Here is a 54,571-nt window from a genome sequence, read left to right as displayed (position 1 = left end):
CGGCAAGGGCGAGCAGGACGCCTTCCGGCCACGCGCCGTGATCGAGGTTCCGGCCAGGCAACCCGCCCCGGGTTGACTCAGGTCAAGGGGCGCAGCGGCCCCGCGGCCTAGACTTGCTTCACTCAACAAGGAAGGGGTATCGCATGAAGATCCTGCTGGCTGCCGACGGCAGCAAATTCACCAAGAAGATGCTGGCCTATCTGGCCACGCACGACGAGATGTTCGGCGGCGGGCACGAATTCACCGTGTTCACTGCGCTGACGCCGTTGCCCCCGAGAGCGGGGCTGGCACTCGGCAAGAAGGTCGTGGACGACTACCACGCCGAAACCGCCGGGAAAGTGTTGGCACCGATCCTGAAGTTCATGGGCCGTCACGGCATGGAGGCCCGCTCGGCCTACAAGGTCGGCCCCACCGGCGAGACCATCGCCAAGTTCGCCGACAGCGGCAAGTTCGACCTGGTGGTCATGGGCTCCCACGGCTGGGGTGCGCTGGGCAGTCTGGTGCTGGGTTCCGTGGCCACGCAGGTCCTGGCACGCAGCAAGGTGCCGGTCCTGCTGGTGCGCTGAAGCCGGCTTCAGCGGGCGCGCAGGCCGTCGAAGCAGGTGCGCAGCACCAGGTCGACGATCTGCTCGTCCGAATGCTGGCCGCCTGCCTTGAGGAACTCGAGCACCGGGTCGCAGGCACGCGCATACAGGGTGTAGAGCACGGCGATGGGCGGCAGGGCGGCGTCGATGGCGCCATCTGCCTGCGCCTGCTCGATCCAGCCGCCTAGCTGGTCGCTCACCATCATCAGCCCGTCGATGTACTCGCGGTTGGCCATGAGCGCCGCCCGCAGCACCGAATTCTGGCTCGGCAGGGTCGGCATCTCGCCCGCCAGCTGGACCTGCATGGCCCAGCGGACGACGGAACGCAACTTCTCCAGCGCAGACAGGTCGGCAGGAATGCTGTCGAGATAATCCTGCGTCCGCCCGAGCACGCGCACCATGGCGGCGGCGGCCAAGTCTTCCTTGCTGGGAAAATGCTTGTAGAGGCTGGCCTTGGCGATACCCACGGCTGCGGCCACCTCGTCCACGGTCATCGCGTCGAACCCCTTCTCTGCAAGGAAGCGGTTGACGGTCGTGATGATTGCATCCTCCCGCGCGCGCAGCATCTGCTGCTTGAATGAAATCTTTGCTGGGGCGACGGCGGTATTCATATTTGCATTTTATTCCGATTGCGTCGGAATTCAAATGTCTTGTATTTTTTATTACTAACCAGTCTAGAATTGACCAAACGGTTGGACACAATTCTCCATTGCATGCTTTTTGCTTCTTGTTATCGTCACCTCACTCCGAAATGTGGGAGTTCGCCATGAAAAGTGTGTGGATGAACGTTCTTGCCTGGGTCGCTGCGGTCGCGGCGGCTTTGTCACTGGCGTTTGCTTCGCCGAGTGAAAGCTCGGTCATGGGCAAGCTGCCGATGGTGGTGGCGCAGCCGGCCAACCGCCAGCCGGTCCGGCTTCCCGCCGAACTGCCTGCAGAGCGTACGCTGGCCGTCCTCACCTTCAGCAAGAACCACCGGGAAAGCGCCGAGGAATGGATCAACGGCCTGCAGTTGCGTGACGCGCCCGGAATCCGATGGATCCGCATGCCGGTGATCGAGGATCCAGGCAGCGATTCGCACCGTGCCGAAGTGCAGGCGCGCCTGCTCTCGCGCTACAGCCAGGCCAGTGACATCGCGACGCTGTGGCCGGTGTTCACCAAGCGTGACGAGTTCCTCCGTGCCGCCGCCGTTGCCAGCACCGACGCCGTGCAGGTCCTCGTGCTCAACCGCTACGGCGACATCCTCGCGCGCGCCGAAGGCGCATTCGATGCCGACAAGGCGATCGCGTTGCGCGAAACCCTGCTTTCGCAGGACATGTAGTCCGCACGCTGCTGCCGCTCATTCGAGTGGCAGCACTTCCTCACGACCCAGCGAGAAGTAGAACGTCGCGCCCTGCCCGGGCGACGATTGCGCCCAGATCCGCCCGCCGTGGCGCTTGATGATGCGCTGCACCGTGGCCAGGCCGATGCCCGTGCCCGGAAAGTCGGTGGCCGCGTGCAGACGCTGGAATGCGCCGAACAGCTTGCTCGCATGCGCCATGTCGAAGCCCGCGCCGTTGTCGCGCACGAAGATCACCATTTCGCCTTCGCTGCCGGTTTCCATGCCGACATGGATGCTCGGGCTGCTGGCGTTCCACGTGAACTTCCACGCGTTGGACACGAGGTTCTCCATGACTTGCCGCAGCAACCGGGGATCGCCACGCGCGATCAGGTTGTCGTCCACCGTGAATTGCACCGTGCGTGCGGGATCGCGCTCGCGCAATGCTGCGACCACCTGCTGCGCGAGATCACCGAAGTCCACCTCTTCGTCACGCATGCTCGCGCGCGAGATCTGTGCGAGCAGCAGCAGGCCTTCGATGAGCTCGCCCATCTGCCGTGTGCCGTTGCGGATGCGCGTGAGGAAGTGCATCTGGCGTTCGTCGGCCGTGGTCTTGATCGAACGCTCCAGCAGGTGGCTGAATCCATCGATGGCATTGAGCGGCGTGCGCAGGTCATGCGAGACGGAGTACGAGAACGCCTCGAGTTCCTTGTTGGCCGCGACCAGCTGTGCCGTGCGCTGCTGGACCCGATGCTCGAGCTCGACATTCAGGCGCAGGATCTGGTCGCGCGCCCGCTTGCGCTCGCGGATGTCGGTGTTGATGGCCAGCACGCTGCTCGGGTTGCCCTGCTCGTCACGCACCAGCGTCCAGCGGCCTTCGACCGCCAGCGGCGTGCCGTCGCGCGCGATCTGCGAGAGCTCGCCGGTCCACTCGCCCTGCTCCAGCAGCACCTGCATGACGTCGTTGTACTGACGGACGTCGGCATAGATGAGGTCGTGCAGTTCGCGGCCAAGGGCTTCTTCCGACGTCCACCCGTACAGGCGCTCGGCGCCCTTGTTCCAGTAACGGATGCTCGGGTTCTCGACCGTGCGCACGATGATCGCGTCCTGCGCCCGATCGAGCAGCGACGCCTGTTCGGCCAGTTGCGTATTGGCCGCGCGGATGACGTTCTCGATGCGCTTCTGTTCGGCGCGCGTGCGCAGGCTGGTGATGCCGTAAGCGAGGTTGGCCACCAGTTCCTGCAGCAGCTTCACTTCTTCCCAGCGCGTCTTGTGCACGTTGGGCGAGAACAGCACGAGCATGCCGAAGGTGCGCCGCCCGTCGTGCAACGGCAGGCTGATGAGGCTGCGATAGCCGCGTGCAAAGGCCTGCGCACGCCAGAACATGCCGGCCGCGTCGTTCATGATGTCTTCGCAGATGACGACGTGGCCGCTGCGGATCGTGCGGCCCGCCGGGCCCTGGCCGCGCGGGTCGTCCTCGGCCCAGCTGAGCGACACCTCGGAGAGGTAGCCGAGCTCCTGGCCGGCCCAGGCCATCGGCGTGATGCTGCGGCCCACGTCTTCCGCGGCATAGCCGACCCACGCCATCTGGTAGCCGCCGATGTTCACTGCCAGGCGGCAGATTTCCAGCAGCAGGTGCTGTTCATCTTCGGCACGCACCAGCGCCTCGTTGCCGCGGCTGAGCATCTGCAGCGCGCGGTTGGTGTGCAGCAGGTCCAGGTCGGCCTGCTTGCGCGGCGTGATGTCGCGCGCCGTGCCCACGACCCGATCGACTTCGCCGGACGCGTTGGGGACGGGGTAGGAGTGATCGTGCACCCAGCGCACGCTGCCATCGGGCCGGATCACGCGGTATTGCATGTCGCTCATGCGCTGCGCGCCCTGCGCGCGCATGGCCAGCGCCTGCTCCCTGTCATCCGGATGGATGGAAGCAGCGAAGGAGTTCGGGTTCTCCATCAGGCTCGCACAACTGCGGCCCCACAGCGTTTCGTACGCCGGGCTCACGTACATGATGCGATTGGTGCGCGGGTCGAAGCTGTAGAACACGTCCTGGATGTTCTCGGCGAGTTCGCGAAAGCGCGCCTCGCTGTCGCGCAACGCATCTTCTGCAGCGGACCGTTCCACCGCCAGGCGCAGGAGCCGCGTGGCGATTTCCACCAGTTCGTATTCGCGCGCGTTGGGCCGGTGCGCGAAGCGGCGGTACACCGCGAACGTGGCCAGCAAGCCGCCGTCCGCACCGGTCACCGGCGTGGACCAGCAGGACACCACGCCCGCCTCGGCCGCAGGCTGGCGCCAGCGCTCCACCAGCGGATCGGTGTCGATGTTTTCCACCACCACGGGCTGCCGCCTGAAGGCAGCCGTGCCGCAGACGCCGCTGCCCTCGCCCACGGCCAGTCCATCGATGAGGAAGTTGAATTCGGCCGGCAGGCTGGGTGCGACGCCCTGCCACAACGCACCGTCGCGATGCAACAGGATGGAGCACATCGCATCGGGGTCCTGGTCCTCGATGAGGCGCACGATGGCATCGAGCGAGAGCTTGAGCACGGTGCCGCTGGCGATGAGTTCGAGCACATGTTCCTGCCCGCGCGCGAACTCCTCGGCCGCGCGGCGCTCGGAAATGTCGGTGACCACCACGAGGCCGCCGATCAGACGGTCCTCGTTGTCCAGCAGCGGCCGCACGTTCATGCTGAGCATGCGGTCGCCGGAGCCGTCGCGACGGGCCGCCAGTTCATAGCGGTCCACGTTTTCGCCGAGGATCGCGCGCACGAGCGGGCGCGCCTGCGGCGCGAGCGGACCCCAACCGTCGGGCGCTTGCAGTTCGTGGCCGAGCGTCCAGGCCGTGAGCGGCTCGCCCGTCGAGTCCTGGCTGAACAGGCGCTTGGCAGCCGCGTTGAACAGCAACAGGCGGCCCTGCGTGTCGGCGGCCACCACACCTTCGCTCATGTTGTTGATGATCAGGTCAAGCAGGGCGTGCTCTTTTTCGACATTGCGCAGCATCGCGTCGAGTTCGTCACGCCGGATCTCCAGCGCCTGCGCCATGACATTGAACGCACCGCCCAGTTGCGTGAGTTCACTGGCGGGGTGACGGCCGTCCAGCGCCACGCGCGCCCCCAGGTCGCCACGCGCCAGCGCATGCGCCTTGTCCAGCATGGCGCGCGCAGGGCCCACCATCATCCGTTCGCCGATCCACCAGGCCGCGAGGCCGCCGACGAGGGCGGTGAGCAGCAGCACGGCAAGCTGCAGCACCAGCCCGGTGATGACGGGTGCCACGATGGCATCGCGCGGCACGCTCACCGCGATGAAGAAGTTCGTTTCCCCCGCATCGTGCGCACGGGCAAAGGCCCATTCCCGGCGGTGGCCGTCGGCGTCGATGGACTGGGCGCGGCCGGTGCGCTTTTCCTGCAGCGCGGACAGCACCACGGCGTCCTGCATCTTCTGGCCGATCAGGTCGGGCCTGGGCGGGTAGGCCGCCAGGATGGTGCCATTGCGGTCCATGACCAGCGTTTCGCCTTCCTCGACGCGTGGAATGGAGATCAATGCATTGCCCAGCGCCTCCACGCCGAGTGACGCGTAGACGACGCCCTGGAGCGTGCCGGCGCCGTCGTGGACCGGCGCGGCGAACATCACCACGCGACGACCGCTGCGCGTGAGCTGGTGCGACCCCATCATGAAGCGGTTGGCATCCAGCAGTCGTTGCAGGCTGGGCAGGCTCTCGGCAGGAATGGGGAGCCGGGCATCGACCGCATTGCACACGAGCTCGCGTTCGGGCGACACGAGCCCCATGGTGGTGTAGATGGGGTACTGGGTCAGCAGGCTGCGGAAGTAGCTCATGCAGACCTGCGGGCTCGAATCACGGATGGCGGGCGCGCTACCCACGGCCTCGATCAGGTTGCGCGTGCGGTCCAGCAGGCGGTCCTGCGCGGCGGCGGCCAGCTGGGCCTGCGACAGCAGCTGCGCCCGCGCACTGCCCAGCGCATCCTGCTGGTTCTGCCACGCCATCCAGGCCACGAGCGCGAAGACCGGTGCAAGCGCGACCAGCACCAGCATGACGAGACGGGCACGCAGCCCCAGCCCACGAATCACGACAACAACCCCCCGGCTTCAACGGCCGTATGCCTATGCGGGGGCAGCATACACGGACGCGCCCGTCAGCGCTGTACCGGCCGCCGCCGTGAGCGCATCGCTCAACGCGTTCAGCACCTCCGACTCCAGGTTCCAGCAATGCCAGTACAGCTGCACCGGCACCGAGTGGGCAGGTGCGAGGTTGACCAGCTGTCCGTCCGTGATGAGTCCGCGCACCAGCAGTTCGGGCACCACACTCACCCCCCAGCCCGCCAGCACCGCACGCACCTGCCCTTCGGAGCTCGGCACGAACAGGTGATGGAGCGCGACGCGCTTCAGGCCGAACGCACGGCTGACGAACTCGGCCTGCATGTCGTCCTTGCGGTTGAACGCGACGAAAGGCAGCTCGCGGAAGTTGTGCGCGGTGAGGCCGCGCGGGCAATGCGCCTGCGCAAAGCCGGGGGAGGCCACGGCCACATAGTCCATCGCGCCCAGCGCCACCAGCTTGCAACCCCGCAGCGCCTGCTTGAGCGTGGTGATGCAGCCCAGCACCTGGCCCGAGCGCAACCACTCGTGCGTGAAGTCCTGGTCGTCCGTGATGATCTCCAGCGGCAGTCCGTCGCGGACAAGCTCGCCCAGCGCGGGCAGCGCCCACGTGGCGATGCTGTCGGCGTTGATGGCGATGGAAATGCGCTCTTCCTCACGCGAGCCGCCCAGGGAACTGGGCGCGAGTTCGCGCAGGTCGCGCTCCAGATCGGCGCGCAGCAGGCGCAACTGCTTGGTGTGCTTGAGCAGCAGCAGGCCGGCTCCGGTGGCCTTGAGCGGCCGGCTGCGCACGATGAGCACCGTTCCCACCTGCGCCTCGAGTGCGCGCAGGCGCTGCGAGACGGCAGACTGGGTGATGGACAGGCGCTGGGCCGCACGCTCGAAACCGCCTTCCTCCACGATGGCGGCCAGGCACTCCAGGGCGTCCGGATCGAATGTACTCATATTAGATATTCTGATGTTTTCACTGATAGTTTAATTTCCCTGTTCATGAAAAGGCAATTGGAAGACACTCGCCGGATCATGAAAGTCATCGTTCTTGGCGCAGGCATCATCGGTGTGAGTACGGCGTGGCATCTGCTGGAGCGGGGCCACGATGTGATCGTGGTCGAACGCCAGCCAGACGCCGCACTGGAAACCAGTTTTGCCAACGCGGCACAGATTTCCGTGAGCTACTGCGAGCCCTGGGCCAATCCGCAAGCGCCGGGCAAGCTGCTCAAGTGGATGTTCCGCAACGATGCACCATTGTTGTTCCGTCCCCAGCTGGACTGGCACCAATGGCAATGGGGCCTGCAATTCCTGAGCCAGTGCACCGACGCCGCCTTCGTGCGCAACGTGCAGCAGATCGTGGCGCTGGGCAATTACAGCCACGCCGCGCTGAAGGACGTGGTGCGCGCCACCGGCATCGACTACAACCGGCTCGAGCGCGGCATCGCGCATTTCTACACGGACGAAAAGTCATTCGCATCCGCTGGCGAAGCCGCTGCGCTCATGGGGCGCTTCGGCGTGGAGCGCCGCGTGGTCAGCCGCGAGGAACTGCTGAACATCGAGCCCGCGTTCCGCAACTTCGGCGATCGCATCGTCGGCGGCACCTACACGCGCAGCGACGAAAGCGGTGACGCACGCGTCTTCACGCAGGCACTCGCAAAGCTGTGCGAGGCGCGTGGCGCGAAATTCCTCTACGGCCGCGACATCGAACGGCTCGAAAGCGCCGGTGGCGAGATCTCCGCCGTGGCCGTGCGCGACCGCGCGACGGGTGGCCTGCTGCACATGAAGGCCGACGCCTTCGTCGCGGCCTGCGGCTCGTGGACCGCGCCACTGCTGCGCAAGGTCGGCGTGCGCCTTCCCATCTACCCCGGCAAGGGCTACAGCGCCACGTTCAGGCTGAAACGGCCGGAACTCGCGCCCTATGTTTCGTGCATCGACGACGAAGTGAAGTGCGCGATGAGCCGCCTGGGCGACACGCTGCGCGTGGCCGGCACCATCGAGGTCGGCGGCTACGACCTGTCGCTGGACACGCCGCTGGCCAGGGCGCGCTGCCAGATGCTGGTCGACCGCATCGAGAAGGTGCTGCCCGGTGTCTGCGACACGAGCGAGCCCAACTTCTGGACCGGCCTGCGCCCCGCGACGCCGACCAACATTCCCTTCATCGGCCGCACCCGCGTCGGCAAGCTCTGGGTGAATGCGGGCCACGGCACGCTGGGCTGGACGCATGGCGCGGGCTCGGGCAAGGCCATGGCCGAACTCATCAGTGGCGAGCAGCCGTCGATGGCGTTCGACTTCCTGGGCTTCGACACGAACCCGGGAACTCTGGCGTCAGTGCAGCACGCGCGGAAGCGCCAGGAAGTTGAGCACCAGCCCGTCGAAGTCGTCCGGTGACTCCAGGTTCTGCAGGTGACCGACGCCTTTGAGTTCGAGGTACGTGCTGCCGGCGATGTCCTGCGCCATCTTCTTCATCGAAGCCGGCGGCGTCTCGCGGTCGTGTTCCCCCGCCATCAGCAGTGTGGGCACGCGGATGTCGAGCAGCGCGGCCTGCCGGTCGAAAGTGGACATGGCCTCCACCGCCTTGCGGTAAGCGGACGCGTTGACATGCGCCATGCAATGCGTGGCCAGCTGCACGCCTTCCGGCAGCGCAGCCGGCCCGACCATGCGCGGCACCAGCGTCTGGGCCAGCGTGGTCATGTCGTTGCCGGCATCCAGCGGCGCGACGCTGCGTGTCACGAACTCATCGCGCAGCGCCTGTGACACCCGGCCATCTGCGTCGCGACCGAAGGTGCTGGCAGTCCCGCAGAGGATGAGCCGGTCCACCAGTTCGGGCCTGCGGGCCACGACTTCCTGTGCGACCATGCCGCCGATGTCGTGGCCCAGCAGCGTCACGGTGCCGCAACGCAGGCCGTCGATGAGCGCGATGCAGCTTTGCGCCAGGGCCTTGAAGTTGTAGGGCTCCACAGGTGCGCTGCGCCCGTAGCCCGGCATGTCCCACGCCACGGCGCGGTAGCCGGATGCCGCGAAGGTCTCGACCTGCGGGGCGAACGCACGATGCCCACCGCCGATGCCGTGCAGCATGAGGATGGTGGGGCCGGCGCCGAGGGTGGTGAAGAGAGGCAGTCGACTCATGGGGCTGATGGCGAAAGCTTATTATCGACGTGCTCCCCGGACAACACCCAAAAGCATCATCTGCCCGTGCCTCCGCCCGATCGCGCCCAACCCCCTTCGTTCTCCCCGCAGGAATTCCGTGCGGCGTTGGGCATGTTCGCCACGGGCGTCACCATCGTCACGGCACGCACGGCCAGCGGCGAACTCGTGGGGCTGACGGCCAATTCGTTCAACTCCGTTTCGCTCGATCCGCCCCTGGTGCTGTGGAGCCTGGCGCGCGTGGCCGGCTCGATGCCGGTGCTGAGCACCGGCTCGCACTACGCCATCAACATCCTCGCCGCGAGCCAGCGCACGCTGGCCGAACGCTTTGCCAGCAAGGGCGCGGACCGCTTCGAGGGCGTGGCGTTCACCGACGGCATCGGCGGCGCGCCTCTTCTGGCAGGTGCGGTGGCCTCCTTCGAATGCTTCAACCGCAGCCGCTACGAGGAAGGTGATCACGTCATCTTCGTCGGTGAAGTGGAGCGCTGCACGCACCAGCCGGGAGCCACGCCGCTGCTGTTCCACGGCGGCAGGTTCTACGCGGAGCTGCCGCTGTAGACATCACGAGACAACATGACCCAGAGAAAAACCGAACTCGACACCTTCGCCATCACCCTGCTCGTTGCCTGCTGCATGTTCTGGGGGCTGCAGCAGATCCTCATCAAGAGCATCGTCACGGAAGTACCGCCGCTGTGGCAGGCGACGATGCGCTTCGTCGGGGCGACGGCCTTGCTCATGGGCTGGTGCGCGTGGCGCGGCATCCGGCTCTTCGAGAAGGACGGCACGCTGCCCGGCGGCCTGCTCACCGGCTCGCTCTTCCTGGCCGAATTCACCTGCATCTACCTCGGCCTGCGCGACACCACGGCCTCGCGCCTGACGGTGTTCCTCTACACATCGCCCTTCATCGTGGCGCTGTTGCTGCCGCGTTTCATTCCCACCGAGCGCCTGCGCGGCTGGCAATGGGTGGGATTGGTGCTGGCGTTCTGCGCCGTGGCGTTCGCCTTCAGCGAAGGCTTTTCGCACACGACCGCACGGCAGTTGCGCGGCGACGCGCTGGCATTGCTCGGCGGCGCGTGCTGGGGCCTGAGCACCATCGTCATACGCACCACGAAGATGGCAACGGCCAGCGCCGAGAAGGCGCTGTTCTACCAGATCGCCGTGACGGCGGCGGGCTCGCCGCTGATCTCGCTCGCGCTGGGCGAGAAGTGGTCGTTCAGCTATTCGGGCTGGGCCTGGACCTCGCTCGGGCTGCAGACCTTCATCGGTGCGTTCGCGAGCTACCTCGCCTGGATGTGGATGATCCGCCACTATCCGGCGACCAAGGTGTCGTCGTTCGTGTTCCTCACGCCCGTCTTCGGGCTGATCTGCGGCGTGCTGTTCCTCAAGGAACCGTTGACGGTGCAGCTCGTGCTGGCGCTGGCCGCCGTGGCGGTGGGCATCGTGCTGGTGAACCGCAAGCCGGCCGCCTGAGCGGCTTCCTTCAGATCACTTTCTGCGCACGCAATTGCGCGATGCGCGCGGCGTCGAAGCCGAGTTCGCCCAGCACTTCGTCGGTGTGCTGCCCCAGCGCGGGCGGCGCGCGGTCCAGCACCGGCGGTGTGGCGGTCAGGCGCAGCGGGCTTGCCACGCCGTCGATGGTCTTCACACCGTCGCCCGCGTCACGCGGCAGGCTCACGCACAGGCCGCGCGCCTTCACCTGCGCATCGTCGAATGCCTGCGCGATGTTGTTGATCGGGCCGCAGGGCACGGCCTTGTCTTCCAGCAGTTGCACCCATTCGGCCGTGGTGCGTGTGCGTGTGACGGCCTCCATCGCAGGAATGAGATCGGTGCGGTGCTTCACGCGCAGCGTGTTGGTGGCATAGCGCGGATCGGTTGCCCATGCATGCTGGCCCGCCGCTTCGCAAAAGCGCGCGAACTGCCCGTCGTTGCCGATGGCCAGCAGCATCGCGCCGTCGGCCGTCGGAAAGTCCTGATAAGGCGCCAGGCTCGGGTGCGAGTTGCCCTGCCGGCTCGGCGGCTTGCCGGTGTTCAGGAAGGCCGAGCCCTGGTTGGCGAGGATGGCCATGCCCACGTCGAGCAGCGACATGTCGATGTGCTGGCCTTCGCCCGTGCGGTTGCGCACTTCCAGCGCTGCAAGGATCGCGGTCGACGCATACACACCGGTGAACAGGTCGGTCAGCGCCACGCCCACGCGCAGCGGGCCGCCGCCGGGCTGGTCGTCCGCGCGGCCGGTGATGCTCATCATGCCGCTCATGGCCTGGATCATCAGGTCGTAACCCGCACGCTCGGCATACGGACCATCCTGCCCGAAACCGGTGACCGAGCAGTAGATGAGGCGCGGGTTCACCACCTTCAGGCTCGCGTAGTCGAGCCCGTAGTGCGCGAGGCCCCCGACCTTGAAATTCTCCACCAGCACGTCGCTCTGCGCCGCCATCTGCCGGATGATCGCCTGCCCCTCGGGCGTGGCCATGTCCAGCGTGATCGAGCGCTTGTTGCGGTTGCAGGCCGTGAAGTAGGTCGCCTGCGTCGTGTCGTTGCCGTCCGCGTCCTTGAGGAACGGAGGCCCCCAGTGCCGCGTGTCGTCACCCGCGCCCGGGCGCTCCACCTTCACCACGTCGGCGCCGAGATCCGCCAGGATCTGCGTGCACCACGGTCCCGCGAGCACGCGGGAGAGATCGAGCACCTTGATATGCCCGAGAGCAGGAGAGGACTTTGAGTCAGGCATGACTGTGAGAGGAGGTTAAAAGCCAGGGCGCCGAAGGCGCTTCGGGGGTGGTCAATTGAATGCGGCGATGCCCGTCTGTGCACGGCCCAGGATCAGCGCGTGCACGTCGTGCGTGCCTTCGTAGGTGTTCACCACTTCGAGGTTCACCAGATGGCGCGCCACACCGAATTCGTCGCTGATGCCGTTGCCGCCCATCATGTCGCGCGCCAGGCGTGCGATGTCCAGCGCCTTGCCACACGAGTTGCGCTTGATGATGGAGGTGATCTCCACCGCCGCCGTGCCCTCGTCCTTCATGCGGCCCACGCGCAGGCAGGCCTGCAGGCCCAGGCTGATTTCCGTCTGCATGTCGGCCAGCTTCTTCTGGACGAGCTGGTTGGCCGCGAGCGGTCGGCCGAACTGCTTGCGGTCCAGCGTGTACTGGCGCGCGGTGTGCCAGCAGAACTCGGCCGCGCCCAGCGCGCCCCAGGCAATGCCGTAGCGCGCGCTGTTCAGGCACGTGAACGGGCCCTTCAGGCCCTGCACTTCGGGGAACGCGTTTTCTTCGGGCACAAACACGCCGTCCATCACGATCTCGCCGGTGATCGACGCACGCAGGCCCACCTTGCCATGGATCGCCGGCGCGGAGAGGCCCTTCATGCCCTTCTCGAGCACGAAGCCGCGGATCGGGCCGACCTGGCCGCCTTCGCTGACTTCCTTGGCCCAGACGACGAACACGTCGGCGATCGGGCTGTTCGTGATCCACATCTTGCTGCCCTTGAGCTCGTAGCCGCCCGCGACTTTCTTTGCGCGCGTCGCCATGCTGCCGGGGTCGGAGCCGTGGTCGGGCTCGGTCAGGCCGAAGCAGCCAACCCATTCGCCGCTGGCGAGCTTGGGCAGGTACTTCTGCTTCTGCGCTTCGGTGCCGAATTCATGGATCGGCACCATCACGAGCGACGACTGCACGCTGGCCATGGAGCGGTAGCCGGAGTCCACACGCTCGATCTCGCGCGCGATCAGGCCGTAGGCCACGTAGTTCAGACCGGGGCCGCCGTACTGCTCGGGAATGGTGGGGCCCAACAGGCCGAGTTCGCCCATTTCGCGGAACACCGACACGTCCGTCTTTTCTTCACGGAAAGCCATCAGCACGCGCGGCTGCAGCTTGTCGCGGCAATAGGCAGCAGCGGCGTCGCGGATCATGCGCTCGTCTTCGGTGAGTTGCGCGTCGAGGAGAAAGGGGTCGTCCCAATGGAAAGAGGCTTTGGCCATGGTGGAGGTCTTTCGGAAGGAAAAAGGTTGCGGGGATCGTACGCGCGCGTGCCGCCAGCCGCAAACGCTGATTGGGAACCCAGATATGCGCCATTCACATATCTTGTATGCTGCCTGACCAGCTTCTGCGCGGGCAATCCGCCCTGCCAGATGCGCATGGAGTGCATACATGAGACGCCGGATTCCCCCGCTCGACACCCTGCTCTGTTTCGACGCCGCCGCGCGCCACGAGAGTTACACACGCGCAGCGCAGGAGCTGTCGCTGACGCAAAGCGCCGTATCGCGCCGCGTCGCCGCGCTCGAGGAATTCCTGGGCGTGCAGGTGTTCCGGCGCACACGTCACGGCGTTGCGCTCACGGCCAGCGGCGCGGCGTATGCGAAGCAGATGGCGCGCCGTCTGGCTGCCATGGAGCGTGACACGCTCGACGCGATGGCCAGACAGGGCGAAAGCGGCGGCGCCATCACGCTGGCCGCCGTGCCAACGTTCGCCTCGCGCTGGCTCCTGCCACGCCTGCCGGCGTTCAACGCGCAGCATCCCGACATCACGATCCATATCGAGACGAGCACGCGGCCTTTCCTTTTCGCCGACACCGACTTCGACGCCGCACTCTATGCGGGCACGAAGGCGCAGGTGGCGAGCTGGGCCGGCACGCGCGCGCAGTGGCTGATGAACGAGGAGGTCGCGCCCGTCTGCAGCCCGGCACTGCTGCCGCGCGGCAAGTCCGTGAGCCCGGCGGCGCTCGCGCGCCTGCCCTTGTTGCAGCAAAGCACGCGGCCCGACACCTGGGCCACATGGTTCGACGCACACGGCGTGGACGCGCCGCTCGCGCGCTCGGGTCCGCGCTACGAACTGTTTTCCCTGGCCACCGCTGCTGCGCGTCACGGTCTGGGTATCGCACTCGCGCCCGTACTGCTGGTGCAGGACGAACTTGCGCGTGGCGACCTCGTCATCGCCTGCGGCAAGCCGGAGCCGAGCGAACGAGCGTATTACCTCGTGACGCCGGACGCGGGGGAGAACGGTGCAGGCACGGACAAGGCCGTCGATGTGTTCGGCAATTGGCTGGCGCAGGAGAGCGCGCGCCGCTGACACTCAGTCTTCGTCGAGCGTCGCGCCGATCTGCAGCCAGTCCATCGACCGGAATGCCACCGGCGCAGCAGGAAACACGGCCGGCAGGATGCGCCGCGCCAGCCGCAGCCCACGCGCGCTGTTGGCGAACCAGACCACGGCGTCCTTCGTCCTCATGTTGCCGACGACGTACGCACGAAAGCCCGGGCTGTTGCCCCAGTGGAAAAAGCTTTGCGCGCCCGTATCGAGGCCCCATCCCAGACCCCAGGCAATGCCGTCGAACGCCTTCGCGTCCGCATTGAGCACGTCGTCCACACCCTCGCGCGCAACGACGCAAGGTGTGAGCCAGCGCGCATGCATGGCGGCAGACAAACCCCAGCCGCGCAGCACGGCCTGCACGAAGCGGGCGTAGTCCGTGGCCGTGGTCTGCAGCGACCACGATGCTGCGGCCGTCGTCAGGCGCCGCTTGGGCATCGGCTGCCCCAGCATGTCATGACCGATGGCGTGATTCGCATCGAAGCGTGCCTGCCACTGCAGGCTGGAGTCCGCCATGCCCAAGGGCGCGAGCACGCGGGCCCGCACCACTTCTTCCAGCGGCTGACCGGTGACGTGCTCGATGGCGCGCTGCAGCCAGGCGAATGCGCTGCTGCCGTAGTTGAAGCGCTCACCGGGCGTGAAGTAGATTTTCAGCGGCGTCTTCCCGGTGACGATATTGGGCAGGCCGCTCGTGTGCGTGAGCACGTGCAGCGCGGTGATGGCGGCCGATCGCGTGTCGTCCTGCACGTACTCCCCGCACAGGCCTTGCAAGGGCGCGTGCAGGTCGAGATGCCCTTCTTCGGCCAGCTGCAACGCGACGAACGCCACCACCGGCTTGGTGAGCGACGCGGCTTCGAACACGGTGTGCACATCGACCGGCAGTGAATCTCCGGTGCTGCGACGCCCGACAGACAGGACCTCACCGATCTCACCCGCACGAAGCGTCGCGATGGAGATGCCGGGAATGTGCGACGCGACCAGCGGGTCGCGCAGGATGTTGTCGAGCATGGGGCCGTGAGCTTAAACCAGCTTGCGGATCGGCTTGCGCTTCCAGACACCGTAGAAGTACGTGCCCTGCAACAGCAGGCCGATGCCGTAGGTAATCGGGTACGCCATCCATACACCCTTCACGCCGATCATCTGCTGCAGCACCCAGGCGAGCGGGAACAGCACGCCCGCCAGGCAACCGAGCGAAAGCATCGTCGGCACGCGAACCGTGCCCGCAGAACGCATGACCCCGGTGAACACACTGGCCATGCCGAAGGCCAGGCTGCCCCACACGGTGATGCGCAGCACCGATGCCGCCAGGTCGATGACGACCGCGTCGCGCGTGAACAAGCTCGCCGCCAGCGGCGCACACAGCGCGACGATGAGCGCGAGGCCGCCGGTGAGCACCAGGTTCATCTGCAGCCCCACGCGCGTGACGTGCGCCACCTCATCGGTCTTGCCCGCACCGATGGCCTGCGCGGCAAACACGGACGCCGCGATGGCGATGGACATGGCCGGGAACTGCACGAACACCATCACCTGCCCCACGGAACCCCAGGCCGCCGTGGCCTGCGAGCCGTGGGCGTTCACCAGTGAAAGCAGCAACGCGTCCGCCGCCGAGCCCGTCAGGAAGAAAAGCCCGGTGGGCACGCCCAGACGCACCACCGTCCTGAGCAGCGGTGCGTTCCATGCGAAATACGGGCGCAGCCTGGCAAGGCTCAACAAATGCTGGCGGCGATGCAGATGCCAGACGATCCATGCGACGGCCACCGTGTTGCCCGTCAGGCTGGCCCACGCCGCGCTTGTCGTGCCCAGCCGCGGCAGACCACCCCAACCGAGGATGAACGCCGGCGTGAGCAGCATCCACACGCCTGACGCGACCAGCAGCACCTTGAGCGGCGTCACCGAATCGCCAAGCCCGCGCAGGAGCGACGCCGACATGAGATGAAGGAACAGCACCGGCATCGAGGCGAGCAGCACGCGTGCGTACGCCACCGACTCGGGCAGCACGTCAGGTGGCGTGCCCAGCGCACGCAGCACATGCCCGATGAAAATGAAGCCGGGCACTCCCACGATGAGCGACAGCACCAGCGTACCCAGCAGCACCGTGCCTGCCACACGGCGCACCTTCTCTTCGTCACGCGCACCCCAGGCCTGACCGATCAGCACCGACGCGCCGGCGCCCAACCCGATGACGAACGAGATGCAGCACATGAACAACGGAAAGAAACTCACTGCCGCCGCGAGCGCCCGCGTGCCCAGCAGCTTGCCGAGATAGATCGTGGTCGCCGTGCCGCCCAGCGCCTGCAGCACGTTGGTGAGCACCAGCGGGCCGAGGAAGACAAGGAAGCGGCGCCAGAGGGGCCGCTGATGGACATCGGGGGACATGCGGCCGCGATGGTAGCTTGCGCAGGCCTGGCTGCAAACAGGGTTTGCGGCAGGTACGATGCCGGCCATGCACTTCATCGACATCGTCCGCATCGGCGTGGAAGCCGCCGCCGTGATCGCGTTCGCGATGTCCGGTCTCATCGCCGCCGCGCGCAAGCAGCTCGACGTGGTCGGCGCATTCGTCGTGGCCGGCCTCACCGCGTTCGGCGGCGGCACGTTGCGCGACATCCTGCTGGACCGCCGGCCGTTCTTCTGGGTCGAGCATTCCACCTGGCTCTGGGTGCTGCTCGCGCTGTGCAGCGGCGCGATGATGCTCATGCACGGCCGCCACATCGCCCCGACGGAACGCGCGATGCAGTGGCCCGACGCACTCGGCCTCGGCCTGTTCACCGCCACGGGCACCCAGCTCGCGCTGACCCAGCAGATGCCGATGCTCGTCGCCGTGCTGCTGGGCGTCGTTACCGCGACATTCGGTGGTGTGCTGCGCGACATCGTGTGCAACGAGATCCCCAGCCTGTTCCGCGACCGGCGGCCCTACGCCGTATGCGCTTTCATCGGCGGCTGGACTGCGGTGGCCGCGCACGCGTGGGGCGCTTCGGAGCTGGCCGTGCTGCTTCTGGGTTCAATCGTCACCACCCTCCTGCGGATGGTTTCGTTGTGGTCCGGCTTCACGCTTCCGAGCTGGCAGCAGCGGGACGACGCAAGCCCTTGACCCTGCCGATGAGCGCGGCACCTGCTATAAATTCATTCATCTGCGCCCCACACCATCCAGGAGTCACCCATGTCGATCCAATCCGCTCTGAAAACCACTGTGGTCGCACTGGCAGTCGCGACCGGTGCGCCGCTTTTCGCACAGGGCACGCCCATCAACGCAGCGGCGTTCGACGCGCTGGTCGCCCAAGGCCCCGTCGCCGACGCGGCGACCCTCGCGTCGAGCACCTGGGCCAGCAAGATCAAGCAGGCCGGCACGCTGCGCCTGGGCGCCACCCAGACGTCGAATCTCTTCTCGCTGCTCAACGAGAAAGACAGCAAGATCCGCGGCTTCGACGCGGGCCTGGCACAGCTGCTCACCCGCTACATCCTGGGTGACGCTTCCAAGTACCAGTTCACGCAGGTCACCTCGTCCACACGCGAGCAGGTGCTGATCAACAACCAGGTGGACATCGTGCTGGCCACCTACTCCATCACTCCTGCCCGCGCCGAGAAGATCTCCTTCGCAGGCCCGTACTACACCTCGCAGGCGGGGGTGCTGGTCAAGTCGACCAACAAGACGATCCAGTCGTACAACGATCTCGCCGGCAAGAGGACCGCCACGCAGGCCGGCTCCACCGGGCCCGCGATCCTGGCGCAGTTCGCCCCCAAGGCGACCGTGCAGGAGTTCCAGACCCACCAGGAAGCGCTCGACGCGCTGCGCCAGGGACGCGTGGACGCCTACGTGACCGACTACACGCTGCTGCTCAACGTGTTGAGCCAGGGCACCGGCGATGCGCAACTGGCAGGCACCCCCTTCGGCCCGCAGGACCCGTATGGCATCGGCCTGCCCAAGGGCTCGGACGGCGTGGCATTCGTCAACGCGTTCCTCAAGAAGATCGAGGCCGACGGTACGTGGGCCAAGCTGTGGACGGTGGCCATCGGACAGCGCACCGGCAGCACCAACGTGCCGACACCGCCGCCGATCCCCTGACCCCTCCCTGACCCTCTCTGACCGATGGGCAGTGTCTTCCGGCTCCTGGCTGAATACGGGCCTGCCTTCTGGCAGGCCCTTTTGCTCACGTGGAAGCTCACTGCCATTTCCTTCGCGGCTGGCTTCGCTCTGGGCACGGCCGTCGCAGTGGCCCGGCTCCTGCCGCTGCCGCCGCTGCGCTTCGTGCTGACCGTGTACGTCGAGATCTTCCGCAACATCCCGAGCGTTGCGCTGCTGATCTTCATCGTGTTCGCACTGCCCGACCTGAACGTCCTGATCGACTACGAGCCCAGCGTCATCCTGACCCTCACCCTGGTGTGTTCCGCGTTCACGGCGGACTACCTGCGCACGGGCATCAACACCGTCAGCGGCGGCCAGGTGGAAGCTGCCCTCAGCCTCGGCATGCGGCCGGTGCGTGTCGTCACTGCGGTGGTGTTGCCGCAGGCGCTGCGCGCGGTGGTGCAACCGATGACCTCGTTGCTGATCGCGCTGATGCTCTCGACCTCGCTGGCATCGCAGGTGCCGCTGCCGGGCCGGGAGCTCACCGCACTCGTGGCCAAGCTCGCCAATGACTCGGCCGCCGGCATGCCCGCCTTCGCGCTGGCTGCCGCGATGTACGTGGCCTCGGGGCTGCTGATTGCGTGGGCGGGTGCCGCGCTGGAGAAGAAGGTGCGGATCCTCAAATGAGTCGCACGCTGGAAGACATCCTGTTCGGCGCACCGGACCCGCGGGCCCACACTCTCGCCCGCGCGATGAGCGTGGCCGTCGCCGCCGTGCTGCTCTTGCTGGCTGCGGGCATCGTGTACGGTTTCCATGTTGCAGGCCAGCTGGAAGCACGGCTCTGGAAACATTTCGCCTTGCCGACGACCTGGGCCTTCCTGGCCAGGGGCCTGCTCGGCACGCTGGCGTCAGCAGCGACGGCGGCTGTCATCGCATTGACGCTCGGGCTGGTGCTGATGGCCGGCCGGCTGTCGCCGCTGCGGTTCGTGCGGTGGCCGAGCGTCGCAGTCATCGAGTTCCTGCGCGGCGTGCCGACGCTGCTGCTCATCTACGTGTGCTTCCTGGTTCTGCCGTCGGTCGGCATCAAGCTGAGCACCTACTGGATGCTGACCTTGCCCGTCGGCCTGAGCACCGCCGCCGTGGTGGCCGAGGTCTACCGCGCCGGCGTGCTCGCCGTGCCCCGCGGCCAGACCCATGCGGCCCGCAGCCTGGGGATGACCGAAGTCCAGGTCTTCTTCGGCATCGTCTTTCCGCAGGCGCTGCGCTACATCGTCCCGGCACTGGTCGCGCAACTGGTCATCGTCGTGAAGGACACGACCTTCGGTTACGTCGTCACCTACGGCGAACTGATGCAGAACGCCAGGGTGCTCATCGCCAACTACAACGCGCTGGTGCCGGTGTACCTCGTCGTGGCGCTGCTGTACTGCCTGGTGAACTACGCCATATCCCGGGCAAGCCAGCGGCTGGGCCGGCCCGTGCACTGAATTCACGGCATTGGTGGGATGATGCGCGGCATGACACTTACCGATCTCGTCAAGGCCTTCGCCCCCAACGGGCGCCTGCGTGCCTCCATCAACACAGGCAACCCGATCCTGGCCGCGCCGACGCCCGACGGTTCCGCCAAAGGGGTGTCGGTGGATCTGGCGCAGGGCTTCGCGCAGCGGCTGGGCGTGCCGCTGGAGCTCGTCGTGTTCGACACCGCCGCGAAGTCGGTGGACGCAGTGACGCAGGAGCAGGCGGACATCGGTTTCTTCGCCATCGACCCCAGGCGCGGCGAAGGCATCCACTTCACGCCGCCTTACGTGCTCATCGAAGGTTGCTATGCGGTGCGCAACGCTTCGCCCGTCACCGCGATGGACCAGGTGGACCGCGAAGGCACGCGCCTCGTGGTGGGCCAAGGCAGCGCGTACGATCTGTTGCTCTCGCGCGAGATCAGGCGCGCCACGCTGCTGCGTGCACCGAGTTCGCCGGCGGTGGTGGACTACTTCATCGAGCACGGTGCGGATGTGGCAGCGGGGGTGAAGCAGCAGCTCGAAGCGGACGCGAAGCGCATCGGCGGCCTGCGTCTGCTGCCCGGGCATTTCATGGTGATCCGCCAGGCGATGGGCTGCCCGCGCAGCCGCGGCGAAGAAGCCGCGCGCTTTCTCGCGCAGTATGTGGAAGAGATGAAGGCCAGCGGCTTCGTGACCGAGGCACTCGCACGACATGGCATCGAAGGCGCGGCCGTTGCGCCGGCCGGAAATCCGTAGCCCCATGCTGCACCCCCAAGCCCAAGCGCTTCTACAACTCATGGCGGACAAGGGTGTGCCGCCCACGCACACACTCGCACCGCAGGAAGCGAGACGCCTGTATCTGGAGCGGTCGGGCTACACACAGCCTGACCGACCGCAGATCGCGGAGTCGCGCAATGTGTCGATCCCTGCGCTGCACGGCACGATTGCCGCGCGACTCACACGCCCCGTCGTGCCGGGCGCTGCCTCGGGCGACGCATTGCCGCTGCTCGTGTACTTCCACGGCGGCGGCTGGGTGATCGGCGATCTCGACACGCATGAAACGCTGTGCCAGCAACTGGCGGACTTGAGCGCCTGCGCGGTGCTGTCGGTGGACTATCGCCTTGCGCCCGAGCATCGCTTTCCCGCAGCCGTGGACGATGCCGTCGCCGCCGCGCAGTGGGCAGCGGTGAACGCGGCCCGACTGGGCATCGACCCTGCCCGCATCGCCGTGGGCGGCGACAGCGCGGGCGGCAACCTGGCGGCCGTGGCAGCGCTCGCGTTGCGCGATGCCGGCGGCCCCGCACTCCGGTTCCAGTTGCTCATCTACCCCGTGACGGACCAGCGACGCGGCAGCGAGTCCTACCGCACACGCGCCACCGGGTACGGGCTGGGCGCAGACACGATGGCGTACTTCTGCGCGCACTACCTGCATGACGAAGCGCAACACGCGACGGACTGGCGTGCATCGCCGCTGCTGCACAAGGATCATTCCCGTCTGCCGCCGGCCTTCGTGCTGGTTGCGGGTTACGACCCGCTGCGTGACGAAGGCATGGCCTATGCGCAGGCACTGTCGGCGGCCGGCACGCCGGCAACGCTGGTGTCGTACGAACGGCAGATGCACGGCTTCATCACGCTGGGCCGCGTCCTCGATGAGGCGAACGATGCGGTGCACCTGTGCGCAGACCAGCTGCGACGCGCGATGCGCTGAAGTTCAGATGCGCGGGTCGATGACCTGCGCAGGCGTGCAGATTTCGCGCTCCCACCACGCGCCGAAGGCGAACAGCGCCGCTTCCGATCGCGGTGGCCCCATCACCTGCACGCCGATGGGCAGACCACGGCCTTCGGCACCCGTACGCACCGGCAACGCAATCAGCGGACAACCGACCAGCGACCACATGTAGTCGATGGTGATCCAGTCGGTGTAGTGGCGCATCGGCTCGCCGTCGATGGCGCGAACATACACATCCCCCACCGGAAACGGCATGGCCTGCGTCGCCGGGCAGATGAAGAAGTCATGATCGGTCCAGAACGCCGCCACGCGTCGCGCGAGGTCGTTGCGCCAGCGGTGCGCGGTGCGCACGCGCTCGGGCGGCTGCGTGAGACCGCGCTCGATGTCGCCCTGCACTTCCGGCGTGAACGCCTCGCGCGGCAACTGGCGGTACAGGCTTTCCCAGCTGAGTGCATAGGCTTCGCCGCGCAGCACGGCGACATGGTCGCGCGCGCCGTCGCATGCGGGCTCGGCCGCCTTGACCTGCATACCGCCTGCGGCAAGCTGCGATGCGAGCCGGTCCATCGCATCGCGGATTTCGCGCGCGACCGGCAGGCCACCGGGCGATGCACTGATGGCCACGCGCGCAGGTTTGTTCAACGGCGCACGAGCCGCAGGAAGGAACGGCGCGTCTGGCGAGGGCGCGGACATCGGGTCACCCGCGTCGAAGTCCACCATCGCATCGAACATCAACGCGAGGTCTTCGACATTGCGCGCAAGCGGGCCGTCCACCATGACCGGGTCGAACGGGTCGCGCGTGGCCAGGCGCGGCACGCGCCCGGGCGTGGGTCGCAGGCCGGTGATGCCGGCGAATGCAGGCGGAATGCGGAGGCTGCCGCCCACGTCGTTGCCATGTGCTACCCACACCTGGCCCGTCGCCACCGCCACCGCCGAGCCCCCGGACGAACCGCCGCAACTCAGCGACAGATCCATCGGATGCAAGGTGGTGCCGAGCAGCCGGTTGGTGGTGTTGGCACCCCCGAGCTCCGACAGGTTCGCCTTCGCGACGGGGATCGCGCCGTTCTTCTCGAGCAGCGCGATGGTGCGATCGGACGCCACCGGCAGACGGTCGCGGAAGATCGCCGTGCCGCCGCTGGTGACGACGCCGCCGACATCGTTGTTGTCCTTCACGACGATAGGCATGCCGCCGAGCGCGCCGCGTTGCGCAGGCGGCACTGCATCGAGCTGCCGCGCCTGCTCGCGCGCACGGTCGAAGCAATGCACCGGCAATGCGTTGAGTTTCGTGTCGACCGCTTCGATGCGCGCGATGGACGCCTCGACGGCTTCGGAGGGTTTCACCTCGCCGCGCGCCAGCAGCCCGGCAAGTTCTGCGGCACCGAGACGGACGAGTTCGCGCGTCATGTCAGCGCGCGGTGGCCGCAGCCTTCGCACCCACGGGCCGGCTGCACGATTCGCGCACCACGAGCATCGGCGCCATCACTTCGGTGTGCGGCGTGGCCGGGCCTTCGCCTGAGATGCGGTGCATGAGGATGCGCACCGCCGTCTCGCCCATGGCGTCCACCGGCTGCGCCACGGTGGTCAGGCGCGGGCGGAACGCGTTGGCCCAGGCAAAGTCGTCGATGCTCACGACCGACACGTCTTCCGGGCAACGCAGTTTCATGTCGGCAATCGCGCGCATGACGCCAATGGCGATGAGGTTGTTGGCGGCGAAGATCGCCGTGGGCCGCTCTTTCTGCGAAAGCATCGCGCAGGCGATGTCATAAGCACGCTCTTCGCGGAAGCCCGCGTCCTGCACCCACTTGTCTTCGTAGCGCACGCCCGCTTCGAACAGCGCTTCGCGAAAGCCGGTGAGGCGCTCCATGCCGGTGCTCACGCTGGCCGGGCCGGCAATCATCGCGAGCCGCTGGTGGCCGAAGCCGAGCATGTGGCGCGTGGCTTCGAGCGCGGCACGCCGGTTGTCGAGAATCACCGCATCGAGCCCGAACTCCGGCAGGCCGCGGTCAACCAGCACCACCGGCACGCGCAACTGCGCGAGCGCTGCGGCGCGGCCGGCCGACGCCTGGCCCGTCGCCGCAAGGATGATGCCGTCCACGCGCTGCGTGCGCAGCAGCTGCAGGCTGCGCTCCTCGCGCGCCTGGTCTTCGTCGCTGTTGCACAGCAGCACCGCATAGCCGTGCGCATTGGCCGCGCGCTCCACCGACTGCACGAGCGATGTGAAGAACGGGTTGGTGATGTCCGCAACGATCAGGCCGATGAGCCCGCTGCCGCGTCCCCGCATGCTGCGCGCAGCCGCATGCGGCGTGTAGCCCAGTGCGTCGACGGCCTTGCGCACGCGCTCGCGCGTTTCGGCCGACACCGGCCGCGCGTCGTTGACCACGTTGGACACGGTGGCCACGGACACGCCCGCGAGCCGCGCCACGTCATGGATGGTGGCGCCGCCGTCGGATGAAGCAGGAGATCGCGGTTTACGCATGGAATGATATTAAACGATTTAAATCAGTGACCGCTTTCCTTGTCGAGAAGCTACAAACCGGGCTTTCCCTGTCAGTATTTTCCCTTGGAGAAACGTGTTTCCTCTTGTCCCGGACCTCGGGTCTGGATTCAAATGTAAAACGTTTTACAACGACACCCATGTTCTATCTGTTCCGCCGCATCCTCGCCGTCGTGCCCGTGCTGGTTTTCGTGGGCGCGCTGGTGTTCCTGCTGCTGCGCCTCACGCCGGGCGATCCGGCCGTGGTGCTGGCGGGCGACTATGCGACGCCCGAGCAGATCGACGCGATCCGTGCGAACCTGGGCCTCGACCAGTCGCTGCCGCAGCAGTTCTTCACCTGGACGGCGAAGGTGCTCCAGGGCGATCTGGGCATTTCCATCTATGCGCAGCAACCGGTGTCCAGCCTGATCGCGCGCCGCATCGAGCCGACGCTCATGCTCTCGGCCTACACCGTGCTGCTCGCCGTGCTGATGGCCATCCCGCTCGGTGTTCTGGCGGCGTGGCGTGCAGGTGGCAAGGTGGATCGCACGGTGATGGGCCTGGCTGTGGCGGGCTATTCGACGCCGGTGTTCGTCGTCGGCTATGCGCTCGTTTACTTTTTCGCGATGAAGCTCGACTGGTTCCCAGCACAGGGTTACGTGCCGCTGAAGGAAGGCTGGCTCGCCTGCCTGCGCAGCCTCACGCTGCCGGCCGTCACGCTCGCATTCCTCTACATGGGGCTGATCGCGCGCGTCACCCGCGCGAGCGTGCTCGAAGTGCTGGCGCAGGACTACGTGCGCACCGCCAGGGCCAAGGGCCTGCACCCCTCGCGCGTGCTCATCCGGCACGCCTTGAAGAACGCGGCCGTGCCGATCGCCACCGTCGTGGGTATCGGCATCGCATCGCTGCTCGGCGGGGTGGTGGTGACCGAGACGGTGTTCAACATCCCGGGGCTCGGCCGCCTCGCCGCCGATGCGATCTCGCAACGCGACTACCCGATCGTGCAGGGGCTCATCCTGCTCTTCGCGCTCATCTACACCGGCGTGAACCTGCTGGTGGACCTGAGCTACCTGCTGTTCGATCCGCGCATCCGCTACTGAACGGACCCCATCGCACATGGCCGCCCTGCTCGATTCACCGCTGACCCTGGAGACGCCGAAATCGCCGCGCTGGCAGCGCCTGGCCGCGTTCGCGCGCCGGCACAAGCTGCTGGCGTTCAGCATCGTGGTGTTTGCGCTGCTCGCACTCGTGGCCCTGATTGCACCGCTTGTGTTGCCCGACCCGCGCGCACTGAACCCGGTGCTGCGCCTGCGCGCACCCAGCGCCGAGCACTGGTTCGGCACCGATCACCTCGGCCGCTCGGTGTTCGTGCGCACCATCTACGGCACGCGCGTGTCGCTGGCCGTAGGCACCGCCGTCGCCATCGCAACCTGCGTGCTCGGCCTGTCCATCGGTCTCTTCGCAGGGTTCAGCCGTCGCTGGGACGGCGTGATCATGCGCTGCATGGACGGGCTGATGGCCATTCCCGGCGTGCTGCTCGCCATCGCGCTGATGGCGCTGTTCGGCTCCGACATGCGCACCGTCATCGCCGCCATCACATTGCCCGAAGTGCCGCGCATGGCGCGCCTGGTGCGCAGCCTCACGCTCACCGTGCGCACGCAGCCGTACGTGCAGGCCGCCATCACGCACGGCGCGCGGCTGCCGCGCCTGCTGCTGCGGCACGTGCTGCCCAACGTCGTCGCGCCGGTGATGGTGCAGGCCACCTATGTCTTCGCGTCCGCGATGATCCTCGAAGCCGTGCTGTCCTTCCTTGGCGCGGGCACGCCGCCGGACATCCCGAGCTGGGGCAACATGCTCGCCGAAGGCCGCAACTACCTCGGCCGCGCGCCGTGGATCCTCGCCTTCCCCGGCGTGGCGCTGGCGCTGCTGGTGCTGCTGGTCAACGTGAGCGGCGATGCCTGGCGCGACCTGCTCGATCCGCGCCTCGCACGCGCCATGGGCAAGTGAGGACGACGATGACCACGCCCCTGCTCGAAGTCGATCGCCTGTGCATCTCGGTGCGCGGCGACGCGGGCTTCCACCCCGTCGTGCGCGACCTGTCGTTCAGCGTGGGTGCGGGTGAGAACCTCGCGATCGTCGGCGAGAGCGGCTGCGGCAAGAGCATCACCGCGCTGTCCATCCTTGGCCTGCTGCCGCCGGGCAGCGTGCGCGTGGATTCCGGCAGCATCCGCTTCGAAGGCCAGGACCTGCTGAAGATGCCCGAGCGCGACATGCGCGCGCTGCGTGGCAACCGGATCGCGATGATCTTCCAGGAGCCGATGACCTCGCTCAATCCGGTGCTCACCATCGGCGACCAGATCGCCGAAGCCGTGAGCGCACACCAGGACTGCGGGCGCCGCGCCGCATGGACGCGCGCCGTCGAAGTGCTGGAGCGCGTGCGCATTCCCGACGCACCGCGCCGCGCGAAGATGTACCCGCACCAGCTCTCGGGCGGCATGCGCCAGCGCGTGATGATCGCGATGGCACTCGCATGCAAGCCGCGCCTCATCGTCGCCGACGAACCGACCACGGCGCTCGACGTCACCATCCAGGCGCAGATCCTCGCGCTGCTGGGCGAACTGCAGCGCGACCTGGGCACGTCCGTCGTGCTGATCACACACGACCTGGGCGTGGTGTGCGAAGTGGCCGACCGCGTGGTCGTGCTCTACGCCGGCGCGCGTGCCGAGGAAGCGCCGGTGGCGCAGCTCTTCCGTCAGCCTTCTCACCCGTACACGCGCGGGCTGATGGCGTCGATCCCGCGTCGCGCGAGCCAGATGGCTCCGCAGGACGATGCCGTCACACGCCTCGCGGAAATCCGCGGCGCCGTGCCCTCGCCCGACCGCCTGCCGCCGGGCTGCGCATTCGCGAATCGCTGCCCGCGCGCGCTGGAGCGGTGCCCGCAATCGACGCCGCCGCTGCACACGCCGTCGGCCGGCCACGTGGTTGCGTGCTTCAACCCCGAGCTGGTCGCACAGGAGATGGCCGCATGACCGCCCTGCTCGAAGCCGACCGGCTCACGCGCACCTTCAGCCTGCCGCAGGGTTTCATGCGCAAGCCGAAAACCATCCGCGCGGTGGACGGCGTGTCGTTCAGCATCGCGCGCGGCGAGACGCTCGCGCTGGTCGGCGAGAGCGGCTGCGGCAAATCGACCGTGGCCAACCTGCTGATGCAACTGGTCGCGCCCAGCAGCGGCACCATCCGCATCGACGGCAAGGCCGTGGACCCGCACGATGCCGCCTCGCTGCGCGACGTGTGGAAGCGCGTGCAGATGGTGTTCCAGGATCCGTACGCGTCGCTCAACCCGCGCATGCGTGCGGAAGATCTCATCGCCGAGCCGCTGGTGAACTTCGGCGTGGGCGATGCGGCGTCGCGTCGCCAGCGCGCGCGCGAACTGCTCGGCCAGGTCGGCCTGCCGGCCACTGCCGCGCAGCGCCATGCACACGAGTTTTCCGGCGGCCAGCGCCAGCGGCTGGGCATTGCGCGCGCGCTGGCGCTCAAGCCCGAACTCATCGTCGCCGACGAGCCCGTTTCCGCGCTCGACGTGTCGGTGCAGGCGCAGATCCTCAACCTGCTGGCCGACATCAAGCGCGAAGAGCGCATGGCCTATCTCTTCGTGAGCCACGACCTCGGCGTCGTGGAGTACATCGCCGACACCGTGGCCGTCATGTACCTGGGCACCATCGTCGAGCGCGCGCCGAAGAAGGCTTTCTTCGCAAAGCCACTGCATCCGTATGCGCAGGCGCTGGTCGATGCCGTGCCTGCAATGGACCCGTCACGCCGCCGCCGGCCCGTGCTGCTGCAAGGCGACGTGCCCAGTGCTGCCAATCTGCCCTCGGGCTGCCGCTTCCGCAACCGCTGTCCGCTCGCCCACGAGCGCTGCGCGGTGGAAGAGCCGGCCCTGCGCGAAGCCGTGCCCGGCCGTTTCGTCGCCTGCCATGCGGTGACGGAGCAGTCCATCCAACCCCACCCCGGGGGCACCGGGGAACAACTACAGGAGACATCACATGCTTGAACCCCAATCCCGTGCGCGGCACGCACTGCGCCTGGTGGCCGCGGCGCTCGGCCTCGCATTCGCCGCATCGGCGGTGAATGCGCAGTCGGTGCTGCGCGTGCGGCCGTTCGGTGACCTCAAGGGCATCGATCCGATCGTCAATTCCGACTACATGGCGCGCAACCACGGCTACATGGTCTACGACACGCTGTTCGCCATGGACGAGAAGCTCGCCATCAAGCCGCAGATGCTGGAGCGCTACACCGTCAGCCCCGACCAGCTCACCTACACCTTCGTGCTGCGCGACGGCCTCAAGTTCCACGACGGCAGCGCGGTGACGTCTGCCGACGTGGTCGCCTCGCTGCAGCGCTGGGGCCAGCGCGACGGGCTGGGTCAGCAGCTCACCGCGCGCACCGCCGAACTCGTGGCGGTGGACGCGAAGACCGTGCGCCTGAAGATGAAGGAAGCCTGGGGTCTCGTGCTCGACGCGCTGGGCAAGCCAAGTTCCAACGTGCCGTTCATCATGCCCGAGCGCATCGCGAAGACGCCTGCGACGACCGGCATCACCGACCCGATCGGCTCCGGCCCCTTCATCATGAAGAAGGACGAATGGCTGCCCGGCGCGAAGGTGGTGTACGTGAAGAACCCCGCCTATGTGCCGCGCTCGGACGAGCCCAGCGGCCTGGCCGGCGCCAAGCGCGCGAACGTGGACCGTGTCGAGTGGCTCAACATCCCCGACACGCAGACTGCCGTGAACGCGCTGCAGAAGGGCGAGCTCGACATCTTCGAGGAGGTGCCCTCCGACATGATCAAGGATCTGGCGCGCAACAACGCCATCCGCGTGGTGCCGCAGGACTCGCTGGGCGTGCAGGCGGTGTTCCGCTTCAACTCCACACAACCGCCCTTCAACAACCCGAAGGTGCGTGAAGCCGTGCTGGCGGCCGTGGACCAGGAAACCTTCCTGCGCGCCGCAGTAGACGACCCCAAGCTCTACAAGGTGTGCGCGTCGTTCTACATGTGCACGTCGCCCTACTACACGAACGCGAACTACCCGAAGCCCGACCTGAACCGCGCGAAGCAGTTGCTCAAGGACAGCGGCTACAAGGGTGAGCCCGTCGTCGTGCTGCACGGCAACGAAGGCCTGACCAACATCTTCAGCCTGGTGGCCGAGCAGATGATGCGCGACATGGGCATGAAGGTCGATGCGCAGTCGATGGACTGGGGCACGCTCACCGCGCGCCGCACCAGCAAGAACCCGCCCGGACAAGGTGGCTGGTCGCTCTTCATCTCCGCGCCCACCGGCGCGGACATGATGGACCCGCTGGGCCATCTGGGCCTGCGCTCCAACTGCGACAAGGCCTGGTTCGGCTGGCCGTGCGACGAAGAGCTGGAGAAGCTGCGCGACCAGTTCGCCACCGCGGCCGACACGGGCAAGCGTGCCGACATCGCCAGGGCGGTGCAGGTGCGTGCGCTGCAGACGCTGCCCTACGTGCCGCTGGGCCAGCTGTACCTGGTGCGTGCGCAGTCGGCCAAACTGAGCGGCGCACTCAACGCGGCGGTGCCGGTCTACTGGAACATCCGCAAGGCCCCTTGATGCTCAAGAACCTCGACCCGCTGCTGGGGCCCGACCTGCTGCATGTGCTGGCATCGATGGGCCACGGCGACGAGCTGGCCGTCGTGGACGCGAACTTCCCGGCCGCCAGTTTCGCGCGCCGGCTGGTGCGCGTCGACGGCGCCAGCGCGACGGCCGTGGTGCGCGCGGTGCTGTCGGTGATGCCGCTCGATACCTTCGTCGACGCGCCGCTGGCCAGCATGGCGGTGGTGGGCGACGCGGCGGCGGTGCCTGAGGCCGTGCGGGAGTTCGATGGCATCGCGTCCAAGGCACACGGCAGCGAGGCGAAGCGCGATGCGCTGGATCGCAACGCGTTCTATGCGCGCGCGCAGTCCGCCTACGCCATCGTGCAGACGGGCGAAACGCGTCTTTACGCCAACCTGCTGCTGCGCAAGGGCGTGGTCCAGCCGGGCACTGTCGCGTGATGGCGAAGCCGCGCGGCGTCCTCGCTTCCCTGGGCGGCATCACCGGCCTGGGGTTCGGCGGCGCGCCGCTCGGCAACCTCTATTCGGAAGTGGCGGAGAGCGCGGCCGAGGCCACGCTGCAGGCCGCGTGGGACGCGGGCATCCGCTACTTCGACACCGCGCCGCTCTACGGCCACGGGTTGAGCGAGTCGCGCATCGGCCGCATGCTCGCGGGCAGGCCGCGCGACGGCTATTTCCTGTCGACCAAGGTCGGCCGCCTGCTCGAACCCGCGACCACACCCCTGCGCGAACAAAGCGGCTACGTGGCCGGATTGCCTTTCAGTGCGCGCTTCGACTACAGCGCCGACGGCGTGCGGCGCTCGCTCGACGAAAGCCTGAAGCGCCTGGGCACCGACCGCATCGACATCGTCTACATCCACGACATCGACCGGCTCACGCATGGGAACGCGCAGCCCGCGCGCTTTGCCGAAGCCATGAACGGCGCGTATCCCGCGCTCGCACGGTTGCGCAGCGAGGGCGTGATCGGCGCCATCGGCATCGGCGTGAACGAATGCGAGGTGTGCATCGACGCGCTTGCGCATGGCGACTTCGACTGCTTCATGCTCGCCGGCCGCTACACCTTGCTCGATGCGTCGGCACGCGAGCGGCTGATACCGATGTGCGAGCAGCGCGGTGTCAAGCTGGTGCTCGGCGGCGTGTACAACTCCGGCATCCTCGCCACCGGCGCGGTGGCCGGCGCGCGTTATGACTACCAGCCCGCGGATGAACACATCCTGTCGCGCACGCGTGCGCTGCAGGCGCTGTGCGATGCGTCTGGCGTGCCGCTGCGCGCGGCTGCGTTGCAATTCGCCATGCGTGGCCCCGCGACATGTGCGGTGGTGGTCGGCGCGCGCAGTGCGCACGAAGTGCGCGACAACCTGGCCATGGCGCACTGGCCGATCGACGATGCGTTCTGGCAGCGCAACGACAGCCTGATCGCCGCATGAGCCTGCGCATCGATGCCCACCAGCACTACTGGTCACCCATCCACGGCGACTACGGCTGGCTCGTGCCCACCGGCGCGACCGCGCCGATCTGCCGCGACTTCGGCGTGGCCGACCTGCACCCGCTGCTCGATGCAACAGGTGTCGACGCGACCGTGCTGGTGCAAGCCGCACCCAGCGAAGCCGAGACGTGGCGTCTGCTGGACATCGCCGCGCGGCCCGGCAGCCGCGTGATCGGCGTCGTCGGCTGGTGCGACTTCGAAGCCGCCGATGCAGCGGAGCGTGTGCGGCGTCTCGCTGCGCAGCCGCTGCTCAAGGGCCTGCGCCCCATGCTGCAGGACCTGCCCGATGCACGCTGGATCCTCCGGCGCGACATCGAGCCCGCGCTCGCCGCCATGCAGGCCAGCGACCTTGTGCTGGACCTGCTCATCAAGCCCGTGCACCTCGATGCGACGCTCGAATTCGCAAAGCGCTGGCCGGGCCTGCGCATGGTGATCGACCACGCGGCGAAGCCCGTCGTGGACGGTGCGCATTTCACGCAGTGGTCCATCGGCATGCGCGCGCTCGCACGCGAAACCCACCTGCACTGCAAGCTGTCGGGCCTGATGACGCAACTGCCGCCCGGCGGCAGCCCCGGTGACCTGCAGCCCCATGTCGAGCTGCTGCTGGCGGAGTTCGGCCCCCGGCGCCTGATCTGGGGCAGCGACTGGCCGGTGCTCACGCTCGCAGCCGACTACGAACTGTGGCATGCGCTGAGCCGCCGCTGGCTGGCCGGCCTGCCGGAAGACGACATCGCGCGCGTCTTCGGGCGCAATGCGCTTGCGCTTTACGGCTGACGCTTCAGCACGGCCACGCGCACATCCGTCCTGAATTCGAAGCCGAGCTTTTCGTACAGCGTGATCGCCGCGCGGTTGCTCGTCCAGGCGTGAAGAAAGGCCTGGTCTCCGCGCTGCTGGATGTTGTTTGCCACCACCGACGAGAGGCGGCGCGCGAGACCACGCCCACGGAAGTCCGGGTGCGTGCAGACGCCGCTCACTTCAGTGAAACCGGGAAAGCGCATGCGCTCGCCCGCCATGGCCGCCAGCCGCCCGTCGATGCGCACGCCGATGAAGCGGCCCATGGTGTGCGTGCGTTCCAGAAACGGACCCGGCTCGGTGAGTGTGGCGAGCGCGAGCATCTCCGCCGCTTCTGCATCGCCGAGCACGACGATGCCGTCGGGGCCGTCTTCGGCGTCGATGGAATGTGTGGCCACCATCTGCACGCCCTGCGCTTCACGCGCGAGCGTCAGGCCGGAAGGAATACGGATGACCGGCACCTGCAGCACATAGACGGTGTCGCCAGGATGGAGCAGGCCGGCGAGCGCCGCCGTGCTTTCGTCGCTGTCATCGCGCGCTGAGGCGAACATGTTCACATCGCGCCGGTAGCGCTTCGCGAGCTCGCCGCCTTCGGCGAGCTGAGGGGCATGGGCGAGGGTGGCCCAGACGGGCCGGTCGAGATCGGTCATGCGGGCATTGTGCCCGCCTCCTCGAACTCACCCGTCGCCGGATCGAACCCCAAACTCTTCAGGTGCAGCGCCAGGCCCGCGTCCATCGACTGGGCATGATTCACGAACCATGGGGCGAGTTGCGACGCCATCTCGCGCACGATGTAAAGCCGCCCGTGCGCGGCCAGGCGAGCACCCTCGCGCATCGTCTCCAGTACCACGCGGTGCTGCGTGCTGTGGCAGTTCCCTGCTGCAAAGCCTGCGCGCCGCATCCATTCGTCCTCGCGCCCGAAATGCTCATCGGTGTGCGCGATGAGCGCGTCCCAGCCCGCCAGCAGCGACCCGTCAGGTGCGACCTCGACCGCAGTGAGCAGTTCGACGAACTCCCGATGGGTCTCGTCCATCACGGGCATGTCCAGCGCGAGCGCGTCGGACCATTCGAGCAGGGCCATGGCAGCTTCCTTGAAAAGAAGCAGACAGGCTACGGGGATCGCACAGCGCCGGGGTTGACGTGACGCAAACCGCCTCGACTACGGCACCATATTCTTCCAGTGCGCCAGCAGATCCGCCGATTCGAGCACCAGACCCAGGTGCAGCGACACCATCGACAGCGCCGCGCCTTCCAGATGCGGGTCCGTGCCGCGCACCAGGTCGCGCAGCACCACGACGCGGTAGTTGTGGTTGTTGGCGTCGAACGCCGTGTTGAGCACGCAGCAGTCGGTGAAGCCGCCGTCGAGCACCACGGTCTCGATGCGCTGGTTGCGCAGCAGGAAGTCGAGGTCGGTCGGGTAGAAGGCCGAAAGGCGCCGCTTGTTCTCCACGCGCATGTCGCCTGGTTCGACACGCGTGACCCACTCGGTCCAGCGCGAGCCTTCGATCGCATGGGCGTCGGCATTCGGGATTTCGCCGATGTGCAGCGGGAAGGTGCGACGCCATGCGGCGGGGATGCCTGCGATGTCGTCCACACCATTCGGGCGCAGCACCGATTTCACATGCACGATGCGCACACCCAGCGCACGCGCCTCGTCGTGGAACGCATCGATGGGCGCGACCACGTCGCGCGCACGCGGCGCGGGGCACGGACATTGGGGGTCGTCGTCCAGATGACCGCGGTGCATGTCGATGGAGATGACGGCGGTGGTTTTCGGGTCGAGGTAGTCGTCGAAGGCGCTGCCGAGGTCGCGCGGCTTTTCGTAAACGTAGGCTTTCATGGATTCTTTCTGGTGGCGCTTCTCGGCGGATTGCCTATCGCCGTTCTTCCCGCACGTACGGTTCACCCAGCGCGCCCGGCTCGGCGTCGCTGCTCTTGCGACCGAGCGCGACCCAGATCATCACGCCGAGCGTGACGACGTAGGGCGTCATCAGCACGAAGTACTGCGGCAGCTTCACGCCGGCGGCCGCCAATTGCGGGATGAGCGCCTCGATGCAGCCGAACAGCAGCGCACCGATCAACGCCTTCCACGGCGACCAGCGCGCGAAGATGACGAGGCCCACGGCGATCCAGCCGCGCCCGCCGGTCATGCCGGCGATCCACAGCTTGGTGGACAGCAGCGAGATGTACGCGCCCGCCAGTCCGACGATGGCCGCACCCGCGACGATGGCAAGGAACCGGTACGCGTTGACGCGGATGCCCGCTGCATCGGCCGCCTGCGGGTTCTCGCCGACCGAGCGCAGCCGCAATCCTGAAGTCGTGCGGTTGAGGTAGTACACGACGCCGATGAAGATGAAGGGCGTGAGGTACACGACAGGGTTCTGCTCGAACAGGCCGCCGATGAGCGGGATGTCCTTCAGCGGCCCGAGCGCCACCGCGCCCTGCGAGGTGACGGGCATGTTGGTCCAGCTCAGTACCGTGCCCAGCAGGCTCGTGAGGCCCTGGCAGAAGAAGACGAGCGCAAGCCCCGCGATCACCTGGTTGATGCGCAGCAGCACCACCATGACGGCGAACAGCACCGACACGCCTGCCGCCGCCATCATCGCGAGGATGAGCGAGATGCCGGTCGCGTTGAACGCGAGTTGCGCGCCGATGGCGGTGAGTGCGCCCACCAGCATCAGTCCTTCCGCGCCGAGCGAAAGCACGCCCGCGCGCTCCGCGATGATGAGGCCGAGCGCCGCGAGCGCGTAGGGCACCGCGAAGTCCGGAATGCTGCCGATCCAGTGTGCGAGCAGTTCCATGTCAGCTGCCGTGGGCCACGCGGCGCAGCCGGTGGCGGATGAAGAAGTCGGACGAGGCCACGCAGATCACGATGATGGCCTGGATGAGCTGCACCATCGAGAACGGGATCTGGTAGAAGACCTGCAGGCTGCGCCCGGCGATGAAGAGCGTGGCCACCAGCAGCGCGACGATGGTCGCGGCAATCGGATGGTTGCGCGCCAGGAACGCGATGAGGATGCCCGAGAAACCATAGCCGTGATAGAAGGCCTGCGTCAGCCGCCCCTCCTGCCCCGCCGCAACGAGGAAGCCGCCCATGCCTGCGAGCGCGCCAGAGGTCAGCACCGCCGCCATCACCATGCGCGTGACGGGCACACCCACCGCGCCCGCCATGCGCGGGTTGGACGACACGAAGCGCAGGTAGAAACCGCCCCGGCTCAGGTTCACGAACCACCACACCAGCAGCATCACGACAAGGGCCAGCGACACCGCCGCGCCGGAGGGTCCGAGGAATTCGGGCAAGCGCTCGAAGCTGCGAAACTGCGGCGAATGCGGGAACGAGCTCTGCGGGTCCTTCCACACACCGTACAGCAGGTGCAGCAGGAAGTTGCCCGCCACATAGTTGAGCATCAGCGTGGAGATGATCTCGTTCACGCCGAGTCTGGTTTTCAGTAGCAACGGCCCGAGCGCCCACACGAGGCCCGCCGCAGCGGCCACCGCGAACATCAGCGGCAGGCGCATCGCCTCCGGCCCGATCTGGAAGATGGACACGGCCGTCGCGCCGATGGCGCCCCAGATCATCTGGCCTTCGAGGCCGAGGTTCCAGAAGCGCGCGCGGAACGCGACGGACGCCGCGAGGCCCACCATGATCATCGGCGCGGCCTGGAACAGCACGCCTTGCAGGCTCTGCTCGTCGAACAGCGTGGCGATCACGAATTCCCGGAACAGCTCGCCCGCCGGCACACCGGCCGCCACGAGGATCGCTCCCGAGATGAGGAAGCCGCAGGCAATGGCCAGCGCGAGCACCAGCGCCTGCCAGTACCACGCCATCTGCTGGCGGATCTCCAGCGTGTAGCGGCGCGAGAGCAGCGGTTGCTGCACGGGCTTGAGGACGGCGTCAATCATGGTCGGTCATGGCCTGGCCAATGGCTTGCCGGTCGGCCGGCTGTTCGAATTCGGCGACGATGCGCCCGCGGTTCATCACGCCGATGCGGTCGGCCAGCTGCAGCACTTCGTCCAGGTCTTCGCTGATGAGCAGCACCGCAGCGCCTTCGGCCCGCGCGGCCAGCAGGCGCGCATGCACCTCGGCGCTGGCGCGCACATCGAGGCCGCGGCTCGGGCTGTGCACGAGGATGAGCTTGGGCCTCTTGCTGAACTCGCGCGAGATCACGAGCTTCTGCGCGTTGCCACCGGAAAGCAGCGCAGCTTTCTGCGACATCGAGCGCACGCCCTGCACGTCGAAGCCCTTCACGGCCTTGCCGGCTTCGACGTCGACCTTGCGGCGGCGCAGCCAGGCCAGCGGCCCGTAGCGGCCCGAGTGCACCTGGCCGATGCCGAAGTTGTCGGCGATCGACAGGCCGCCCGCGAGCGCGAGCCCGTAGCGGTCGGCCGGGATGGTGGCCATCTGCAGCTCGCGCCGCTTCATCGGCGTGGCGGACTTCAGGTCGCCGAATCCTTCGAGCGCAATCCCGCCTTCGAGCGCGCCGGGCAGGCCCATGATGGCGCCCGCGAGTTCGGCCTGGCCGTTGCCGCCGACACCCGCGATGCCGTAGATCTCGCCCGCATGCACGGTGAGGTTGACGCCGTCGAGCACGCGGTGCCCGCCGGACGCGCCCGGCGACACCGTCGCGAGATCGCGCACGGTGAGTTGCGCCGCGCCGCGCGTGTTCTGCGGGCGTTGCTGCGCGGTCATCGCGGCCTCGCCCACCGTCAGGCGCACGAGCTCCTGCACCGGCGTCTGCGCCGGATCGACGGTGGCCATGGTGCGGCCGCCGCGCATCACGGTCACGCGGTCGGCGAACGTCTTCACGTCGGCCATCTTGTGCGTGACCAGCACGACGGTGGAACCGCGCCGCGACAGGTCGCGCACGGTGGAGAGCAGACGCTGCGCTTCCTGGTCGGTCAGCACGGCCGTGGGTTCATCGAGGATGAGGATGCGCGCACCCGCGAGCAGCACCTTCAGGATTTCCACGCGCTGCTGCTCGGCGATGGAGAGCGTGTCGATGCGGCGGCGCGGGTCGACCGCAAAGCCGAGTTCCGCCGCCTGCGCGCGGATCTTTTCTTCCACGTCGGCGAGGCGCTTGCGATAGGAAGGCGCGTCCGCGGGCGTGGGCAGGCCGAGCAGGATGTTCTCGGCCACGGTGAAGGGGCGCACCAGCTTGAAATGCTGGTGCACCATGCCGATGTGGTGGCGGGCCGCATCACGCGGGCCCGCGAAGCTCACCGGGTTGTCGTCGACCAGCAACTCGCCCGCCTCCGGCGCATACAGGCCGGCGGCGATGTTCATCAGCGAGGACTTGCCGGCGCCGTTCTCACCCAGCAGGGCATGCACTTCGCCGTGACGTGCGGCGAAGTGCGCGCCATCGAGCGCGAGGAATCCGTCGAAACTCTTGCGGACGTCCCGCAGCTCGAGGGCGTGGGTCTGGATCACTGCAGGCGATTTACTTCTGCGTGACCACGCCCTTGACGAACCAGTCCATCTTCCACAGGTCGGCGTCGGACAGCACGGCGCCTGCGGCGACGCGTTGCTTGCCTTCGCGGTCGGACAGCGGGCCGGCGTAGATCTGCTTGCCCTTCATCAGCGCGTCGCGCTCGGCCTGGATGACCTTGACCTTGTCGGCCGGAACGCCCGGGCCGAAGCCGGCGATGTCGGTGCCGCCCGCGCTCATGGGGATGAACGCGCCGTAGGGTTCCGGCTTCCAGCCGCCGGCGATGATCTTCTTCAGTTCGGTGACGAGGAACTTGTCCCACACCCAGACGGACGAGCACAGCGTGGCCTTGGGCGCGAACTGGCGCAGGTCACGGTGGTGGCCGGTGCCGTACACGCCGCGCTCCTGCGCGACGATCTGCGGCGTGGGCGAGTCCACGTGCTGGCCGATCACGTCGGCGCCCTGGTCGATGAGGGCGGATGCTGCTGCACGCTCCTTCACCGGGTCGTTCCAGGTGCCCGTGTAGATCACGTTGACGGTGGCGTTGGGATTCATCTTCTGCGCGCCGAGGGCAAACGCGTTGATGGTCCAGTTGACGACGCCGAACGGGTTGGCAGCGACGAAGCCGAGCTTGCCGCTCTTGGACGCTGCGCCCGCAGCCATGCCGCAGAGGTACTGGCTTTCATAGGTGCGGCCGTAGAACGATTCGAGGTTCGCGCCGTTGGTGGTGCCCGATGCGTTGAGGAACGCGACCTTGGGGTACTTGGCAGCGAGATCCTTGAACGCGTCGGAGTGGCCGAAGGCCGTGCCGATCACGATGTTCGCGCCACGCGAGATGAAGCGCTCGGCCGCCGGCTTGATGACCGACGCGTCTTCGGTGATGTTCTCGACGAACTGCACCTTCAGGCCCAGCTCCTTCTCGATCTTCACGCGGGCTTCGTCGAAGGCCTGCGTCCAGCCGCCGTCGTTCTTGGGGCCGTAGTACAGCATCGCAATGGACGGCTTGCCCGGCAGCGTGAAGCCGTCGGCCGCGATCGCGGGCGTGGTGGAGGCGGCTGCAGCCGCGAGGCTCACCGCTGTGATGGAGAACAGTTTGCGCAACATGTGAAGGCCTTTCAGGACAGGATTACGGGGAGGAGCAAAAATCAGTCCACCAGCCGCAGCACGGTGCCGTAGCGCCGCGTCAGCTTGCAGGTGTGGTGGTCGGTGATGTTGGTGTCGGCGAGCTCCAGATTGAAGAAGCTGGCATCTTGCGATTCGAACAGCGGGCCGGCGTGCCACGTGCCCCGGCGCAGCATGACGGCGACGTTGCCGGGGATGCGGAACGCGCGGATGTCCTCGAGGGCGGGCTCGGCTTCGGGGTCGTCCACGTCGTAGGGCGGCGCGACGGCCATGACCCAGTCGTAGCCGCCGACGGAGGCCAGCGCCTGCGTGACATGCACATGGCGCGTGATCTGCCGCACTTCCATGCCGCGCCCCGGGATGCGCATGACATAGAAGCGCGGAATGCCCTGCGAGAGTTCGAGCTGCGCGTCGCTCGTCGAGAACGGCACGCCGTCTTCCAGCGCGGCCATCACGGTGCCGAAGGGCGCGAAGGCCTCGGGCGTGAGTGGCTCGATGTGCAGGTCGCTGACCATCGCGCCTTCGAAGACACGCTCGAAAACGGGCGCTTGCGGCAGTGCGCCCGGCGGCGCGCCCGATGGGGGGTTCGGTACTGGGTTCATCACGCTGTCTCCATGGCCGCGAAGCGCGAAGCCGCCCGCAGTGCCTGTTGTTGTTCGAAATCGTCCGGCAGGTCGAGCTCGCGCTCGGCGTGGCGCTGCAGGTTGTCCACGAGCACGCCCTCCTGGTCGAGGAACAGCCGTTGCGTGAGGCCGCGCACGAGGCGCGGCAACGCATGTTTGTGGCCGCTGATCGACGTGGAATGCGGGCCGTGGCTCACGTAGCTTGCGCTGTTGAAGGCGAAGACGCGGGAGACCCAGGCGCTGTCCGCGTGGCCAGTTTCACGCGGCGTGAATTCGTAGTGTTCGCCCAGATACGGGTGCGCGCCGAGCGTCGAATTCGCTTGCGCATCGGGCGGTGTGTAGCGATCGCTCCAGCGCGCGATGGCCGGTGCGAGCGCTTTCATCTCGGGCCGTGCGGACAGGTCGAACGACTGGCCCGTGGCGCAGATGACATGGTCGAAATGCAGATCGCCCTTCGGCGTGGTGACGGCGATGTCGTCGCCCGTCCAGCGCAGTTGCTGCCAGCCGCAGCCGGCATGCAGCGCGAATGCCGGCGATGACAGTGCAAGACGGAAACTGCCGCGCGGCGGCGGCTGGTCTTCGCTGCGGAAGTGGTGCGCCACCTGCCAGCGCGTCGCATCCGACAGGCGGGCGTAGTTCGTCATGAGACCGGCGGTCTCGATGTGGCGATGCGGGTTGATGCGCGGCAGGCGCGCGCGCCGGAAGCACAGGTCCACCGAACGTGCGCCGGCGTCCAGCGCAGCCACCGCGTTGTCGAACGCGGATGCGCCGTGGCCCAGCACGCCGATGCGCTTGCCTTCGAACGCTGCGAAGTCGATGGCGTCGCTCGAATGGTTGTAGTGTTCGCGCGGCAACGCGTCCGACACGAAGAACGGCACGCGCCATGCGCCGCCGCCGTCGGTGCCGGTGGCCAGCACAACAAGTCGTGCCAGACGGGTGACGGCAACGCCGCGCGCCTGCGTCTCGACCGCGATCACGCCATCGCCCTGCGGGCGGATGCCGGTCACCTCGACGCCGTTTTCCACCGGCAGTTGCAAGGCATCACGGTACCAGCGCAGGTAGTCCATCCACAACGTGCGTGGAATGCGGTCGATGCCTTGCCACGCTGCATCGCCGAAGCGCACCGCGTACCAGCGCTGCACGCTGAGCGACGGCAGGCCGAGGTCGAGGCCGTTGAGCAGCTTGGGTGTTCGCAGCTCGGGCATGCGCGCGAAGCTTTCCCACACACCCTCCTGGCCTTCGGTCGCGCGGTCGAGCGCGGCGACACGCGTCACGCCGTTCGCGCGCAAGGAAGCGCAGATGCCGAGGCCCGACTGACCGCCACCAACGACAAGGACATCGAGCACGTCATCGCCATGCAGCGGCAGCACCCAGGCCTTGTCCGGGTAAGCGAGCAGCGCCAGTTCCGCGCGCGCCTGCGCCGCCAGGGCCTGCACTGCGGCATCGGCATCCGGCAAGGGCATGGGCATGGGCACGGACATGGCGCTCGGGGTCGGCATCACATCATGTAGTTGATGCGGAACACGTTGCCCTCGGGGTCGAGCAGCACCGCCTGGTACCAGTTGTAGTACGTGACGTACGGTTCCTTGATCAGCGTGGCGCCAGATTCGAGCGCGACGGGCACCATGCGGTCCACGTCGGCCTGGCTGTCCACATCGATGTTGAGCAGGAACTTCACGCCCTTCGTGTCGGAGAACTCACTGAGCTTGAGCAGGTCGTACGCGTCCAGCGCGTTGAAGCCGAGGCTCGATTTGCCCGTGTCCAGACCGCGGAAGATCGGCGAGCGGATCGCCTCGATCTCGGGGAAGCCGAACACGCGCTGGTAGAAGCCGCTCAGGGCGACCACGTCCTTCGCGAACACGTTGACATAGGAGAGATGGGCCATGGGTCCGCGGCTTTCAGGCTTCGGCCTTGGTGCCGCCGAAGGTCGTCTGCTTGACGAACTTCGAGGTCAGGTGATCGCCCGAAGAGATGGGCGCGTACTTCGGCTTCTCGCCCGGCGCGAGGCAGCTGGGCAGGCACTCGACCATCGCGTCGTAGTTGGGCTGGTGGAAGAACACCAGCGACTGTCGGCGCTTGTTCTGCGACGGGTCGCGCGGCGGGTTGACCACGCGGTGCAGCGTGGACACCCACTGGTCGTTGGTCCACTGCATCATCAGGTCGGCGATGTTGACGACGAGGCCGCCCTCGACGTGCGGCACGTCCACCCACTGGCCGGCCTTGTTGAAGACCTGCAGGCCCTTGTCGTCGGGCAGCACGATGGTGAGGCTGCCGTAGTCGCTGTGCGCGCCGGCGCGCAGCTGGCCGGGCAGCGGCTCTTCCTTCTGCGGCGGATAGCTCAGCACGCGGAACATGCTGATGTGCTCGTTGATCTTGTCGTCGAAGAACGTCTCGGGCAGCTCGAGCGCCAGGGCAAAGATGCGCATCAGCGACTGCGACAGGTCGCTCATCGCGCTGAAGTATTCCGTATACGCGGCCTCGAAGCCGGGGATGCCCTGCGGGAAGACATTCGGCTCGAAGTGGGCACCCGCCTTGGGCCCGCGGTGGTACTCGTCGTCGGGCACGCCGGAGGGGCCGATGGAGAACGATTCCTTCAGGTCGCCGGGCGTGGCTTCTTCCAGGCTGTAGGACAGGCCTTCCTCGCCGACCGCGCTGTAACCCCGCACCGCGTCGTCGCGCGGACGGTCCACCTTGCGCTTGTCGGCGAGCGGCAAGTCGAAGAACTGGCGCGAGACATCCGACACGCGGCGGATCAGCCCCGGGTCGATGCCGTGGTTGGTGATGACGAGGAAGCCGATGCTGCGGCAGGCTTCGTCGAGCTTCGCGGCCACGGCAGCCTTGCCTTCGGGCGTGCCGCCGAAATACGGCGCCAGGTCGATGATGGGTACGGTGAGCATGGTCATGAGGGGGTTCCCGGCAATCGCGGGGTCGATGCAACAACCATGCCATTCGGACCAAATGGACAAACCCGGTTTTCCGCGTCAGCATGGTGCATGCCTGCACCGGGTACGACTCCTGCAAGGCCATCCCATGCCCAGAACCGCCCGCGACACTGCCGCCCCCGCCAAACCCCCTGCCGCACCAGGGCGGCGCATCCGCCGCATGGAAGACAAGCGCGCCGTCATCCTGCGGGCCGCCCTCGGCCTGTTCTCGCGTTTCGGCCTGCACGGCACCAGCGTGGACCAGGTCGCCGCCCGGGCGGCCGTGTCCAAGAGCAACCTGCTGTATTACTTCGCCAACAAGGAAGAGCTCTACGTCTCGGTGCTGCGCGACCTGCTGGATGTGTGGCTGGAACCGCTGCGCACCTTCAGTGCCGACCAGGACCCGCGGCAGGCCATCGGCGACTACATCCGTCGCAAGCTGGTCATCTCGCGCGACCGGCCCGACGCCTCACGCCTGTTCTGCCTGGAGATGATCCAGGGCGCGCCGCTGCTGCGCGACGAGCTCGACCGCGAACTGCGCGAACTCGTCGATGCCAAATACCAGGTGATCCGCGCATGGGTGGACTCGGGCCGGCTCTCGCCCATCGACCCGCACCACCTGATCTTCGCGCTGTGGGCCATCACCCAGCACTACGCCGACTTCGCGGTGCAGGTGCAGGCCGTCGCGGGCCGCACGCTGGAAGACCCGGAGTTCTTCGAGCAGACGGTGAGGAACGTGCAGCATCTGGTGCTGGAAGGCATCTCGGCACGCTGAGCGCGCCGCCAACTTCGCGCCGCCCCTTCGCGCGAGCCTGTTCTTCAGCCGCCGAACCGCGCCGGTGAATACGGCGCCGGGTCGACCATCGGCGCATCGCCATCGATGAGCTCCGCCAGCAGCCTGCCGCTGGCCGGGCCCATGGTGAAGCCTTGATGCGCGTGGCCGAAGTTGAACCACAGGCCTGCATGTTTCGGCGCTGCGCCGACCACGGGCACCATGTCGGCCACGCAGGGCCGCGCACCGCGCCAGGGTTGCGCCTCGACCGGCGTGGGCAAGTCCACCAGTTCGCGCGCGGCGGCTTCTGCGCCGTCCATCTGCCAGGGCGTGGAAGGCGCGTCGCGCAGCGCGAATTCGGCGCCCGTGGTGATGCGCACGCCGCGCTTCATCGGCGCGATGACAAGGCCGCGGTCGGCATCAAGCAGCGCGCGGGCGGGGCCCGTGCCGCCGGTGTAGTGGCGGTGGTAGCCGCGCTTGACGAAGAGCGGCAGCGTGTAGCCGAGCGGCCTGATCAGCGTATCGGCCCACGGCCCGAGCGCGACGACCACATGCTCCGCCGCCACGGCGCCGTCATCGGTCTGCACCGACCAACCGGACGATGCCTGCTTCAACGTCAGTGCATCCCCGCTGACGATGCGTCCGCCGAGTTTCACGAACAGCGCCGCATAGCGCGCGACGAGTTCGCCCGGGTCGGTCACGCTCCACGGGTCGAGCCATTCGATGGCACCGGGCAGCCGCCGGCGCAGCGACGGCTCGGCAGTTGCGAGCGCGTCCGGCCCGAGCACCTGGTAGCGCAGGCCGTTCGCACCGGCGATGCGCGCGGCGTTGGCCATGGCTTTGTCCATGCTGGCCTGCTCGCGGTAGATCCAGAGGTAGCCATCGCGCCGCACAAGGTCGCCGGCACCGGCCGCTTCGATCAGCGGCGCGTGTTCGGAGATCGACTGCGCAACGAGGTTGCCGTAGGCCTTCGCATGGCCCGGGTAGCGCGCGGGGCTGGAGTTGTACCAGTAGCGCGCCAGCCTGGGCCCGATGACCGGCATGGCCGACAGGTGCCAGTTCGTGTCGATGCCCCGCTTGAACGCGACGCGCAGAACGCGCGCGATGTCACGCGGAAACGGATAGGGTTCGACCGCCTCGCGCTGGATGATGCCGGCGTTGCCGTATGAGGTTTCCTCGCCCGGGCTGCGCCGGTCGACCAGCACCACCTGATGCCCGCGCTGCGCAAGATGCAGCGCGGTGCAGGTGCCGACCATGCCGGCACCGAGGACGAGGATGGTCTTGGTGGACGCAACGGCGGAAGGCTGGGGCATTGGGGGACTTTAGGCGTTTTGAATGAATCTCCGCCGATTATTCCCCCTTGCGCCGCCTCATCCGCCGACGGTGACCAACACCTTGCCCAACTCCTTCGAGCCCTCGGCCTGTGCGGCGTTCGTTTCCCCGCCCCATTCGAAGGGCACGCGCAGCAGCTCGCGGTCGCCGCGCTCGCGCACCACTTCCACGGCGAGCAGGTAACGGCCTGCGGGCAGCGCCGCGATCGCCGGTGCCGTGCCCGCGAAGTGCAGGGTGTGCACGCCTGCGGGCCGCGTCGCGCCACTGACGCCATCCATCGGCAGTGCGAGCTGCGCGCCCGGGCCGCGCCACCAGGTGCGCAACTGGCGCAGCCAGCTCTTGCCCAGGCCGTCGCGGAGCTTGACGTCATACCAGACCGCCAGCGTGCCGACCGGGGTGTTGTCGGCCGCCTGCTCCACCCACGCGGCCAGGTAGGGCCGGTAGGCGTTGGCGGTGGTGAAGCCGGGCAGCGTCACCTGCACCGTGAGGCCGGCAGCGACAGCCGGCACACTGGCACACACCACCGCAGCCGCTGCGAACCAGCGGACCTGCGGGCGTGCAGACGTCTTCATCGGTGCCGGCGACTCAGTTGGCATCGCGTGCGGCCGGCTGGCGCGGCGGGTCTTCCTTCGATACCTTGCCGTCGTTGTTGGTGTCCGCGCCCTTGAAGGTCTTGTCGGCGATGTCCCGGTCTTCGGCGAGCGTGAACTTGCCGTCGCGCGCGCGGTTGACGATGGCGAAGCGCACGTGCGCCTGCTTGATCGAGTTTTCGTAGGCCTTGTCGGGCTGGCGGCCCTGGTCGAAGTACTGGCGCTTGAGACGGTCTTCGAACTCGGCCACGTACTCGGCTTCGCTCACCCAGCCGTCGCCGTTGGTGTCTGCCGCACGGAAGCGTTGCAGGCGGATGGCGTCGTATTCCGCGCGGGTGACGATGCCGTCACGGTTGGCGTCGTAGCTGCCGAAGAAAGCGTCGAGGCCATGACCGCCTGCAGGACGTGCCGGACCCGCGGCAGGCGCCGCAGATGTGGCGGGCGAGGTGGTGGTGCCCGCGCAGGCAGACAGCAGGACGGCCACGCCGACGGCCGCAGCCGCCCGGGGGAAGGTCCGGGTGAAAGGGATGGTGTTTTTCATGGTGAGTTCTCCGTTGGGTTGTGGAAGTGGTTGAAGGACATGCGTGATCAGAAGTCCACGTTCAGGTTGATGGCGAAGGTGCGGCCCGGCGCCGTGGACAGCGCGATCTGCCGGCGGTCCTGGGCGTTGGCCGGCTGCAGGTTGCGCGTGTTGCTGTAGTTCCAGTACTGCCTGTCGAACAGGTTGAAGATGCCGACCGACAGGCGCGTGTTCCTGTTCACGCGGTAGTAGCCCGTGAGGTCGAAGCGCGCCCATCCGGGCACGCGGTAGAGCTGCACGGTGGAATCGGTCAGTTCGACGCCGGGGTTGTTGCTGAACGACTGCCGGTTGGTGGCGACGGCCTGCTTGCCCTTCACGAACGTGCCGATGAAGTTGACGCCCCAGGCTTTTTCCGGCGCGTCGTAGCCGACACCCACGATGGCCTTGGCAGGCTGGACGGTGTCCAGGTCGACTTCCTTGTCGCCCGGGTAGTTGGACTTGGACGTGCCTTTGGAATACCCGAAGGCCCAGGTGCTGTAGATGCCGCGTGCAGCCGGTGTCCACACGCCGTGGTCCAGGCGCGCGCTGACTTCGGTGCCGTAGATGTTGGCTTCGTCGCGGTTGTTGGCCTGGTAGAGCACGGTGAGCGTCGGCTGGATGTCGACAAACAGCTCGGGATTGGCCGCGCGCGTGTAGCGCGTGTAGGAAATGAAGTCCTTGTAGCGCGTGTAGAACACCGAGCCGGAGAACGTCACGCCCTGCGTCGGCGTGCCCTTGAGGCCGACGTCGAACGCATCGCTGGTTTCCTTGTCGAGGTTGCGGTTGCCCACCAGCGCATAGGTGCCGCCACCGGAGTTCCAGTAGCCGAAGATTTCGCTGTTGGTCGGCGCGCGGCCGCTGCGCTTCCATTGCGCATAGGCATTGAGGCGCGGCTGGATTTCATAGACCAGGCTCAGGCTCGGGCTCACGATGGTGTTGGACGGCGCGCTGCCGTACATCTGCTCGAGCTGCGCCGGCGTGATCGCGGTGCTGTTGAAGCCGGCCGCCGAGATGCTCGGGTCGATCTTGTCCACGCGCAGGCCCGGCACGACGGTGAGCGACTTGCCGCCGACCTTGAAGCCGATGTGGTCCTCGATGAAGAGGCCGGTGCGCTTGGTCTCGGTATTGGGGAAAGGCTGGCCTGCTGCGAACGCGGCCGTCGACCAGAACGGATGCTCGTTGTTGGTCTGCGAGTAGTTCATGCCGAACTTGAGGCCGTGGTTGTCCAGGCGCTTGCTCGCCACGGTCGAGAAACCGGTCTGGCGCGTGAAGTTCTGCGAGGTCTCCGTCACCGACGTGTTGGTGGCGATGGTCAGCGTGCGGGTCGTGTCGTCCATCGACGTTTCCTGATGGAACACACGCGTGGCGAGCGAGTCGATGAAGCCACCGCCGGCTGGCGTCCAGATGTGACCGACCGACAGCGTGTCGCGGCTGGTGGTGGCGTCCTGCACCGAGCGGCCGGTGATGGCCGTCGCCGTCGTGTTCCAGGCCGCGAATTCCGAATCGTCCTGTTTGCGGTAGAGGTCGGCGGTGAATTCGAACTTGTGCTCCATCGACGCACGCCAGGTGCTCTTGAGCAGCAGCGCGTCGGAATGCCAGTCTTCCGGATAGCTTTCGACGGACGAGTTGTTGCGCGTGGCTTCACCGTCGCGGCGCACGTAGTTGATCAGCAGGCCGACGTCGCCCGTCAGCGCAGCCGCCGTCACGCCCTTGGTCCAGGCGCGGTTGGCGCTGCTGTAGCCCAGGCGCGCGCCCGCGTAGAAGGGCTTGTTGATGTTGACGTAGTCTTCCGGCGACTTGGTGCGGAAGCTCACCGCACCGCCGATGCCGCCGGCCGTGCGCTGCGACGTGGTCGTGCCGGACTGGATCTCGACCGCCGAATAGCTGTCGGGGTCGATGAAGTCGCGGCCCATGCCGAACGTGCCATCTTCCGAACGCGCCGTCAGCGGCGCGCGGCTTATCGCGTCGGGCATCTCGATGCCGTCCACATCGAGGCCGATGCGGTTGCCCTCGATGCCGCGGATGTTGTAGCCCGTGGTGCCGCTGCGGTCGTAGCGGCTTGCCCCGCGGGTTGCGCCCTGCACCGTGCCCGGCGCTTCGACGAGCGGTTGATAACGGATCACGTCGCCCATGCCGGTGGCACCGGTTTTCTCGATGTCTTCCTGCGTGAGTGTGGTCTGCGCGCCCGCTTCAGCGGGAATCGCATCCGCCGTCACCAGGACTTCGGGCAACACGCGCTGCGCGTCGGTGGTGGTGGTCCCGGCCGGTGCGGTCTGCGCGGCGACGGGTGCTGCAAGAAGGACGGCCTGCACGGCCAGGGCGATGACGCCCATGGCGCGGCCAGCCTGTCGAAGGCTCAGCTGATTCATATGCTCTCGGTGGATGAGGGTCTCTGGCTGGACTGACCCGCAAACACGGAAAACATCTAGCTACCGAGGCGCGACTGTATGCCTTTTGCGCCAAATAGTAAAGATTCTCATTTAGATCACTCATTCCTGCGGCGCTAGACTGCCCGCATGAAGCGCACACGCCATTCGCTGCAGACCCTGCGGGTCTTCCTGCTCGTCGCAGGCAGCGGCAGCGTGTCACGCGCAGCCGAGCAGGCCAGTCTCACGCAGAGCGCGGTGACCAAGCACATCCAGGCGCTGGAGGAGATGCTGGGCACGGTGCTGTTCGAGCGCACCGGTCGAGGCATGACACTCACGCCCGACGCGCGGCGCTATCACCGCTCGGTGCAACGCGCGCTGCAATTGCTCGACGAAGCGGCCGGGCGCATCGCCTCCTCTGCCGGCCCGGCCACTGAAGTGCGGCTCGGCCTCGCGCCCGCCGTGGCGCAGCGCTGGCTGATCCCGCTGCTCGCTGACTTCGAAGCGCGACATCCCGATATCCACGTGAAGCTCGTGCCGCGACTGCCGGATGCACAGGGCCAGACCGCCGCGGCATATGCCGAGATCCGTCCCGGGACAGGGCGCTTCCAGGGCTGGCAGTCGCGCTATCTGGTGGGGCGGCATTTCTGCTTCGCGATATCGCCTTCGCTGCGCGACACGCTGCGTGCCAGGGGCATCGATGTGCGGCGCATCCATCGCCGCCTGCTCGAGGCAGTGCCGCTGCTCAGCCATGTGCTGCGGCCATCGCTGTGGGACGAATCCCTCGAAGCCCTGGGCTTCGTGTCGGTGCGCGCCGAGCGCATCAGCTTCGAGCAGTACTCGGTGCTGATCCCCTCCGCCGTCGCGGGCCGGGGGCTCGCGATGGTGCCGCCGTTCCTCATCGCCAACGAGCTCGAAAGCGGACAGCTGGTCACCATCGGCTCGATGGTGACGGCACGGCACGGGTTCTACCTCCTGCTGCCCAAAGGGCAACCGCGCCACGCGGCGCTCGACGCACTGGCTGCCTGGCTGATCGAACAGGCTGTCGTGGCGGACGCGCTTCGACCCTGAGCCGGCACCCGCAGATATTCCTGTCAGGAATCGGCAGCTCCAATGATTCATTGGACGGGCTGGCGGCTCCACGCAAGACTGCGGGCATTCGTACAAGAAACCCGGAGACAAACCATGAACGACAGCACGCCCCACATGCAGCGCAGGCAACTGCTCGGCGCAGCCGCCGCGCTCTGCGCAGCGCCCTTCGCGTCACTCGCACCCCTGGCCGCACAGGCACAGGACGCCGCCCAGGCCTGGCCCGCAAGGCCGGTGCGCGTGATCGTGCCCTATGCGCCGGGCAACATTTCCGACAGCTCGGTGCGCGTGGTCTGCCGCCACCTCAGCACCCTGCTCGGCCAGCAGTTCGTCGTGGAGAACAAGGCCGGCGCCAACACGCAGATCGGCACCGACTTCGTCGGCCGCTCCGAAGCGGACGGCTACACGCTGCTCTACACCGGCCCGATCCTCACCGTGATGGGCCCGCTGTTCGACAAGCTCACCTTCGACCCGATGAAAGACCTGACGCCCGTGTCGCAGGCCATCGCCAACCCCACCGTGTTTCTGGTGAAGCCGGACTTCCCCGCGAAGGACATGCGTGAATTCATCGCGCTCACCAAGAAAGACCCGGGCAAGTACTTCGTCGCCTCCGGCGGCATCGGCACCATGCCGCACATGGCGCATGAGTTGCTGGTGTCGATGGCCGGCCTGCAGAGCCAGCACGTGCCGTATCGCGGCGGCTCCAGCTGGATGAGCGACTTCTTCGGCGGCCAGGTGACGGGCATCTTCGACAACCCGTCGTCGGCCATGCCACTCATCAAGGACGGCCGCGTCAAGCCGCTGGCCGTAACCTCGCTGCAGCGCAACCCCGCGCTGCCCGATGTGCCCACCGTCGCCGAACTCGGTGTGCCGGGCTTCGAGGTGATGAACTGGTTCGGCTTCTTCGCGCCCGCGCGCACGCCGCCCGCCATCCTCGACAAGCTGAGCGCCAGCATCAGCAAGGTGATGCAGATGCCCGAAGTGGCCGACGGCTTCACGAAGATCGGCGTCACGCCGGTGGGCAACAGCCGCGAGAAGTTCGGCGAGATCGTCGCGAGCGACCATCGCAAGTGGGCCCGTACGGTGAAGGAACGGAACATCAAGCCGGAATGAACGCCAGGACGAACCAGGTCAGCCTCGACCCCGACCTCGCGAGGTTCTTCCAGCTCGCGCACGCACAGCTCGGCCCGTCGGTCACCGATCTCGCCCGCCGGCGCGAGCGGTACGACCGCATTGCGGAACTGGCCGGCGCGCCCGCCGCGCCCGACACGGTGCGGCGCGATTTCCATCTCGACGCAAAGCAGGGGCACCGAGTCGCGCTGCGCCTGTACACGCCCGCGCAACCCGTATCGCCGCTCGCGCTATACCTGCACGGCGGCGGCTGGAGCGCGGGCGGCATCGCGTCGCACGACGCGCTGTGCGGCTGGCTGGCACACCAGGCCGGTGTGGAACTCGCAGCCGTCGACTATCGGCTAAGCCCCGAGCATGCGCACCCTGCCGCGCTCGAAGATGCGGAGACCGCCTTGTACTGGGCGCTCGCACAGAAACGCCCGGTGCTGCTGCTGGGCGACAGCGCGGGCGCGCATCTGGCGGCGGCGGCTGCATTGCGCGCAACGCTGCATGGCCAGGCGTCGGGCCTCGCGTGGCTCGGGCTCATCTACCCCGCGGCTTCGCCGAATGCAGAGTTTCCGAGCCATCACGAGCACGCACAGTCCGCAGGCCTGTCGCGCGGGAACCTGCTGCAGTATTGGGAGTGGTTCGGTGGCGTGCAGGGCCGCGCCAACACCGACCCGCATTTCGACCTGCTGCAGATCCGCAACTGGCACGGCCTGCCGCCCACGCACATCCTCAGCGCAGAGCTCGATCCGTTGCGCGACGAGGCCCAGGCACTGGCAGGAATCATGTCAGCCTCCGGCATCAACGTGACCCTGCGCTGCGCACCTGCCATGCCGCACGGGTTCGCAAGATTCGTGATGCAAAGCAATGCGGCGATGCAAGAGATGAAGGGTTTTGCACGTGCACTGCAGCGCTCCTTCGGCAATTGCCGCGAAAGCGTCGTGGGATATCGCCGGGATCATGGCCCCGACGAAATGAAGCCGCGGCGTGCCCAGCACAAGTTCACACCGGACTGAGTGCTCAGCCCGGCAGGCACACCCGCATGTGGCTGGCGATCGATTCACATAAAAGGCTGTCGGCGCTCGCGAAGCCGTCGATAGCCGAGTTGTGCAATGCGCCAGGCAAAGGCAGCAGCTCGGCCAGCGTTTCGTTTGCTTCGCAACAGTCTTTCCACGCTTGGGCCTGCCGCGCGAATTCAGATGTCTCGTCGGCACCCCATGCAATGAGCATGGGTGCGAGAGGCCTCCGCGTCACCAGCAGGGGGCTTTCGTCGAAGGCCATCTCAGGCGTCAGTCGCAGCTTCGGCTGAAGCCATGTGTACGGAAACGGCCTCAGATCGAACAGCCCACTGATCGGACACGCGCCCTTCACGACATCCATCGGAAGCGCGAAGTCCAGCGTCCAGTCCGTCTGAGCGACACGAGCACTCAAGTGCCCGCCAGCCGAATGGCCGGTGACATAAATCTTGTCATTCGACCCGTTGTACCGTTCAGCATTGCGATACAGCCACGCAACCGCTCGACGGCATTGCGCGGTGAGTTCGGCAACGGAGTAGTCCGGGCAAACACCATAGTCCAGCACAACAGTGGTGAAGCCACGCGCATGAAGACCCATCGCAACCCACGAGTAGAGCTCCTTCACAAGAAACGGCGTTGACCAGTAACCGCCGTGGATGAAAACAACAACGGGCGAGCCAGGCTGCGCCGCAGGGAAAACGTCCAGCGTCTCGGGGGGCAGTTCGCCGTAGCGCACGGACAAGTCGCAATCCAGTGTCGCGCGCGCATGTGCAGCTGCTGCCTGACGTCTGGCCAGCATGGCGGCGGGGTCGGCCACCTGGCTGGAAGGGTCGTATTGCGCATCCAATTGCGCCTGGGTCGTGAATTCACGATAGAGGGTCATGCTGGCACCGTAGCCGCCAGGCAGGTTGCGCGCTGTATCGCCGGATACATTGATGGTCGCACCATACATAGTGTCTGCACCGATGTCCGAGCGCGCACCACTTCCATATCATCACCTTGGCGCATCTGGTATGCCACTTGCATGATTCACAGACCTTCATCAGCCAACGGAGTCAAGCCATGAGCTGTTCACCAGGATTCGATGCCGCTGCAGCGCCAGCCGGTCGCAACGCGACCTCCGAGACGTGGATACCGCGAGGCGAATACGTCGCGTACATGTTGCAGGCGGGCATTGGCGAGAAGGTCCATTACGCCGCAGGACAGTTCCTGTTTACTCAAGGCGAGATCGACCGGCGGTTCTACATCCTCCTGTCGGGAAAGGTGCATGTCTTCAACCTGAGCGACAACGGGCACGAGTCGATGTTCAACATCATGGGCCCGGGCAGCGTCATCGGCGAAGCGGCAGCGCTCACCGCTTTGCCGCGGTACTCGGCCGCCCGCGTGATCGAGTCGGCGGATCTCCTGCAGCTCAACGTGGCGCACATGGAGGAGTACATCTCGCAGAATCCGAGATTTGCGATGTCTCTTCTCTACGTTTTGAGTCTCAAGCAACGGCTGGCAGTGGACAGGCTGCACCAGGCCGTATACGAAGCACCGGACCAGCGCATCCTGCGTTTCCTGGAGCAGATGGCACAGACACACTCGGAAGAAGTCAGCACTTTCAATGACCACGTTCGCGTGCACCTGACACACGAGCAGATCGGCAACATGACCAATCTTTCACGTGTGACCGTCACGCGTACGCTGCAGAAGCTCAAGCGGGCCGGCAGCATTGACCTTGTCGGGCGCACGATCCTGCTGCGCCGCTCCTCGCCCGACCCTGTCTCCAGGAACACGAAGGCCGCCACGTCAGCGCCTTCGCCAACGCGCCACTAGGCTGGCAGGCCCCACTTCGGAATGGGGTGATTGCCATACGACACGCAGACATTCTTGACTTCACAGAACGCTTCGAAACTGAAGTCGCCACCTTCGCGTCCGATGCCCGACTCCTTGATGCCGCCAAAGGGCTGGCGTAAGTCCCGCACGTTCTGGCTGTTGACGAATACCATGCCGGCCTCGATCCCTGCGGCAAGGCGGTGCGCCTTGCCAATGTCCTGCGTCCAGATGTAGGACGCAAGGCCGTACTTCACATCATTGGCGAGCCTCAGTCCTTCGTCCTCGTCCTCGAACGGAATCAGGCACACCACGGGACCGAAAATTTCCTCCTGCGCGACACGCATACGGTTGTGCACGCCAGTCAGGACAGTCGGCCGCAAAAAGTTGCCATTTCGCAGATGCACAGGCAGATCTTCTGGGCGCCCCGTTCCGCCAGCTGCGGCAGTGGCGCCCTCGCTCGTGCCGATGTCGATGTAACCAGTCACTTTTTCCCAATGCGCACGCGAGATCATGGAGCCGACGTTGGTGGTTTCGCTACGCGGGTCACCGACGACGAGTCGGCTTGCACGCTCGGCAAATTCCCTCGCGAAGCGGTCGTACACCGAGGCCTGGATAAAAATACGCGAGCCGGCCGTGCAACGCTCACCGTTGATCGAGAAGATCGTGAAGAGCGCGGCGTCGAGCGCCCGTTCGAGATCGGCGTCTTCGAAAACCAGCACCGGAGATTTGCCGCCAAGCTCCAGCGAAAGCCGCTTGAGGCCAGCCACGCTCGTAATGCGCTTGCCCGTGGTCGTACCGCCGGTGAACGATATGGTGCGTACATCCGGATGCCGCACCAGCGCCTCGCCCGCATCGCGGCCATAGCCGTGGACGACGTTGAGCACACCCGCCGGCACGCCGGCCTCAAGCGCGAGGCGTCCAAGCATGTCAGCAGTCATCGGTGAGAGCTCGGACATCTTGAGCACTGCCGTATTGCCGAGGGCGAGGCATGGCGCCACCTTCCACGTCGCGGTCATGAAAGGCACATTCCACGGGGAGATGAGGCCGCACACACCGACGGGCTGCATCAACGTGTAGTTGAGCATGGTGCGATCGACCGGGTAGGTCTTGCCGTCCATGCGGGTGGCCACTTCGGCGAAGAAGTGGAAGTTGTCGGCCGCGCGCGGGATCAGTGTCTGGCGTGTCTGATGCAGCGGCAGACCGGTGTCGTCGGTCTCCATCAATGAAAGGGCGGGTACATGCTGTGCAATCAGGTCGCCCAGTTTGCGCATGATGCGCGCACGCTCGCGCGCCGGAAGTCCCGCCCATTTGGGGAATGCGCTCTTTGCTGCTGCAACAGCGGCATGAATCTCGGCGTCGCCGCCCGCGGCAACTTCGGCGAGAACTTCCCCGGTAGCGGGGTTTGAATTTTCGAAGGCAGCGGCACTTCCGACCGCGTGCCCATCAATGAGATGCTTGATCATGGATGCCCCGCATCGTCGTCCAGCACGGCGGTGACCTCGATCTCCAGGTGCAGCCCTGCGCGCGCCAGATGCGAGACGCCCACCGTCGTGCGGGCCGGCGGGTTGTTCGGGAAGACCTTGCGGAACACGGCGTTCATGGCTTCAAAGTCGCTGGGCATGTCGAGCATGAACACATTGACCTTGGTCACGTCGGCCATGGTGCCACCGGCAGTCTCGATCACAGCGCGGATGTTCTCGAAGGCCTGCTGTGCCTGCGCTTCGGCGCCCTTGGCAATTTCGCGCGTGACCGGATCGGAGCCCGTGTGCCCCGAAACGAAGAGGAGGCGGCCCGCCAGCACGCCAGGTGAATAAGGGCGATGCGGCAGCAGGCCCGTGGGGGGAATGATGATCTTGCGTTTCATGTGTGACTGCCGTGCTCTCAATCGAGCACGTATTTGGGAACGGATTGCATCAGCGCCGGCTGCGGCTCCATGATGGCGCCGGTCTCGATGT

The 54,571-nt window shown here is 67.0% G+C and carries 54 protein-coding genes and 1 pseudogene (1 of these 55 cut by a window edge); 27 read left to right on the top strand and 28 right to left on the bottom strand.

What is annotated here, in order from left to right:
- Together ACO2Q9_RS19610 and ACO2Q9_RS19605 are read left to right on the top strand one after the other, a co-directional pair.
- Positions 1 to 76 carry the 3' end of a metallophosphoesterase gene (locus ACO2Q9_RS19610; RefSeq protein ID WP_423313883.1) on the top strand. 758 nt of this gene lie to the left of the window's left edge, so 76 of the gene's 834 nt are visible here — the last part of the coding sequence; its start codon lies off the left edge, out of view; it ends in the stop codon at positions 74 to 76.
- Positions 77 to 143: 67 nt separating this feature from the next.
- Entirely contained in the window at positions 144 to 566 is a 423-nt protein-coding gene (locus ACO2Q9_RS19605; protein ID WP_423313881.1) for a universal stress protein, read from the top strand.
- Between the two features lie 8 nt (positions 567 to 574).
- Here ACO2Q9_RS19605 and ACO2Q9_RS19600 read toward each other — a convergent pair whose 3' ends face one another.
- Complete coding sequence (locus ACO2Q9_RS19600; RefSeq protein WP_423313880.1) at positions 575 to 1,195, bottom strand: TetR/AcrR family transcriptional regulator; 621 nt, start codon at positions 1,193 to 1,195, stop codon at positions 575 to 577.
- A gap of 170 nt (positions 1,196 to 1,365) precedes the next feature.
- Here ACO2Q9_RS19600 and ACO2Q9_RS19595 point away from each other — a divergent pair, with 170 nt between their 5' ends.
- The gene (locus ACO2Q9_RS19595) at positions 1,366 to 1,902 is read left to right on the top strand and encodes a hypothetical protein (RefSeq protein WP_423313878.1); all 537 of its coding nucleotides are present in this window, start codon (positions 1,366 to 1,368) and stop codon (positions 1,900 to 1,902) included.
- An 18-nt stretch (positions 1,903 to 1,920) separates the two neighbouring features.
- Here the strand turns inward: ACO2Q9_RS19595 and ACO2Q9_RS19590 are convergent, their stop codons facing one another.
- Together ACO2Q9_RS19590 and ACO2Q9_RS19585 are read right to left on the bottom strand one after the other, a co-directional pair.
- A complete protein-coding gene (locus ACO2Q9_RS19590; protein WP_423313876.1) occupies positions 1,921 to 5,979 on the bottom strand; it encodes a PAS domain S-box protein in 4,059 nt (1,352 codons plus the stop codon).
- 33 nt (positions 5,980 to 6,012) lie between these two features.
- A complete protein-coding gene (locus tag ACO2Q9_RS19585; RefSeq protein WP_423313874.1) occupies positions 6,013 to 6,948 on the bottom strand; it encodes a LysR family transcriptional regulator ArgP in 936 nt (311 codons plus the stop codon).
- A gap of 78 nt (positions 6,949 to 7,026) precedes the next feature.
- On the opposite strand from ACO2Q9_RS19585, the gene ACO2Q9_RS19580 reads away from it, so the two are divergent.
- Entirely contained in the window at positions 7,027 to 8,382 is a 1,356-nt protein-coding gene (locus ACO2Q9_RS19580; RefSeq protein ID WP_423313872.1) for a D-amino acid dehydrogenase, read from the top strand.
- Here ACO2Q9_RS19580 and ACO2Q9_RS19575 read toward each other — a convergent pair.
- The gene (locus ACO2Q9_RS19575) at positions 8,320 to 9,120 is read right to left on the bottom strand and encodes an alpha/beta fold hydrolase (RefSeq protein WP_423313871.1); all 801 of its coding nucleotides are present in this window, start codon (positions 9,118 to 9,120) and stop codon (positions 8,320 to 8,322) included. The genes ACO2Q9_RS19580 and ACO2Q9_RS19575 overlap by 63 nt on opposite strands.
- A gap of 66 nt (positions 9,121 to 9,186) precedes the next feature.
- Between ACO2Q9_RS19575 and ACO2Q9_RS19570 the strand changes: the two genes are divergently transcribed.
- Complete coding sequence (locus ACO2Q9_RS19570; protein ID WP_423313868.1) at positions 9,187 to 9,696, top strand: flavin reductase family protein; 510 nt, start codon at positions 9,187 to 9,189, stop codon at positions 9,694 to 9,696.
- 15 nt (positions 9,697 to 9,711) lie between these two features.
- Positions 9,712 to 10,608, top strand: a complete 897-nt coding sequence (locus ACO2Q9_RS19565) for a DMT family transporter (protein WP_423313867.1) — start codon at positions 9,712 to 9,714, stop codon at positions 10,606 to 10,608.
- A 10-nt stretch (positions 10,609 to 10,618) separates the two neighbouring features.
- On the opposite strand, the gene ACO2Q9_RS19560 is transcribed toward ACO2Q9_RS19565, so the two are convergent.
- Positions 10,619 to 11,863 carry a CaiB/BaiF CoA transferase family protein gene (locus ACO2Q9_RS19560; protein ID WP_423313865.1) on the bottom strand — a complete coding sequence of 415 codons (1,245 nt, stop codon included), beginning with the start codon at positions 11,861 to 11,863 and terminating at the stop codon, positions 10,619 to 10,621.
- A gap of 51 nt (positions 11,864 to 11,914) precedes the next feature.
- Positions 11,915 to 13,108: an acyl-CoA dehydrogenase gene (locus ACO2Q9_RS19555; protein WP_423313864.1), complete on the bottom strand. Its 1,194-nt coding sequence runs from the start codon at positions 13,106 to 13,108 to the stop codon at positions 11,915 to 11,917.
- Positions 13,109 to 13,277: 169 nt separating this feature from the next.
- Between ACO2Q9_RS19555 and ACO2Q9_RS19550 the strand changes: the two genes are divergently transcribed.
- Positions 13,278 to 14,195: a LysR substrate-binding domain-containing protein gene (locus ACO2Q9_RS19550; protein WP_423313863.1), complete on the top strand. Its 918-nt coding sequence runs from the start codon at positions 13,278 to 13,280 to the stop codon at positions 14,193 to 14,195.
- Between the two features lie 3 nt (positions 14,196 to 14,198).
- On the opposite strand, the gene ACO2Q9_RS19545 is transcribed toward ACO2Q9_RS19550, so the two are convergent.
- Positions 14,199 to 15,218, bottom strand: a complete 1,020-nt coding sequence (locus ACO2Q9_RS19545) for a serine hydrolase domain-containing protein (protein WP_423313861.1) — start codon at positions 15,216 to 15,218, stop codon at positions 14,199 to 14,201.
- 12 nt (positions 15,219 to 15,230) lie between these two features.
- Positions 15,231 to 16,586: an MATE family efflux transporter gene (locus ACO2Q9_RS19540; RefSeq protein WP_423313859.1), complete on the bottom strand. Its 1,356-nt coding sequence runs from the start codon at positions 16,584 to 16,586 to the stop codon at positions 15,231 to 15,233.
- A gap of 67 nt (positions 16,587 to 16,653) precedes the next feature.
- Between ACO2Q9_RS19540 and ACO2Q9_RS19535 the strand changes: the two genes are divergently transcribed.
- The 6 genes from ACO2Q9_RS19535 (at position 16,654) to ACO2Q9_RS19510 (ending at position 21,471) form a co-directional block, all read left to right on the top strand.
- Positions 16,654 to 17,298 (top strand): trimeric intracellular cation channel family protein, encoded by a 645-nt coding sequence (locus ACO2Q9_RS19535; protein ID WP_423313857.1) that lies wholly within the window; start codon positions 16,654 to 16,656, stop codon positions 17,296 to 17,298.
- 69 nt (positions 17,299 to 17,367) lie between these two features.
- Entirely contained in the window at positions 17,368 to 18,270 is a 903-nt protein-coding gene (locus ACO2Q9_RS19530; RefSeq protein WP_423313855.1) for a glutamate ABC transporter substrate-binding protein, read from the top strand.
- A 24-nt stretch (positions 18,271 to 18,294) separates the two neighbouring features.
- Complete coding sequence (locus ACO2Q9_RS19525; RefSeq protein ID WP_423313854.1) at positions 18,295 to 18,957, top strand: amino acid ABC transporter permease; 663 nt, start codon at positions 18,295 to 18,297, stop codon at positions 18,955 to 18,957.
- The gene (locus tag ACO2Q9_RS19520) at positions 18,954 to 19,754 is read left to right on the top strand and encodes an amino acid ABC transporter permease (RefSeq protein ID WP_423313852.1); all 801 of its coding nucleotides are present in this window, start codon (positions 18,954 to 18,956) and stop codon (positions 19,752 to 19,754) included. Before ACO2Q9_RS19525 ends, ACO2Q9_RS19520 begins: the two co-directional genes overlap by 4 nt.
- Before the next feature lie 30 nt (positions 19,755 to 19,784).
- Entirely contained in the window at positions 19,785 to 20,519 is a 735-nt protein-coding gene (locus tag ACO2Q9_RS19515; protein WP_423313850.1) for an ABC transporter substrate-binding protein, read from the top strand.
- A 4-nt stretch (positions 20,520 to 20,523) separates the two neighbouring features.
- On the top strand, positions 20,524 to 21,471 hold the full coding sequence (locus ACO2Q9_RS19510) for an alpha/beta hydrolase (protein ID WP_423313848.1): 948 nt from the start codon (positions 20,524 to 20,526) through the stop codon (positions 21,469 to 21,471).
- A 3-nt stretch (positions 21,472 to 21,474) separates the two neighbouring features.
- Here the strand turns inward: ACO2Q9_RS19510 and ACO2Q9_RS19505 are convergent, their stop codons facing one another.
- Both ACO2Q9_RS19505 and ACO2Q9_RS19500 read right to left on the bottom strand, forming a co-directional pair.
- Positions 21,475 to 22,893 (bottom strand): amidase, encoded by a 1,419-nt coding sequence (locus ACO2Q9_RS19505; RefSeq protein ID WP_423313846.1) that lies wholly within the window; start codon positions 22,891 to 22,893, stop codon positions 21,475 to 21,477.
- Between the two features lies 1 nt (position 22,894).
- Positions 22,895 to 23,965, bottom strand: a complete 1,071-nt coding sequence (locus ACO2Q9_RS19500) for a LacI family DNA-binding transcriptional regulator (RefSeq protein WP_423313844.1) — start codon at positions 23,963 to 23,965, stop codon at positions 22,895 to 22,897.
- On the opposite strand from ACO2Q9_RS19500, the pseudogene ACO2Q9_RS19495 reads away from it, so the two are divergent.
- The 9 genes and pseudogenes from ACO2Q9_RS19495 to ACO2Q9_RS19455 all read left to right on the top strand — a co-directional run.
- Positions 23,938 to 24,336, top strand: a pseudogene (locus ACO2Q9_RS19495) (hypothetical protein); the annotation flags it as partial. The gene ACO2Q9_RS19500 and the pseudogene ACO2Q9_RS19495 sit on opposite strands and share 28 nt — an antisense overlap.
- A gap of 180 nt (positions 24,337 to 24,516) precedes the next feature.
- On the top strand, positions 24,517 to 25,062 hold the full coding sequence (locus ACO2Q9_RS19490; protein WP_423314116.1) for an ABC transporter permease: 546 nt from the start codon (positions 24,517 to 24,519) through the stop codon (positions 25,060 to 25,062).
- A 16-nt stretch (positions 25,063 to 25,078) separates the two neighbouring features.
- Complete coding sequence (locus tag ACO2Q9_RS19485) at positions 25,079 to 25,969, top strand: ABC transporter permease (RefSeq protein WP_423313841.1); 891 nt, start codon at positions 25,079 to 25,081, stop codon at positions 25,967 to 25,969.
- Between the two features lie 8 nt (positions 25,970 to 25,977).
- Complete coding sequence (locus ACO2Q9_RS19480) at positions 25,978 to 26,991, top strand: ABC transporter ATP-binding protein (protein ID WP_423313839.1); 1,014 nt, start codon at positions 25,978 to 25,980, stop codon at positions 26,989 to 26,991.
- Positions 26,988 to 28,013, top strand: a complete 1,026-nt coding sequence (locus ACO2Q9_RS19475; protein ID WP_423313837.1) for an ABC transporter ATP-binding protein — start codon at positions 26,988 to 26,990, stop codon at positions 28,011 to 28,013. The genes ACO2Q9_RS19480 and ACO2Q9_RS19475 overlap by 4 nt, the downstream gene beginning before the upstream one ends.
- Positions 28,006 to 29,586, top strand: a complete 1,581-nt coding sequence (locus ACO2Q9_RS19470; RefSeq protein WP_423313835.1) for an ABC transporter substrate-binding protein — start codon at positions 28,006 to 28,008, stop codon at positions 29,584 to 29,586. The genes ACO2Q9_RS19475 and ACO2Q9_RS19470 overlap by 8 nt, the downstream gene beginning before the upstream one ends.
- Positions 29,586 to 30,029 carry an RbsD/FucU family protein gene (locus ACO2Q9_RS19465; protein ID WP_423313834.1) on the top strand — a complete coding sequence of 148 codons (444 nt, stop codon included), beginning with the start codon at positions 29,586 to 29,588 and terminating at the stop codon, positions 30,027 to 30,029. The genes ACO2Q9_RS19470 and ACO2Q9_RS19465 overlap by 1 nt, the downstream gene beginning before the upstream one ends.
- Positions 30,029 to 31,015: an aldo/keto reductase gene (locus ACO2Q9_RS19460; RefSeq protein WP_423313832.1), complete on the top strand. Its 987-nt coding sequence runs from the start codon at positions 30,029 to 30,031 to the stop codon at positions 31,013 to 31,015. The genes ACO2Q9_RS19465 and ACO2Q9_RS19460 overlap by 1 nt, the downstream gene beginning before the upstream one ends.
- Positions 31,012 to 31,848 (top strand): amidohydrolase family protein, encoded by an 837-nt coding sequence (locus ACO2Q9_RS19455; RefSeq protein WP_423313830.1) that lies wholly within the window; start codon positions 31,012 to 31,014, stop codon positions 31,846 to 31,848. The genes ACO2Q9_RS19460 and ACO2Q9_RS19455 overlap by 4 nt, the downstream gene beginning before the upstream one ends.
- On the opposite strand, the gene ACO2Q9_RS19450 is transcribed toward ACO2Q9_RS19455, so the two are convergent.
- From ACO2Q9_RS19450 to ACO2Q9_RS19400, 11 genes are all read right to left on the bottom strand, one after another.
- The gene (locus tag ACO2Q9_RS19450; RefSeq protein ID WP_423313828.1) at positions 31,839 to 32,516 is read right to left on the bottom strand and encodes a GNAT family N-acetyltransferase; all 678 of its coding nucleotides are present in this window, start codon (positions 32,514 to 32,516) and stop codon (positions 31,839 to 31,841) included. The two genes, ACO2Q9_RS19455 and ACO2Q9_RS19450, sit on opposite strands and share 10 nt — an antisense overlap.
- Positions 32,513 to 32,947: a hemerythrin domain-containing protein gene (locus ACO2Q9_RS19445; RefSeq protein WP_423313826.1), complete on the bottom strand. Its 435-nt coding sequence runs from the start codon at positions 32,945 to 32,947 to the stop codon at positions 32,513 to 32,515. Before ACO2Q9_RS19445 ends, ACO2Q9_RS19450 begins: the two co-directional genes overlap by 4 nt.
- A gap of 78 nt (positions 32,948 to 33,025) precedes the next feature.
- On the bottom strand, positions 33,026 to 33,706 hold the full coding sequence (locus tag ACO2Q9_RS19440) for a cysteine hydrolase family protein (protein WP_423313824.1): 681 nt from the start codon (positions 33,704 to 33,706) through the stop codon (positions 33,026 to 33,028).
- A gap of 34 nt (positions 33,707 to 33,740) precedes the next feature.
- Positions 33,741 to 34,667 carry an ABC transporter permease gene (locus ACO2Q9_RS19435; protein WP_423313822.1) on the bottom strand — a complete coding sequence of 309 codons (927 nt, stop codon included), beginning with the start codon at positions 34,665 to 34,667 and terminating at the stop codon, positions 33,741 to 33,743.
- Between the two features lies 1 nt (position 34,668).
- On the bottom strand, positions 34,669 to 35,769 hold the full coding sequence (locus ACO2Q9_RS19430) for an ABC transporter permease (RefSeq protein ID WP_423313820.1): 1,101 nt from the start codon (positions 35,767 to 35,769) through the stop codon (positions 34,669 to 34,671).
- Positions 35,762 to 37,294: an ABC transporter ATP-binding protein gene (locus ACO2Q9_RS19425; RefSeq protein WP_423313818.1), complete on the bottom strand. Its 1,533-nt coding sequence runs from the start codon at positions 37,292 to 37,294 to the stop codon at positions 35,762 to 35,764. The genes ACO2Q9_RS19430 and ACO2Q9_RS19425 overlap by 8 nt, the downstream gene beginning before the upstream one ends.
- Positions 37,295 to 37,304: 10 nt before the next feature.
- Positions 37,305 to 38,396, bottom strand: coding sequence for a BMP family ABC transporter substrate-binding protein (locus tag ACO2Q9_RS19420; protein ID WP_423313816.1), 1,092 nt, complete (start codon positions 38,394 to 38,396; stop codon positions 37,305 to 37,307).
- Between the two features lie 41 nt (positions 38,397 to 38,437).
- Complete coding sequence (locus tag ACO2Q9_RS19415) at positions 38,438 to 39,016, bottom strand: ureidoglycolate lyase (RefSeq protein WP_423313814.1); 579 nt, start codon at positions 39,014 to 39,016, stop codon at positions 38,438 to 38,440.
- A complete protein-coding gene (locus tag ACO2Q9_RS19410; protein WP_423313812.1) occupies positions 39,016 to 40,536 on the bottom strand; it encodes an NAD(P)-binding domain-containing protein in 1,521 nt (506 codons plus the stop codon). Before ACO2Q9_RS19410 ends, ACO2Q9_RS19415 begins: the two co-directional genes overlap by 1 nt.
- Entirely contained in the window at positions 40,536 to 40,922 is a 387-nt protein-coding gene (locus ACO2Q9_RS19405; RefSeq protein WP_423313810.1) for a VOC family protein, read from the bottom strand. The genes ACO2Q9_RS19410 and ACO2Q9_RS19405 overlap by 1 nt, the downstream gene beginning before the upstream one ends.
- Positions 40,923 to 40,935: 13 nt before the next feature.
- The gene (locus ACO2Q9_RS19400) at positions 40,936 to 41,940 is read right to left on the bottom strand and encodes an isopenicillin N synthase family dioxygenase (protein WP_423313808.1); all 1,005 of its coding nucleotides are present in this window, start codon (positions 41,938 to 41,940) and stop codon (positions 40,936 to 40,938) included.
- Positions 41,941 to 42,067: 127 nt separating this feature from the next.
- Between ACO2Q9_RS19400 and rutR the strand changes: the two genes are divergently transcribed.
- Positions 42,068 to 42,733 (top strand): HTH-type transcriptional regulator RutR, encoded by a 666-nt coding sequence (gene rutR, locus ACO2Q9_RS19395; RefSeq protein ID WP_423313806.1) that lies wholly within the window; start codon positions 42,068 to 42,070, stop codon positions 42,731 to 42,733.
- A gap of 44 nt (positions 42,734 to 42,777) precedes the next feature.
- Here rutR and ACO2Q9_RS19390 read toward each other — a convergent pair whose 3' ends face one another.
- The 4 genes from ACO2Q9_RS19390 to ACO2Q9_RS19375 are packed head-to-tail and all read right to left on the bottom strand — an operon-like array spanning position 42,778 to position 47,580.
- Positions 42,778 to 44,043: an NAD(P)/FAD-dependent oxidoreductase gene (locus ACO2Q9_RS19390; protein ID WP_423313804.1), complete on the bottom strand. Its 1,266-nt coding sequence runs from the start codon at positions 44,041 to 44,043 to the stop codon at positions 42,778 to 42,780.
- Positions 44,044 to 44,100: 57 nt separating this feature from the next.
- Positions 44,101 to 44,634 carry a DUF2271 domain-containing protein gene (locus ACO2Q9_RS19385; RefSeq protein ID WP_423313802.1) on the bottom strand — a complete coding sequence of 178 codons (534 nt, stop codon included), beginning with the start codon at positions 44,632 to 44,634 and terminating at the stop codon, positions 44,101 to 44,103.
- A 13-nt stretch (positions 44,635 to 44,647) separates the two neighbouring features.
- Complete coding sequence (locus ACO2Q9_RS19380; protein WP_423313800.1) at positions 44,648 to 45,193, bottom strand: EF-hand domain-containing protein; 546 nt, start codon at positions 45,191 to 45,193, stop codon at positions 44,648 to 44,650.
- Between the two features lie 47 nt (positions 45,194 to 45,240).
- Positions 45,241 to 47,580: a TonB-dependent hemoglobin/transferrin/lactoferrin family receptor gene (locus ACO2Q9_RS19375; protein WP_423313798.1), complete on the bottom strand. Its 2,340-nt coding sequence runs from the start codon at positions 47,578 to 47,580 to the stop codon at positions 45,241 to 45,243.
- Between the two features lie 147 nt (positions 47,581 to 47,727).
- Between ACO2Q9_RS19375 and ACO2Q9_RS19370 the strand changes: the two genes are divergently transcribed.
- The 3 genes from ACO2Q9_RS19370 (at position 47,728) to ACO2Q9_RS19360 (ending at position 50,798) form a co-directional block, all read left to right on the top strand.
- Positions 47,728 to 48,648 (top strand): LysR family transcriptional regulator, encoded by a 921-nt coding sequence (locus ACO2Q9_RS19370; protein WP_423313796.1) that lies wholly within the window; start codon positions 47,728 to 47,730, stop codon positions 48,646 to 48,648.
- Positions 48,649 to 48,762: 114 nt separating this feature from the next.
- Entirely contained in the window at positions 48,763 to 49,779 is a 1,017-nt protein-coding gene (locus ACO2Q9_RS19365; protein WP_423313794.1) for a Bug family tripartite tricarboxylate transporter substrate binding protein, read from the top strand.
- The gene (locus ACO2Q9_RS19360; protein ID WP_423313793.1) at positions 49,776 to 50,798 is read left to right on the top strand and encodes an alpha/beta hydrolase fold domain-containing protein; all 1,023 of its coding nucleotides are present in this window, start codon (positions 49,776 to 49,778) and stop codon (positions 50,796 to 50,798) included. Before ACO2Q9_RS19365 ends, ACO2Q9_RS19360 begins: the two co-directional genes overlap by 4 nt.
- A 4-nt stretch (positions 50,799 to 50,802) precedes the next feature.
- Here the strand turns inward: ACO2Q9_RS19360 and ACO2Q9_RS19355 are convergent, their stop codons facing one another.
- Positions 50,803 to 51,681, bottom strand: coding sequence for an alpha/beta hydrolase (locus ACO2Q9_RS19355; protein ID WP_423313791.1), 879 nt, complete (start codon positions 51,679 to 51,681; stop codon positions 50,803 to 50,805).
- A gap of 179 nt (positions 51,682 to 51,860) precedes the next feature.
- Between ACO2Q9_RS19355 and ACO2Q9_RS19350 the strand changes: the two genes are divergently transcribed.
- Positions 51,861 to 52,616, top strand: a complete 756-nt coding sequence (locus tag ACO2Q9_RS19350; RefSeq protein WP_423313790.1) for a Crp/Fnr family transcriptional regulator — start codon at positions 51,861 to 51,863, stop codon at positions 52,614 to 52,616.
- Here the strand turns inward: ACO2Q9_RS19350 and hpaE are convergent.
- A complete protein-coding gene (hpaE, locus tag ACO2Q9_RS19345; protein WP_423313788.1) occupies positions 52,613 to 54,079 on the bottom strand; it encodes a 5-carboxymethyl-2-hydroxymuconate semialdehyde dehydrogenase in 1,467 nt (488 codons plus the stop codon). The two genes, ACO2Q9_RS19350 and hpaE, sit on opposite strands and share 4 nt — an antisense overlap.
- Positions 54,076 to 54,480, bottom strand: coding sequence for a RidA family protein (locus tag ACO2Q9_RS19340; RefSeq protein WP_423313786.1), 405 nt, complete (start codon positions 54,478 to 54,480; stop codon positions 54,076 to 54,078). Before ACO2Q9_RS19340 ends, hpaE begins: the two co-directional genes overlap by 4 nt.
- Positions 54,481 to 54,571: the final 91 nt, after the last annotated feature.

The sequence above is a fragment of the Variovorax sp. VNK109 genome (genome assembly GCF_049445855.1).
Lineage (GTDB): Bacteria > Pseudomonadota > Gammaproteobacteria > Burkholderiales > Burkholderiaceae_C > JAGOCV01.
Note: the sequence above shows the minus strand (reverse complement) of the source record. Positions and strands in the feature narration are given on the sequence as shown.

Excerpts from the sequence above, each read along its gene's own strand:
- ACO2Q9_RS19410 (WP_423313812.1), bottom strand. The coding sequence starts at position 40,536 with ATGCCGACCCCGAGCGCCATGTCCGTGCCCATGCCCATGCCCTTGCCG.
- ACO2Q9_RS19540 (WP_423313859.1), bottom strand. The coding sequence starts at position 16,586 with ATGTCCCCCGATGTCCATCAGCGGCCCCTCTGGCGCCGCTTCCTTGTC.
- ACO2Q9_RS19375 (WP_423313798.1), bottom strand. The coding sequence starts at position 47,580 with ATGAATCAGCTGAGCCTTCGACAGGCTGGCCGCGCCATGGGCGTCATC.
- ACO2Q9_RS19435 (WP_423313822.1), bottom strand. The coding sequence starts at position 34,667 with ATGGAACTGCTCGCACACTGGATCGGCAGCATTCCGGACTTCGCGGTG.
- ACO2Q9_RS19565 (WP_423313867.1), top strand. The coding sequence starts at position 9,712 with ATGACCCAGAGAAAAACCGAACTCGACACCTTCGCCATCACCCTGCTC.
- ACO2Q9_RS19585 (WP_423313874.1), bottom strand. The coding sequence starts at position 6,948 with ATGAGTACATTCGATCCGGACGCCCTGGAGTGCCTGGCCGCCATCGTG.
- ACO2Q9_RS19490 (WP_423314116.1), top strand. The coding sequence starts at position 24,517 with ATGGGCCTGGCTGTGGCGGGCTATTCGACGCCGGTGTTCGTCGTCGGC.
- ACO2Q9_RS19575 (WP_423313871.1), bottom strand. The coding sequence starts at position 9,120 with ATGAGTCGACTGCCTCTCTTCACCACCCTCGGCGCCGGCCCCACCATC.
- ACO2Q9_RS19380 (WP_423313800.1), bottom strand. The coding sequence starts at position 45,193 with ATGAAAAACACCATCCCTTTCACCCGGACCTTCCCCCGGGCGGCTGCG.
- ACO2Q9_RS19440 (WP_423313824.1), bottom strand. The coding sequence starts at position 33,706 with ATGAAAGCCTACGTTTACGAAAAGCCGCGCGACCTCGGCAGCGCCTTC.
- ACO2Q9_RS19360 (WP_423313793.1), top strand. The coding sequence starts at position 49,776 with ATGAACGCCAGGACGAACCAGGTCAGCCTCGACCCCGACCTCGCGAGG.
- ACO2Q9_RS19605 (WP_423313881.1), top strand. The coding sequence starts at position 144 with ATGAAGATCCTGCTGGCTGCCGACGGCAGCAAATTCACCAAGAAGATG.
- ACO2Q9_RS19500 (WP_423313844.1), bottom strand. The coding sequence starts at position 23,965 with ATGCGTAAACCGCGATCTCCTGCTTCATCCGACGGCGGCGCCACCATC.
- ACO2Q9_RS19350 (WP_423313790.1), top strand. The coding sequence starts at position 51,861 with ATGAGCTGTTCACCAGGATTCGATGCCGCTGCAGCGCCAGCCGGTCGC.
- ACO2Q9_RS19460 (WP_423313832.1), top strand. The coding sequence starts at position 30,029 with ATGGCGAAGCCGCGCGGCGTCCTCGCTTCCCTGGGCGGCATCACCGGC.
- ACO2Q9_RS19355 (WP_423313791.1), bottom strand. The coding sequence starts at position 51,681 with ATGACCCTCTATCGTGAATTCACGACCCAGGCGCAATTGGATGCGCAA.
- ACO2Q9_RS19430 (WP_423313820.1), bottom strand. The coding sequence starts at position 35,769 with ATGATTGACGCCGTCCTCAAGCCCGTGCAGCAACCGCTGCTCTCGCGC.
- ACO2Q9_RS19420 (WP_423313816.1), bottom strand. The coding sequence starts at position 38,396 with ATGTTGCGCAAACTGTTCTCCATCACAGCGGTGAGCCTCGCGGCTGCA.
- ACO2Q9_RS19535 (WP_423313857.1), top strand. The coding sequence starts at position 16,654 with ATGCACTTCATCGACATCGTCCGCATCGGCGTGGAAGCCGCCGCCGTG.
- rutR (WP_423313806.1), top strand. The coding sequence starts at position 42,068 with ATGCCCAGAACCGCCCGCGACACTGCCGCCCCCGCCAAACCCCCTGCC.
- ACO2Q9_RS19595 (WP_423313878.1), top strand. The coding sequence starts at position 1,366 with ATGAACGTTCTTGCCTGGGTCGCTGCGGTCGCGGCGGCTTTGTCACTG.
- ACO2Q9_RS19340 (WP_423313786.1), bottom strand. The coding sequence starts at position 54,480 with ATGAAACGCAAGATCATCATTCCCCCCACGGGCCTGCTGCCGCATCGC.
- ACO2Q9_RS19445 (WP_423313826.1), bottom strand. The coding sequence starts at position 32,947 with ATGGCCCTGCTCGAATGGTCCGACGCGCTCGCGCTGGACATGCCCGTG.
- ACO2Q9_RS19525 (WP_423313854.1), top strand. The coding sequence starts at position 18,295 with ATGGGCAGTGTCTTCCGGCTCCTGGCTGAATACGGGCCTGCCTTCTGG.
- ACO2Q9_RS19520 (WP_423313852.1), top strand. The coding sequence starts at position 18,954 with ATGAGTCGCACGCTGGAAGACATCCTGTTCGGCGCACCGGACCCGCGG.
- ACO2Q9_RS19550 (WP_423313863.1), top strand. The coding sequence starts at position 13,278 with ATGAGACGCCGGATTCCCCCGCTCGACACCCTGCTCTGTTTCGACGCC.
- ACO2Q9_RS19370 (WP_423313796.1), top strand. The coding sequence starts at position 47,728 with ATGAAGCGCACACGCCATTCGCTGCAGACCCTGCGGGTCTTCCTGCTC.
- ACO2Q9_RS19475 (WP_423313837.1), top strand. The coding sequence starts at position 26,988 with ATGACCGCCCTGCTCGAAGCCGACCGGCTCACGCGCACCTTCAGCCTG.
- ACO2Q9_RS19510 (WP_423313848.1), top strand. The coding sequence starts at position 20,524 with ATGCTGCACCCCCAAGCCCAAGCGCTTCTACAACTCATGGCGGACAAG.
- ACO2Q9_RS19415 (WP_423313814.1), bottom strand. The coding sequence starts at position 39,016 with ATGAACCCAGTACCGAACCCCCCATCGGGCGCGCCGCCGGGCGCACTG.
- ACO2Q9_RS19485 (WP_423313841.1), top strand. The coding sequence starts at position 25,079 with ATGGCCGCCCTGCTCGATTCACCGCTGACCCTGGAGACGCCGAAATCG.
- ACO2Q9_RS19545 (WP_423313861.1), bottom strand. The coding sequence starts at position 15,218 with ATGCTCGACAACATCCTGCGCGACCCGCTGGTCGCGTCGCACATTCCC.
- ACO2Q9_RS19365 (WP_423313794.1), top strand. The coding sequence starts at position 48,763 with ATGAACGACAGCACGCCCCACATGCAGCGCAGGCAACTGCTCGGCGCA.
- ACO2Q9_RS19580 (WP_423313872.1), top strand. The coding sequence starts at position 7,027 with ATGAAAGTCATCGTTCTTGGCGCAGGCATCATCGGTGTGAGTACGGCG.
- hpaE (WP_423313788.1), bottom strand. The coding sequence starts at position 54,079 with ATGATCAAGCATCTCATTGATGGGCACGCGGTCGGAAGTGCCGCTGCC.
- ACO2Q9_RS19390 (WP_423313804.1), bottom strand. The coding sequence starts at position 44,043 with ATGCCCCAGCCTTCCGCCGTTGCGTCCACCAAGACCATCCTCGTCCTC.
- ACO2Q9_RS19470 (WP_423313835.1), top strand. The coding sequence starts at position 28,006 with ATGCTTGAACCCCAATCCCGTGCGCGGCACGCACTGCGCCTGGTGGCC.
- ACO2Q9_RS19515 (WP_423313850.1), top strand. The coding sequence starts at position 19,785 with ATGACACTTACCGATCTCGTCAAGGCCTTCGCCCCCAACGGGCGCCTG.
- ACO2Q9_RS19600 (WP_423313880.1), bottom strand. The coding sequence starts at position 1,195 with ATGAATACCGCCGTCGCCCCAGCAAAGATTTCATTCAAGCAGCAGATG.
- ACO2Q9_RS19505 (WP_423313846.1), bottom strand. The coding sequence starts at position 22,893 with ATGACGCGCGAACTCGTCCGTCTCGGTGCCGCAGAACTTGCCGGGCTG.
- ACO2Q9_RS19530 (WP_423313855.1), top strand. The coding sequence starts at position 17,368 with ATGTCGATCCAATCCGCTCTGAAAACCACTGTGGTCGCACTGGCAGTC.
- ACO2Q9_RS19455 (WP_423313830.1), top strand. The coding sequence starts at position 31,012 with ATGAGCCTGCGCATCGATGCCCACCAGCACTACTGGTCACCCATCCAC.
- ACO2Q9_RS19465 (WP_423313834.1), top strand. The coding sequence starts at position 29,586 with ATGCTCAAGAACCTCGACCCGCTGCTGGGGCCCGACCTGCTGCATGTG.
- ACO2Q9_RS19450 (WP_423313828.1), bottom strand. The coding sequence starts at position 32,516 with ATGACCGATCTCGACCGGCCCGTCTGGGCCACCCTCGCCCATGCCCCT.
- ACO2Q9_RS19385 (WP_423313802.1), bottom strand. The coding sequence starts at position 44,634 with ATGAAGACGTCTGCACGCCCGCAGGTCCGCTGGTTCGCAGCGGCTGCG.
- ACO2Q9_RS19405 (WP_423313810.1), bottom strand. The coding sequence starts at position 40,922 with ATGGCCCATCTCTCCTATGTCAACGTGTTCGCGAAGGACGTGGTCGCC.
- ACO2Q9_RS19480 (WP_423313839.1), top strand. The coding sequence starts at position 25,978 with ATGACCACGCCCCTGCTCGAAGTCGATCGCCTGTGCATCTCGGTGCGC.
- ACO2Q9_RS19555 (WP_423313864.1), bottom strand. The coding sequence starts at position 13,108 with ATGGCCAAAGCCTCTTTCCATTGGGACGACCCCTTTCTCCTCGACGCG.
- ACO2Q9_RS19560 (WP_423313865.1), bottom strand. The coding sequence starts at position 11,863 with ATGCCTGACTCAAAGTCCTCTCCTGCTCTCGGGCATATCAAGGTGCTC.
- ACO2Q9_RS19400 (WP_423313808.1), bottom strand. The coding sequence starts at position 41,940 with ATGACCATGCTCACCGTACCCATCATCGACCTGGCGCCGTATTTCGGC.